A 52583-nucleotide genomic window follows, 5' to 3' on the forward strand; every position below is an offset into this window, starting at 1 on the left:
GGCTCTTGCCGATCACGCTGCGCGCCATGTCGAGGCGGGTTGCGGCGCCGTCGCGTGCCGGCTTCTGCATCACGGCGCTGGAATCGCGCCACTGAATGCCCCGTCGATAGGCCGGCACCCATTGCACCTGGGCTTCGAGCAGGTTCAGCCCAGCATAGCGGGCCAGGGCAGGGAAGGCATCATCATAGAAGCGCCAGCAATCGACTGGAAAACGGTGCCGGGGACCGCCGCCCGGCGAGGTGATAAAGGCGAGGCCATTGCCCTTCAGCACGCGTGAAATCTCAAGGATGGTGATCCAGAAATACTCGGCATGCTCAAAGACTTCCGAGCAGGTCACGACGTCGACCGAGCCTGTGGCGATCTCCTTCCAGTCATAAGGGTCGGCCACCGCGACATCGACATTCAGCCCCGGCTCGATGTCCATGCCGACAAGTTTCCAGGCCAGGTTAGACATGACGTCGCGGTTGGACAAGCTCTGTCCGTCGACGATGGCCGAGCCGACATCAAGCACGGTCAGTGGCGAGGTCTCGACGGCGGAGAGATAGGCCTTGCGGAAGACCCGCGCCTTGTCGTTGGCAGAATCATGCATGGGGGCGGTCCGGCAATGGAGGGAGGCCGTATCGGAGGGGGTGCCTTCGATCCTGACCGGCGAACTATCAGGAAACGGCTCTCGGAGGCAAATCCTCGATCCTGTCGGACATCAGGACCGGGATCAGCCGCCTGATCTCGGCCTCGGGCCAGGCCCACCATTGGCTCGCCAGCAATGTGGCGATCCGTTCCTCGCTCAGACGGTGTCGCAGCAGCCGTGCCGGGTTGCCGGCGACGACGCCATAGGGCGGAACGTCCTTCGTGACGACGGCGCGGGCGCCGATGACGGCGCCATGGCCGATATGGACCCCGGACAGGATCAGCGCCTGCGACCCGAGCCAGACATCGTGTCCGATGATGACGTCGCCGCGCGAGACCTGATTCCCTGGATGGCCCTTCGCCTCGGGCCACAGTCGCTGGTAGTCGTGGAATGGGTAGGTCGTCGCCCATTCCGTGCGGTGGTTGCCGCCGAGCAGGATCTCGACCCCATCCCCGACCGAGCCGTAGCGCCCGATGATCAGGCGCGCCCCGCTTCCGGCGAAGCGCACCTTCGGGCGGCCATAGGTGTAACGTCCGACAATAATCTGCCCCGGGTGCCGAGCGATCAGATTGGCCAGATACAAACGGGCCTGGTTATCGGGGTTGAAGCGCCGGCGCAGGAAGCTGCGCGGGCCCTGCGGCAGGCCGGCCCACCACGCTGCAATCGCGGTGGGCCGCCAGGACACGTCTTCGGGAAGAAGATCGACAGACCAGTTATTCGGCATTGGCCTTGAGGTCGATCTTGTCGAAGATCTCGGTCGGCTCGGTGATCGTGAGGACGTCGGCGAGGCCCAGACCACCTGTCGACTTCGCGCTGGCCTGAACGGTGAGGGTGCCTGGCTTGGCCGCAAAGCGCGAGATGGCCGCGGTCAGGGTCTTGGCTGCATCGGAGGGGCCGAGGATCGCGGCAAGGCCGAGGCTGGCCATCATCGCATATTCGCGCCGCAGATCGTCGGGCTTGCGCTTGTTCTTGCGGGCCTCGTTCTCGATGAACTTCTCGAGCAGGCCGAGATTCTTCAGCCTGGCATCCAGCTTGCGGGCCGTCGCGCCGAGCGCCGCAACCTGTGCGAGCGCGAGGTCGCTGGAGAACAGGTCCTTGGTGACGTTACCGAGGGTACCCGAGGCTTCGAACTGCGCCATGCCGCCGCTCCCGAGCGAGAGCGTGCGGATCGCAAGCTCGTTGCGTGCGGCGTCCCAGGCGAGGTCGAGCTTCGCGGAGAGGTCGAGGGCGCGGTAGCCCATGGCGATCAGATCCGCGGCCGCGGGATTGCCGGTTGCCTCGCTCACTGGAGCGGTGAGCTTGTCGATCGTCAAGGCAAGCTTGGTGGGGATGCCGTTGATCTGGTCGGCGGCAGCAATCTCGAAGGTCCCGAGCCCGACGCGGATTGGGGCCTGCGCTGGCTGACCCGGCTTTGCCGGTTGCGGCACATCGACCGAGAGCCCGGCAAGCCGGATCGTGCCGAGTTTGGGGATCAGCTTGCGGAAATCGAGCGAATCGATCTCGGTTTCGGGCTTGGCCAGGGCCTCCTTCAGACCCTTGAACATGGGCGCGAGCGAAAAGCCGGAATAGCTGAGCGACTCGAACCCTGCCTTGGCGCCAGCACCCGCGAAAGAGAAACCTTCCACGGCGTAGCCAGACTTGGCCGGCGCATCTTCGCCATAGGCCAACCTGGCGATTCTCACGTCCATGGCGACCGGCGCTTCGCCCGGATTCGGCGGAACGGAGAGCGCCATCACCATATCGCGGACCTCGCCGCTGCCGTAGTCGATGGCATCGAACAGCGAGAACATGGAAAGCGCCATGCGCTTGTCGGCCTCGAGCCGGGCTGGGTCGCGCTCGGCCTTCGAGCTGAGCCCTGCCTTCTGGTCGGCCTCCGCCTGCGCGATGATCCGCGACAGGAGCTCTCCGACCGGCTCGTCTCCGACACGCATCTTGAAGTCGCGGCCCGTCGCCTTGCCGAGCGAGATCTTGCCGAGCGGGCCCAGATCGATGGCGTAGCCGTCCTGCTCGACACGGCCAAAGATCGGCTGCATGGCTTCTTCCACGCCGGGCTTGGCTCGCTCGGTGAGCACGCGTGCGAGATGGTGCATGTCGAACGCTTCGAAGCTGATGCGCTTGATATCGCCTTTCATCGCGCCGGCCGGCCCACCGGTCACGGATATCGCTCCGCCTCCCGCCGAGCCGCGGCCGATCTTGCCGTCGCGAATCTCACTGAACCGTATATCGCGATAGGTCGTAACCTGCCTTTGCGGCCCGAGAACCTGCTCGACCGTCAATTCGGGCGCACTGATTTCCGACGCGGTGAGGCGGCCCGTCCGGGCAACCGCGCCCTCGCCGGTGCTGCCATTGAACAGCGAGACAAAGGCTTCGCGCTCGAGGCTGGAGCCCTTCACATCGACCTTCGGTATGGCGACGACGATCGCGCCAAGGTCCAGGCGGATATTGTCGATCTGGAAATCGGCTGCCCAGGACGGCTGCGCCAGAACGAGGATAAAGGCCGCAGCCGCCGTTACGCGCAGGCGGCGCATCGGGCTGCGAAGGGTCGACGTGATCATGACGGTCTCCAGATGACGGCAGCGAACCTGCCGCAACGCAGCGACGAAAGGAAGACGACTTGCTCTCCCGGACGCAGGAAAAACTTGACCGCCTCGCTGCGATCTTTCGTATCTGTCTCAGATCCGCCATCCGGCCGGTGCAGGAGCGGTGCGGGCGACGAATGCAATGGAGCTTTGTGACGATGCGGTCCGCCCGACTATTCCCTGCAGCCTGCCTTGCCTTGCTGCTTCTGGCTCTTACCCCCATCATGGCATTCGCCCAGCAGACGGCTCCCGCGACCGGGCTGGAAACACTTGCGATCGTCGGCAGCGGGCAGCGCCATGTCTTCCAGGTCGAGGTCATGCGCACGCCTGATCAGCGTGCGCGCGGCCTGATGCATCGCAATTACCTGCCGCCGGACCGCGGCATGCTGTTCGATTTCGGTCGGGTCGAACCGGTTGCGATGTGGATGCAGAACACCTTCATTCCGCTCGACATGCTGTTCATCCGTGCTGACGGGACTGTCGTTCGTATTGCCGCGCAGACCGAGCCGCTCTCGACGCGCACGATTCCCTCGGGCGAGCCGGTGCTCTCGGTCCTCGAAATCAATGGCGGGATCGCCGCCAAGCTCGGAATCAAGCCGGGCGACAAGGTGGAGCATCCGCTCTTCAAGCCGTGAGGGCGGTTTTCGCGCGCGTCGCAGTGCTGCGCGGTTCCTCGAATCCGGTCGGCCAAGCCAGCATTCCCGGTGAACGCGCGGTCAGTGACAGCACCGCATGAAGAGTGTCGCGCTGTCGGAGCTCTGTGGATTGCGGAAGAAATCTGGCGGCGAATCACAGAATTGCCCACTTCCTTAATCAAAGGCGGGCATCCCGAATTTCATTCCCCGATACCCAGTACGCTTGCGAAGGACGGATCATGACGACACGTGCCGTGGTCGCAACGCTAGCGATGTGCGTTGCGCTGATCACCGGAGTCCGCCCGGATCAGGCCCATGCCGAGCAGATCGCGGCCGCGACTCGGGGGCGCACGTCGCCACCAGCTGCGTTCCTCACCTTCTGCGCGAAGAACCCGGCGGAATGTGTGCGATCGGGGCCTGTGGCGCGGAGCGTCCCGCTTTCCCCCCAGCGCCACCGTGAGCTGCAGGAAGTGAATGCGCATGTGAATGCGACCATTCAGGAGGTCTCCGACCTGGAGCATCACGGTCAGGAAGATGTCTGGAGCATACCGACGGATGGTCGGGGCGATTGCGAAGATTTTGCGCTCCTGAAGCGCAAGCTGCTGATCCAGCGCGGCTGGCCGTCATCGACTCTGCTGATGACGGTTGTCGGAACGCCCGAGGGCGAGGGCCATGCCGTGCTGACGGTGGTGACCGATTCGGGAGATTTCGTTCTGGACAACAAGAGATCGCGCATCCTGCTCTGGTCGCAAACGGGCTACGTCTTCTTCAGCCGGGTGGCGCAGGCCAATCCGCGCCAATGGGAAACGATCGACGCTGGGAATGCGAGATACACCGCAGCGACGCGGCACGGGATCCATCCTCAGGCCGGCCGCTAACCGCTAGACAGCAAACGCCCCGGAGTGACCCGGGGCGTGCCTCGTTTCACGTGCTCTGAAGAGACTGGCGGTTACCGGCCGCCGTGGTTGCCGCCGCCATTGCCGCCACCCTGGCCGCCGCCGTTGCCACCGCCCTGGCCGCCGCCGTGGTTACCGCCATTGCCGCCACCCTGGCCGCCGCCGTTGCCACCGCCCTGGCCGCCGCCGTTGCCACCGCCGTGGTTGCCGCCATTGCCGCCACCCTGGCCGCCGCCGTTGCCACCGCCCTGGCCGCCGCCGTTGCCACCGCCCTGGCCACCGCCATTGCCGCCGCCGTGGTTGCCGCCATTGCCACCACCCTGGCCGCCGCCGTTGCCGCCACCTTGGCCACCGCCATTGCCGCCGTTGTGGTTGCCGCCATTGCCGCCACCCTGGCCGCCGCCATTGCCACCGCCCTGGCCGCCGCTGTGGTTGCCGCCATTGCCGCCACCTTGGCCCCCGCCATTGCCGCCGTTGTGGTTGCCGCCATTGCCGCCACCTTGGCCACCGCCATTGCCGCCGCCATTGCCGCCACCTTGGCCGCCGCCCTTGCCGCCGTCATGGCCGCCGCCCTTGCCGCCGTCATGGCCGCCACCCTTGCCACCGTCGTGACCGCCGCCCTTGCCGCCGTCATGGCCGCCACCCTTGCCGCCGTCATGGCCGCCACCCTTGCCGCCGTCATGGCCGCCACCCTTGCCGCCGTCATGGCCGCCACCCTTGCCACCGTCGTGACCGCCGCCCTTGCCGCCGTCATGGCCGCCGCCCTTGCCGCCGTCATGGCCGCCACCCTTGCCGCCGTCATGGCCGCCACCCTTGCCGCCGTCATGGCCGCCACCCTTGCCACCGTCGTGACCGCCGCCCTTGCCACCGTGGTGGCCGCCACCCTTGCCGTGGTGATCTCCATCATGGCTGCCGTGGTGATGGCCGCCCTTGCCGTGGTGACCTCCATCGTGGCCGCCGTCGTGATCGCCACTCCCGCCGGAGCCACCGCTCCCGCCAGAGCCGCCACTCCCGCCGGAGCCACCGCTTCCGCCAGAACCACCGCTTCCGCCGGAGCCACTGCTCCCGCCAGAACCACTGCTCCCGCCAGAACCGCCGCTACCGCCCGAGCCGCCGCTACCGCTGGAACTGCTGCCGCTGCTCGCAGCGCTGGCTACGCCGCCAGCAGCATTGCCGCTATCGCCGCTGTTGCCGTTGCCGGCCGGATCTCCGGCGCTCCCCGGTGTTCCCGACGACAGTGATCCCGTTGTGAGAGGGGGGCAGGCCCAATACTCTGCGCCGCCCTGCTGGTAGAGGGCACATGCGGGATTGGGCGCGCGCGTCCGGCGACCATTGGGAGTGACGGTGCTGTAATACTGCACGCCGCCAGATGTGGCGCCCGGGAGGGGAGCATTCTGCGCGAATGAAAATGTCGATGTTGTCGCAAGAAGACTTGCAATGAATATGCTCGATTTGAAATGGTTCATAGCAATACCTCCCATCCTGAAACTATTTTGAGCGCCAGGACGTTGCATGATTGCTTTGGTGTGTTGTTGTGGAGTTCAATTTCTCGATTTTGTATCGTTCTCAATCATAATGAAATTTCGATGTTTTGCTCAATTTGGCTTTTACGCTAGGCCGCTTCCCCCTGCGGCTGATTTGAATACAGCCGGGCTGGGCTCCCCCGATCCCCCGAAGGGCGAGATGCTCCTTGCCGGCTGCGCGAGAGCGCAGCATCGGGCATTCACCGGCCGCAGGGCCGGCTGGGCTCGAAAGAGGTAGTTCGCTCCTGCACGCAGAGCATCGCTATGCGCGAGCGCGGACAAATTGACGGTGCTGCGACGACCAGATGGGCCGACATCGTCATATCGCGCTCAAGTCGTGCGAAAAGGAGAGCAGGAGGCGCCGGACGAAATTGGCTGGGAATTTCATCGGAACTTACGGTTCCCATGGCGGCAGTTCGGTGCTATCTCGTTGCGCGTCGCACGTGGCCGTCGAGGAGCGTGTGCGATCGTTTCGCGAGTGATTTGATGCACTTGCAGACAGTCGGGGTATAGCGCAGCCCGGTAGCGCATCTGCTTTGGGAGCAGAGGGTCCCAGGTTCGAATCCTGGTGCCCCGACCATTCTCGAAATCGCCTGGCCCGCTATCGCGGGCCAATGGAATGACGAGCTGACGGCCGAGCCAGAGCATGACCGCACGCATTTATCGCCCAGCCCGCAATGCCATGCAGTCCGGCACGGCAAAGACCGAGCGCTGGCTGCTGGAATACGAGCCGGAGCAGCCGCGCCAGATTGAGCCGCTGATGGGTTGGACATCCTCTGCCGACATGAAGAGCCAGGTGAAGCTCTGGTTCGACACCGAGGATGAGGCGGTGGCCTATGCCACGCGCAACGGCATCGCCTACCGGGTGGAGCAGCCGCATGTGCCGAAGCGTCGCGGTATGGCCTATTCGGATAACTTCAAGTTCAATCGTGTCGGGCAGTGGACCCACTGACCAACCATTTGGCGCCCGATCGGGCGCTTTCGACTACGGGCCCGTAGCTCAGTTGGATAGAGCAGCAGCCTTCTAAGCTGCTGGTCGCAGGTTCGAATCCTGCCGGGCTCGCCACTCTAATCATTGAGGAATTTCCCTTTGTGGAGTTCTTCATTCTGACACGCATGCTGCTGGTCATTCTGACAATTGGCCGCTGTCTGTTCGCGCAGCGCGGCGTTTCCGGGCTCCGTTCGCGACCTGCTTCATGGTCTTCTTGACGTAGCGCGGCAGCACCTTCGGGCTCTTCTGAGCCGACTGAGCGAGGATCTCGCGATCGGTCATGTCGGCGTCACCGGTCTCGGTCAGGCCGCCGTGGCGGAACGACGTGAAGGTCAGGTTGTCGGGCAGGCCGGCCATGCGGATGATCCGCTTCACCTCGTGGCGGAGATAGGTGAGGTCGCCCTTCTTGCCGGTCGCCCACGGAATCGGTCGGCCCTCTTTCTCGTCCTTCCAGTCACGAACGATCATCCTCCCGGCAATGCGATTGCGCTTGATCTCGTCCATGCGAGCCATGAGCTCAGGGAAGAGCGGAACCTTGCCGGGCTGCTGCGGATCGAACAGCGGCCACCAGACCTCTACGCCGGTTTTCGGGTGGACGATTCGCACATCGTCGGGGCGCTCCTTGGGGCGGTAGTGACTGGCCTCCAGCGCACCGAAAATGTGCTCCTCGCGCTGGAGCCACTCCCATGTGATCATGGCTGCCGTTCCAATCGAGCGCCGCATGTTCCCATCGCAGCAGTGCACGAACGCGAGCAACTGCTCGTAGGTGGCGTCGACCGACGGCGTCGACGATTCGTCCAGGCCCATCTTCGAGAACGGGTTGTCCTTCGGGACGATCTTCGGCTCAGCGCGCCAGACGACATTCCATGCCCGGCGACACGACTTCATCGCATGATTGACCGTCGTCTTGCGCTCGCGCATCACGACGTTGCCGTCCTCGTCCTTCTCCTCGACCACGCCCAGCTTCTCGAGCAACCGGTCCGCCATGTTGGTGGTGATCCCAACCAGGTTGAGACTGCCGACGCGCCGGCCATCCTTCACGACGAAATTGGCGACCATGTCGAACCCGCGCTCATGATTGCGGCGCTGCCCGTCGCTGAGATCCTTGTATTTCTTGTGCGCCTTGAAGGTCGTAACGAGCCAGTCGAATGTGCCGACGGCCCCGCGCGCCGGGGCTAGATCGGACAGCCCGCCAGTTCGCCATGAGTCGAACTGCTTCAAAAGCACGGTCTCGACATAATCGTACGCAGCGTCGCGGTCAGTGCCGAGAGCCTTGTCTTCGACTGTGCAGTTGCGCGTGCGCGCCCAGCTCGGGACCGTGAAGTAATAGGCCCAACACCTCGCGCCGGTGAGCCATTTTCGATTCGTGTATCGCGGCTTCTTTCGGATCATGTTCACACCAGATCTGCATAATCTTCGGTCTCGACGCGCCCAGCAGCGCCACCATCGTACCGCGAGAGCAGAAAGGCCACGCAGTACGAGCGGGTCCAGACTGGCTCCTTGGCCTTGCCTGATCCGGTTGTCCCGCATGGTGGTGGGATTTCGCCGCGCACTACGGCAGCGGCGAGCTCCTTGGTGTTCTTCCGATCGAAAAATGCAGCCGCGGTGTCGGCGCGCATCATCTCCGGCCAAGCGCCGTGAGGCGGGAAGCGTGCGGGGAGGGCGCGCGACATGGCTATGCTGCCTCCTTCACGATCGCATCGATGTTCCCGCGCTGGACGCTGAAGCTGTAGGCCACGATCCAGGGGTTAAGCGCCCAGGCGCCGGCGCCGTTGATCTGGTCCCAGAGTGCCGCGTAGGCCGAGACGGCGTCTTCAAAGCCTTCGTCGTCGCAGCCGTCAAAGAAGTAGCGGTCAGCCGTGATCTCGACCGGGCCGCGGCCATAACTGGTCGTGCCGACGATGACGTTCTCGCAGACGATGCCCTCGGCGATCGCGTCGTCCTCGCTGATGTCCTGCAGCCGCTCGACGCGGACATCGGTGACGGTCAGCGTCAGCCGCGATGCCCAGCGCGACATGTGGATGCCCGGGCGCCATCCTGTCGTGACGCGAAGCGGCTTGTGATCCGCGACCGGGTACTGCTCGCACATGGCGGTGTAGCCGTCGCGCTCGCTCGCCCGATAGAAGATGGTGGCAACGTCGGTCGCCCAGCCGTTGCAGCGCCACGCCTCGCGCACCCATAGCCGGTCGCCGGGTGCGTGGCCGAGATGGGCATGCCAGTTCGTTCTGGTTGCGGGAGCCTGATGCTCGAAAGCGTCGGCCTTCCACGTCCACATATCGCCGTCGAGCCGGCGGAAGTCGGATGCGTTCTGCATCGCCCGCGCGAGATCGTCGTCGCTCAATGTGAGGGCGGGCGCGTCCGGAATTGCCAAGGTTCGGGCCTTGGTGATCACGCGCCGCGTCTGCGTCTTGTGGCCGGCGATCAGCGCGCGGACCATCGGCCCGCTGAACAGGATGGGTCGATCGGTCAAAGCAGCCTCCTGCTTTCCATGGCCGGCACGGCCGGGCGCGCATCGTGGACAACGCCGTCAAGCAGGCGGCCGGTTCGGCGCTTCCCTTCCTTGACCATGAAGGCAGGGCGGATGCCGCTCATCGCGGAATCCACGCGCTGCCATCTCTCTCGAATAGCGTCAGGGAACCGGGCGCGATCTGGTGCGTGCCGCCATTCTCCCCACTGCTTCAGGTGGAAGATGGCACGCCGGCTGACCGCTTGATCGTGCAAGGCACGGACCCAGACGGGGTGTGTCGGCCTGGCTTGGTGCGCGCCCTGGTCGGTCTCTCCGCCGACGATGATCCAGTCCGGGCTCCATCCGCCGCGGAAGTCGATCAGGCCCAGAAGCGGCTCGAAACTGCCGAAGACGAACAGAGGATCTAACCGCTCATCGATCTCGCGGAGCTTCGGGGAATCCCGATCCCACTCGGCTTGATTGCAGAACGTCCCGCCGATAGCGACGTTGCGCGGCAGAGCTTTCTCACCGCGTAACGGATCGGTGAGTTTCAGGACGTTGCCGAGCCGCTTGGTCAGCAGAAGCCAGAGAATGTTCGGCGTGGCCTCCATGAGATCCACGAAGCGCCAGCGCCACGCGGCGGGCACCGCCGTATCGAACGGGTCGCAAAGCGACGGGAACACCCAAGGGAGGGCGCCGGTCTGCGCCGCCTCTCGGTTCCAGGCCAGCGGCTTGCGCCAATAGTCGTCCGACATGAGCGAGCGCGTGCCTTCGCCGGCGCCCGGCTCGCCCCATTCGACCCGGTGCATGCGGGTATCCATGAGGTGAGCGGCGTAGCACCCGTCGCACGCCGGGCTGACCTTCATGCAACCGGTCCACGGCGAGAAGGTCTTATCTGCCCAGGAAATGCCTGTCGTGTGAGCCATCGGCGGTACCTTTCAGCGGGCAGAACGCCGGTTCCGGATTGCGAGGATCGTTTGAAGCTGCAGGCGCGTGTCTCTGAAATCCTGATGAAGGATCGAAACGCCGCCCGCCGCCGACCAGGCCTCGGTGTTGCGCCGGAAGTCGTCGATCAGAATGTCCTTCGGCGCGTGCATGAAGAGCGGCTTGTTGTGGCCGCCCATGACCGGCAGGACCGTGATGCTGGTCGAGAGATGCTCGCGCACCCAAGCGCGCTTCTGAGTTGCCGCGTTCGCGTAGTTCGTGCGCGGGCAGGCTGTCAGCACGATCGGGTCGAGGTGGGCGATTTCCCGAAAGAACTCGATCGCGCCGGGGCAGGGCGGCATGTCCCTGAAATAGCTCGGGTGCGCATTGATCGTCTGCCACATGGCGTCGTCAGCCATGCCACGATGGTCCAGCCCGAACACGGCCGGGAAGTGCGCATCGAAATCGGCCATCACGCCGTCGAGGTCCAGGTAGAGACGCGTCCTCATGCCGCCACCCGGGTCTCGAGCTCGCTGATACTCTCGTCGAGCTGCGCGCGCTGATCGCGGAGAAGGGCGAGCTGATCCATGAGCTTCTCGCGCGGGAAGCAGCCGGTCTTGATCTCGGTGACCGTGAAGCCGAGCTTCCGCATCACCAGGATCTCACGGACGCGCTCGCGGTCTGCCTGGCTGTAGACGCGGGCCAAGCCGGCGCGCTGCGGCGACAGCAGACCGCGCTGTTCGTAGAACCTCAACGTGCGGAGCGTGACGCTGAAGTCCAAGGCCATCTGGCTGATGCTGTAGGTGTTCATGGCTGGCTCCTCTTGGCGGATGGGAATTTCGGATTGCTGCGGAGCGGGCGCGAAGGGATCGCCGCCTTCCGCCTCGTCGGTGGCGGCGCTTCGCCTTCGGCCTTCGCCAGGACGCGGGATCGGAACTCGGCCTCCTTCTTCGATAGGCGACGGGTGTGAGCGTTCGCGTGGATGTCCCCGCCGGCGCTCGTGATCCGCTTCTCGCCTCCCGGCCCGAAGGTCTTGATGTCGTGCTCCGGCTTCAGGAGCGGCCGGATGAAGCGCGGGTCGTTCACCGCCGGCACGAGTTCGCCGGCCTCGTTCACCGTGCGCAGCGTGATCGCCGGGAAATGGTCCCACTGGATGCCGGTCTTGATCTGCTCGTCCGTGTAGCCGAGCAGCAGCAGCGCGGAATGCAGCTTCACGCCAATCGGGATCGCCTTGCGATGATCGGAGGCGCGCATCAGAAAGGCACCCCATCATCACGTCGATAGGGATGCAGCTGGTCGAGGCCCGGAACAGCTCCGCGACGCTTCGGGTTGGGCTTCGGCGTGTAAATCGACGCGAAGTAGTCGCATCCCATCATCCGGAAGAACCAGCGATGCGACAGGATCCACTCGCAGGGGCCCACACCAGCGATCCGCCAGAGCCCGCGCGGGCGCTCGGTACCGTTCATCACGACGGGACGGGGAAGTGCGCGCTTCATGCTGCGCCTCGAACCTCTGCGCAGACAAAGCCACGCTTGCGGTCGCGGAGGCCAACCTTCTCCGAAACCGAGAGGTGTCCGGCTTCGGTGTTGCAGGGCTTGCATGCGATGACGAGGTTCGAAGGATGGTTCGGGCCGCCGTGCGACTTCGAAACGAGATGCTCGATCGTGATCTCGACGCTGTCCGAAGTCAGAAACCCAACCTCACAGAACCAGCACCAAAGGCCGTCTCGCGCCGCTAGATCCTCGATCAGATGGCGGAGCTTCTTTCGCGCCTTCATGTCGGGCGAAAGGCTCATGCGGTTGCCGCGCTCGAAGGCCTCACGGGCAACGATGAGCGACTCCGGCCATGTCTGAACCTCTTTCGAGTTCCGATAGACGACCTGAACGCCGTCACAAGTCTGGACGCGAAGAATTTCCCATTGGCTTGTCGGGGGCTGAATGACAGCGCCGCACTCGGTCAGCCATGACTTGAAAGTGTCGAGCTTGAACGCGGGGCGCTTCTTCATGACCGCGCCGCCTTCGGCTTGATCCGCTCCATGGTTTCGCGCTCAAGCGCCTCGACATCGAGGCCAAGCTCGGCAGCGAGCGCCTTGGCCTGCTCGGTAAAGATCGCGAGCTCGTCGCGATCCATCTTGCCGATCGATTTCAGCTTAGCTTCGCCGCCGGCTGCGTCGAACACGACGCCATCAACCCAGTGATGCTCCGTCTTCAGAGCAGTTTTGAGCTTCTGGTCGGTCATCTTCGGATCAGGGTGGACCTCGGCGAACACCTTCAGGAAGACAGAGACAAATGCTCGTGCGGCCTGAGTGCCAGGCTCCCACTTCTTGAGCGAGAATACCGTGTCGGTTGGGAAGGCCGCGATGGCGTCGCGATCCCGTCCGCCGACGGCGCGGAGAGCCCGGCCGTCCCACCTCGCAAGGATTTCGTCTCCGCGCTGCATGGGTCAGATCCCGAGCCGGGTCTTGCAGGTCTTGAACAGATCCTGCAGTCGGGCGATGTCGGCGTGTTCTGTGATGCCGAGGGCGTGACGCTGAGGGCGCGTCGTACCCCACCACGCGCGAACCACCTCGTATTCGTCGACGTTGGTCGCGGCCGTCAGCTTCTCGGTCAGAACCGTCTCGTAATCCGCGGCAGTATTGATGACTCGCTCTGCGTTCCCGGCCGGGATGTCGTCGTCCATCGGCGGTGGCGGCGGTGCGCCGGCCTCCGCGCATTGACCGGCCGTACCGGCGGCAAGCTTCTCGACCCGCGCCAGGTGCGACGCCTTCACCTCCCGGGCCTTCTCGACGTACCCCTCGAACCCAGCCAGCTCGGCTTCGACATCGAGATGCGCGTAACCCTCTTCGATCGTCGCCGCGTCCTTAGCGAGCGCCAGCATGTCGATCAGGTTGGCGAGGATATCGTTCGGGTCGATCAGTTCCCCCTGATCTTCGGCGGACGCCGGAGCATTCTCGGCGGGATTGCCAAGCGATGCCCCGACGTCCTGCGCTGCCGGTTGGCCGGGGGGGATAGCTCCGGCAGCGGTCTCGGAAATGATGGTTGCGTCTTCTGCGTCGGGAGCAGGAGGCGGAGGGGGCGGGCCGCGATCAGGAGCCGGCCTGAAATCGGCATCATCGACGTCGTCGCCGATCATCTCCTCCGCGAGGGTCATCCCCTTGAGCACATCGGTGAAGGTGTCCCGCAGGCTGAAGCCACGGGCCCGCATCTTCATCATCCGCTTCGGGTTAGTGACCCACGGAGTGTCCTTGTCGTTGTTCTGGCCGCCCTTCTTCTGCCAAAGCTTCGCGGTCATCGCGTCTGCAATGGAGAATTCGGAGATGACTGCGGCCTCTCCCTTCCGCTTCACGCGGCAGATCGCTTTGAACTGGAGCTCGTCGCCCTTCGGCTTCTCCCAGTCGACAGGTGGCGTGCCCTCGTAGGTTTCGGAGAACTCTTCCAGCAGGCCCGAAGCACGCACCAAGCCGAGCGCCAGATCGCCCCAAATCCTAGGCGCGCCATTGATGACGGCGATGCCCTGGACCGCCTGCATCGGCTTGATGCCCAGTTCCAGTCCCGTGAGGATCGCCACCGAGACCTTTTCGGCGGTGTTCATCCCATACGGAACGAGACCGCTCCTGGAGAGCACCTGAGAGAACCGAAAGACATCGTCGAACGTCTGCGGCACGATCGCCATGACGGCGCCGGCGCCGAGCCCCGCGACACGGGGATGAGCTGGCTCGACGTTGGTAAGTGCCGTGGATGGGGTCTGAGCGTTCATTGTGAGGCTTTCGGTTCGATTGGCGGGGATTAGGCTGCGTCTGGCGCCAGCCGCGGCTTGCCGTCGACGGTCACGCCCGGCATGTGCGGGACGCCGACCTTCGCCATCTTGGTGGCCAGTTTCTCAGCCAGCGCGCGGATCTCGGCGTTGTTGATCTTGCCGAGATAGCCGGCGAACGCTTCGAGGTTCTCGATTAGGACGACCTGCCCGCCCTTCTTCTCGCTGACCTGGCGAACGGTGCCGATCGAAACGGTCTTGGCGACGACGGGTGCCACCTCGACAGGCGGCGCTTCAGGGTTCAGGGCCTTGGCGAGCTTTGCGGCCTCCGCCAGCCGCTCGTTCTCGACGCGGGCTTCCTCAGCGAGACGGGCGTTCTCGGCCTTGATGTAGGCCTGCCCGATGTCCCAAAGCTGGCCCTTGAGCGTCTTGGCCCCGTCGATGATGGGATTCCACTTCGCATCGACGGCCTTGCCTGCGTCCCAATGCGGCTTCTTTTCGATTGAGCGCTTCGCTTCGGCCTCGTTTTCGAACGCCAGAAACTTTTCGCGATAGTTTGCGACGAGGTCAGCCTGGATCTTGGTCGTTGGCTTGCCGCCAATTTCCTCGAGCCAAGCCTTCACCTGTTTTTCCAGCGCGGCAACGTTGCGCGCGATTTCCTGATCAGGGGTCAGGTCTTCCGGCGGCTCATTGTTGCCGGGCACCGCACGGGGGTTCTCGGCGCGGGTGGTATCGGCGTCCGGATCAGGAACCTCCCACGGCCAGCCCTTGCCATCGAAGGCCGCCTTATAATGCTCATAGGCGACCGGCTTCGTGCAGAAGAACGAGAACCGCGTCTCGGCGAAGCCTGCATCCGCCGCAACCGTGCGCAGATTGGCCTTGTCGCCGATCCATGCCTTGAGCGATCCATCTCCCTCGCGAGTGATAGCGACCGGGATCCGGTTCTTTTCCGCATAGTAGCCGCACTCGCACTCACCGACGACGAGTTCTCCGCGCCGGCCGCTGACCGCCGCACGCCACCAGTCGTAGTCTTTGCGGGGCGCAATCGCTGCTTGGCTCATGGTTTCGTTCCTGCTGGGATGTGTGCGGTTGGTTTCAGAGCCCTGCGTCGCGGGCGATGTCTTCGATGGGGCGGCGCTGATCGTTGGAAGCGTCCTGCTCCCAATCGATCGGGGCGTCGTAGATCGCCCGGAGGAAGGCGTAGGCCGTGAGGCCGACGATCGCCGCGAACAGCACGGCCAGCAGCCAGGAGGGCGCGATGCCAGGAGCGGCTTCGCCGTTCATGCGAACACCTCGAGCATGCTGGCGAAGCCGACGGCGGCACCCATCGCGAAGAGGACCAGAACTGCAGCGATCTCTCCGGCGCTGTCGACGAGGCGCGCGACCGGGATGCTACCGTCGTGGGTCGTGGTGCGGTCGATGATGATCGGGAACACCCGGCGGGGAGTGCAGCCGAGCCGCCGGAAGTGCTGGCAGATGCGCTCCGCGGCTTCCTCGCTCCGATAGTGATCGGCATACTTGAGGCGTCCGGCATCGACCGCATAAGCGATGTCGCGGGCCTCGTTCAGGTCGACGGCAGGCACGAAGTAGGTGATCGGGGCCATCACGCGGCTCCCTTCATCGGAACGGGTGGGACGAGTTCGTCAGCGACGCGCTTGGCGTCGGCAGCTCGTGGGCTCTCGGAGCCGAGGCTCGTGGCCTCCAGCTTCGCCCTCGCGTCGGGCGGGCAGTTCCGCAGCAGGCGGGTGATGCGCTTTTCCAACGCCTCGTCGGAGGCGGCGATCCCGTCCAGTTCGGACGCAATTTGATCGGCTGTCCAAGCCATTACGCGGCCCTCCCCATTTCGCGGGAGGTGAGCGCGTCATCGCGAAGCTGATCGCGGATGTCGTCGGCCCGGTCGGAGTCGGCCCCGGCCTCGTGGAGCATGTCCGAGTGGATGTCGGGATCGTTCGAGATGACGTCGATGAGCCACTGAGGCGCATCCGCACGGCTCGCCTTCGGCTGCTGACCGAAAGGGGCCTGCTCAACCACGACAACTTCAGCCGTGCGGATTTCGCACTGAGCAGGGTAGGGCGGATCAACCCGGTCGCCGGCAAAACCCGGCGTGACCGTGAACGTCAGTTCGCACGCAATCTCGTTGCTGCCGATGCTGAGATAAACGGTGTGATCGTGGATGCGGGCCATGGCCGTCTCTCCAATGAATATGGAGAGAATGTAAGCACGGCTTTTATTTTACTGCAAGCGTCAATGTAAGTCGAACTTGTATTTTCTTTTATGCGCATCTCGCGAATCAGACTCGACTCGTGTCAGGCCCTCTGCCTTAAATGAGAACATAAACGGAACAGAAAGGATTGGTCATGAGCGGCCTCGTTAGCTCATACCCGCAGCCTCAGAAGTTAGGGCTCGCCGATTTTGACGCGCTAAACATCTATTGCCATGACTGCGGGCACAGCCATCGAGCCGGGCCCGCTGCGCTTGCCGATTTCATGAGCAAGGGTCTGCACTGTGAGATGACCCTTCGGCCCAAGCTCGTGTGCTCTGTCTGCCGCAGGCTGGGGCGCCCGGGCCGGAATCTCGATCTCATCCCTACATTCAGATGGCGGGCGGATTAGAAGGCCAGTAGCTCCACCCAGGGGATGACTCGAAAGATGTCTTTGATCTCGCGCCGATCAAACTCGAGCCTGCCGCGAGGATTGAATTGCTCAACCACCACGCGGTTGCTGTCCATGCTGACAAGGCGCTTCACGAAGGATTTCCCGGGCCGCCCCTCTTCGCGAGGGTACAGCTCCACAACGACGTAATCGCGCACGGCCGGCTTTTGCTTTTCAGCATAGATCCGCTCGCCGTCCTCGAACTTCGGGATCATACTTTCGTTGCCGACGCGGAGAGCGAAGACGCCTTTGCGGTGCGCAATCCCCGGCGGGCGTGGCACCATGTCGACGACCTGGCCGTTCATTTCGAACGCGCTATCGTCGTCCGCGAAGCCGCCAACTGTAATTCCTAGCTCCTCAATATCGCGAGGGGCGGAAGAAATGGTCGGGAGTAGGGCGGGGGCCGGATCAGGGGTCGCGTTTGGCGTCGCCCGATAGCCGGTCTCGGGTGTCTCGACAGTCGAGGGGGTCTCGGGCGTTTCGGTCGCTCCATGCAGCTTCGCCTGGATAGCCAAGAGTCGCCTCGGATCTGCGTCAAGAGCCCGCGCAGCTTCGACAAGGTTGTTCGGCTTCGGCTTTGTTTTGCCTGTCTCCCATTGCTGAATGGCCGCCGTGCTGAAGCCCAGCTGCTCGGCGAGCTCCGCCATTGACAGGCCTTTTGCCTTGCGTGCTGCGCGTAGCGCGTGGCCGAGCTCGTTTTTTTCCATGAGGCGCACTGTAAGAGTGGCGCTTTCGGCTGCAATGAAAGTATTGCTTGCTTTAAAAAGCAAGTCGTGCTTTCTTTTGAGGCTATGAGCAACAGCGCCCTTAAACGAGCCATCGAAGCCGCTGACGGTCCCGTCGCCCTTAGCCGAGCCCTTGGGATTTCGTCTCAAGCTATCCCCCAGTGGAAGCGGGTCCCGGCGGCGCGCGTCCTGCAGGTCGAGAGCATCACCGGCGTTTCTCGCCATGATCTTCGGCCCGACATTTTCGGCGCAAAGCCCGACGATAGAGCCGCGTGATGTTGGCCCGTACGCGGTTCGGCATATTCGCTGCTCGGGCTTGCGATGGCGGTTCTGCCGGTCCTGCTGGTGGTGCCCCGATGACGCGGACGCTCACCAGCATCGCGATCGGAGCGGGGATCGGGCTGGCATTGGTCCTAGCCTCGGCGCCTATCGTCCTAGCTCTCATAGTTGCCGCAGGAGCCCGCTGATGTCGCGGCAAACTCCTTCGCGGCTCGATAGCCATCAGCCTCAATTTGGTCGAGCTTGATATGAAGCGCGGTGTTCCGACCATGCGCTGTAACGGACATCGCCCCGCTCACGAGCAGGGTGATATCGTCCTCTGCAAGACAGCCCCTGCATGCCAGCGCGATGACGCTCCTGCGCATCGTCTCCAGCATGGTGAGCACCAGGCCCTCATCGACTTTCAGCATCCGGCTCATCGTCTGATCGTTCCCGCGATCGGATCTTGTGGCGGCGCTCTCATCGAAAAGAGGGCCTGACATGGTGGTCCTGTCTGCTTCTCTGGCATCGGTTCCATCCTCTCATTCTGGTGGGGGGCGGTCTGCAAACCGCAAACCCCTGAAATCCGCATCTTCCGACGTCGCTCGCCCCTCGAAGGCCGCCGCTCCGTCTGTGAACCCAACATCACAGAGGGCGTCAGGAATGACTGGACGGAAAAACGGAAAGGCTGGGGTGAGCTTTCCCCAAGCCTGCCCCGAGCGGGCGCTTGATTTTCTGCGGGGCCTGTATCCCGCGAAGACTGCCGACAACGTCTCCTACGATACGGGAATTCCGGCAGATACCGTCCGGAAGTGGCTCGAGGGCGTTGCGAAGCCATCGTGGGCTGGCCTTTCGCGCCTGATCTTCGCGTACGGCCCCGCCTTCCTCGTCGCGGTCTACCCACAGGCTCCGGCCTGGCTCGATGAAGCCCACCGGCGCGCACAGCATGAGGCCCTTCGCGCCGAGCAGCGTCGCATTCAATCCCAACTCGACGCCCTTGGCGTCTGAACATGAAGGAGAGGCCATGCGGGGCCTTCTCGCCACTGCCTATGCCTTTGGCTTCGCCGTGTTCTCGCGGCTGGCGCGGCGTGCGCTGCGCAGGAGTGATCGTCATTCAGCACGCGCGCTCTGGTGCCACGAGCAGGCCAGCGCCTTGGAAAATCAGAAATCGCCGGGGGGCGCAAACTCAACCGACCGCACAAACGGAGATGCCCCATGAGCGAACCAACCAAACTTCCACAGCAGGCGCAGATGCTTGCGATCGCACGCGAGAGCCTTGTCGCTAAGGACAAGGCCACGCAGAACATGACCGCCAGCAAGGAGCGGAAGAAGTCGTTCTACGAGGTCGGCAACGGCAACCCCAAGTCGATGGCGTTGCTGGAGATGCTGCTCAAGATCCACGGCAACAACGAGATCCGGGCCGATGATACCGCTGCGCACTGTCAGCAGGCGCTCGACATCTATCGCGAGGTCACGAAGGACAAGGGGCACGTCGGAAACCTGGCCGACATGGCCAACCAGACGGCCGGCCACGACGAAGGCGAGCAGGGGGATCGCGCCGCTGTCGAGCCCGATCCCAACCTCAATACTGCGCCCGGCGGCTTGCCCCACGACGAATCCCTGAAGCGCTTCGAGGCCAACCTGACCGAGGCTGCCAACCGCAAGAAGGCGGCCAAGGCCCTCGACCTCCCGACCGTCGATCCCTCTGCAGTTGAAAAGCCCAGGCGCGGCCGGAAGGCCAAAGCTGATGAGCCGGGTGAGGCCACGACGGTTGCATCGCCACCGCCCCCTCCGCCTGCCGGCGAGGATGACGACGACGCCGATCTGCGCCCCGCCTTCCTGCGGCGACAGGAAGAAGAGCGCGGCGACGCCGAAGGCGCCGGCACGTTCTCGCGCGTCCACTGATGTTCACGGTCGGCCTCGACCTCGGAACCGTCACGGGGGTCGCCATCGGCGACTCCCGCATCAACCATCCTTCGCAGTTGGAGAGCTTTTCGATGCGCTTCCGCAAGCCGCACGAGCCATTTCAAATGGCTGGCTACAATATCGAGGCGTGGCTGACGCAGACTTTCATCAAGCCGCTCCCCCAGTACGCAAAGCCCGAACTCATCATTGCTGAAGCGATGCTTCCAATCGCTGGCCAGAAGTCAGATGACGCCGCGATGGTCGCGGTCTCTCTTGACCAAGGCCTCTTCAATTTCTGCAAGCGCTTCCATGTTCGTCTTGAGCGCGTCGCGCGTTCGACAGCCTGCCTGCACTTCATCGGCCAAGGTCGAAAGCGGAAGGGCTCCAGCGAGGATATCAAGCAGCTCGTCGCCGAGCGATGCCACCTGCTCGGCTACACCGAATATGTGCTCCCGAAAGCTAAGCGCGACCGCTCAGACGCCATCTGCTGCTGGGATTTCGGCGTCGCGACCTATGCCCGCCGGCGGCCTGCTGGTGTCGCGCTGCTGGGAGGCGTCGCCTGATGAGGCAGGGGCTCACACCGCGGCTTGCTCAGCTGCTGGCCTTCATCCAGTCCGCTTCCCGTCGGAATGCTTGCGCGCCGAGCTACGCCGAAATGGCCACAGCTTTGGGTATTAGATCTCGCGGCGCCGTCGCTGCGATGATCGATCGCCTGGAAGAGCGTGGCTTCGTCCGCCGCGTGTCAGGGACCGCCCGCAGCATAACGATCATTGAGCAAGCCGGGTTGTCGCCCGCGCTCGAGGCTGAGATCGAAGCCTACTGCCGCAACATCAGGATATCCCGCCAGGAGTTCGACAAGCGGGCTGCGCAGAGCCTTCTGCGGGGGCGGCCATGAACGCACTCACTGATCCGTATCGCGTCTTCCTCGAGGCGAAGGTGCGCTTGGCGCCAGCGATTGGCTTCGATGTCGCGCCCGAGGAAATCAACCCGATCCTGCTGCCGCATCAGCGCGCGATTGTGCGTTGGGCCGTGCGCGGCGGCCGGCGGGCGATCTTCTGCGCCTTCGGGCTCGGCAAGACCTTCATGCAGATTGAGGTCTCGCGGATCGCCCTCGGCCGGATTCTGCGCGAGAGCGGCCGGCAGGCCCGCGCGCTGATCGTACTGCCGTTGGGCGTCCGGCAGGAGTTCAAGCGCGACGCCCATGTGCTCTCGACAGGTGAACATCCCCGGATAACCGATGAGCGGAGGGCGGAACTCGCAGCCTGGCTCGACGGACATCCGGAGCGGGCGCCGTCGGTCCGCTTCATTCGGCGCAACGAGGATGTCGACGGACCCGGCGTCTACCTGACGAACTATGAGAGCGTCCGCGACGGCAAGCTCGACCCTGCGCTCTTCGACGTCGCCAGCCTCGACGAGGCAAGTGTGCTGCGCAGCTTCGGCAGCAAGACCTTCCAGACCTTCCTGTCGCTGTTCGCCAACGTCCGCTTCCGATTCGTCGCGACCGCGACGCCATCACCAAACCGGACAAAGGAGCTGATCCATTACGCCGGCTTCCTGGGGGTGATGGATACCGGCCAGGCCCTGACGCGATTCTTCCAGCGCGACAGCTCAGAAGCTGGGAACCTTACGCTCTACCCGCACAAGGAACGCGAGTTCTGGCTCTGGGTGAACAGCTGGGCCTGCTTCGTGCAGCGGCCCTCCGATCTGGGCTTCTCGGATGAGGGCTACGCTCTCCCTGAGATGATCGTGCGCTGGCACGAGGTCCAAACCAACCTTGCCGATGCCGGCGAGAACCGCGACGGCCAGGGCATCCTGTTCCGCGACGGCGCGCGCGGGCTGATGCAGGAGGCAAAGGAGCGGCGCGACACGCTGCCAGCGCGCATCGACAGGATGGCGTCGATCATCGCGGAGGATCCGGATGCGCATCGGCTGCTCTGGCACGACCTCGAGGACGAGCGCCGCGCGATCGAGAAGGCAGTGCCAGGCGTGCGCTCGGTATTCGGCTCGCAGGATCTCGACGCGCGCGAGCAGACCATCATCGACTTCTCCGATGGCAAGTTCCGCCATCTCGCCGCTAAGCCGGTGATTGCCGGCTCCGGCTGCAACTTCCAGCGCTACTGCCACAAGGCCGTGTTCGTCGGCGTCTCGCACAAGTTCAACGATTTCATCCAGGCCATTCACCGCATCCAGCGTTTCCTGCAGCTCAACACCGTGGAGATCGACATCATCCACGCAGAGAGCGAACGGGAGGTCGTGCGCGACCTGCAGGCGAAATGGGCCGATCACGACAGGCTCGTCTCCACCATGTCAGACATCATCCGTGAGTATGGGCTCAACCCGCTCAATCTCTCTGCCGAACTGACCCGCGCGATCGGCGTCGAGCGCATCGAGGCGCACGGCGACGGCTGGCAGGTGGCGAACAATGATTGCGTCGCCGAGACTCGGTCGATGGCTGATAACTCGGTCGACCTGATCGTCACGTCGATCCCGTTCAGCAACCACTATGAATATACGCCGAGCTATAATGATTTCGGCCATACCGACGACGACGAACACTTCTTCGGGCAGATGGATTATCTGACGCCGGAGCTGATCAGGATCCTGAAGCCCGGCCGGCTCGCCTGCATCCATGTCAAAGACAGGATCCTATTCGGCAACGTCACAGGGCTGGGCTTTCCGACCGTCAATCCGTTCCACGCCAAGTGTATCGGCCACTACGCCAAGCACGGCCTCGCCTATCTTGGGCTGATTTACATCGATACCGACGTCGTTCGTGAGAACAACCAGACCTATCGCCTCGGATATTCCGAGATGCGGAAGGATGGCACGAAGATGGGCGTCGGCTCGCCGGAGTTCGTGCTGCTCTTCCGGAAGGTCCAGACCGATCGCAGCAAGGGTTATGCCGACGATCCGGTTCAGAAGCGGATCGTCGATTACAGCCTGGCGCGTTGGCAGCTCGACGCGCATGCGCGTTGGCGATCCTCCGGCAACCGGCTGATGACGCCGGAAGAGCTGATGGCGATCGATCCCAACCTGCTTCCGAAGGTATTCCGGGAAGCGAGCGCCGGGCGCGTCTACGATTTCGAGACGCATGTCCGCATCGGCGAAGCCCTCGCCGAACGTCAGCGCCTACCATCCATTTATATGGCGCTGCATCCCGGGACGAACCGCGATGATGTGTGGGCCGACGTCAACCGCATGCTGACGCTCAATACCACGCAGGCGGCGAAGGGGCGGGAGCAGCATGTGTGCCCGCTGCAGTTCGATATTGTCGATCGCCTTATCGAGCGCTGGAGCGAGCCAGGAGAGCTCGTCTTTGATCCCTTCGGCGGCCTCTTCACGGTGCCGATGCGAGCCATCAGGCTCCGGCGCTGCGGCCGGTCTGTCGAATTGAATTCGGGCTACTTCCTGGATGGTGTGAAGGTCTTAGAGGCCACTGAACGAAGCATCTCCATTCCCGATCTCTTCGACGTTCTGAACGATGCGGAAGCGGCATGAGCACTCCCATCGTCGTCGACATTGGAGCCGTCGGCTTCAACTTGATCCTCGCCACGGATCGTTATGGCGCGGGAGACGCCAAGATCACATGGACCACTGACGCCAATCTGAACCCCGACTTCGATTGCGGGCGGAAATCACCGGCTGTCGCGCTCGAAATGGCGCTCGGTCGCGTCGAGCGGAACGGCTTCGTCAGCCCTCTCGATTTCAGCCTCGTGATGGGCGTCCTCGTCGGCTTCCTTGAGGGGAGGGCGCGGCTGTGAACGCACATGCCCAGGTCGACCAGATCAAGTTCTGGTTTGACAGCATCGTCGAGATTGAGACGGCACTGATCGGCGGCGTGATCCTTCATCCCGAGGCTCTGGGGTCGGTTCTCCAGACTGGCCTTGAAGCTGCTCACTTCGGTGATCTGGGCTGCGCTTCGCTCTGGCAGCGCATTGAGGGCATCGTCTCGCGCGGCGGGGCAATCGATCATCGTACCGTTCTGCAGGGTGGTGCCGGTCTCGTTGTGGGCGAGGGCGCGAGCCCCGGAGCCTTCCTCGCGAAGATCATGGCAGAGGCGGCGCGCGCCAACTCGCTGGCCGAATACGCGTCGATCGTTCGGTCGGCATGGGTCATTCGCCGGGTGTTCGACGCCGCAGACAAGGCGCGTGACGAAGTCGCCGGCGCCGATTCGGTGACGCTCGCCAGGAGTTTGATCGAGACGGTCGATGGGCTGCGCGACAGCGCCATAGAGCGATCAGGATCGACGAGGGGCAGCCTCGGGAAGATTGCCGCGGCCGTCGGCCTCGCGGCTCAAGAAATGCTCCAAGGCACTCGCGAGCGTCCGCCAGCCACAGGGCTTTCTGATCTCGACAAGCATCTTCCGATGGGCGGCCTGGCCCCAGGATCGTTGATCATCCTCGCTGGGCGAACCGGCCAGGGCAAAACCCTCGTCGCCTCCGCGCTCGGCGGCAAAATGGCCACGAGGGGCAAAGGCGCCATTTATTTCTCGCTCGAGGTGCCAGCCAGCGAGATATCAGCCCGCATCATCTGCGAGCGCATCGGTGGGAGAGGCCCGGTCTACGGCGACGTCCTCGCTGGGAAGCTCACCGAGGATCAGCTGGAGAAGTTCATCTGGGCCAGCGCCGAGGCGGAGAAGCTGCCGCTCCATATCGACGACACGCCAGCACTGACGATCCAAGACATCCATCTGGCGGCGAAGAAACAGGCCGCCACCATGGCGCGGGCCGATACGCCCCTATCGTTGGTGATCATCGACCACGCGCAGATCGTGAAGGGCTCCAGCCGCCACCAGGGCAACCGCGTCGGAGAGCTCGGCGAAATTGCCAACGGCGCAAAGGTGATGGCGAAGCAACTCGGCTGTGCCGTTGTTCTCTGCTGCCAGCTCAATCGCGGCGTCGAGGCCCGTGACGATAAGCGCCCGATGCTCTCGGACCTGCGCGCCTCTGGGGAGCTTGAGGAAGCCGCTGACGCCGTCCTGATGCTGTACCGCGAGGCCTATTACCTCGAGCGGTCCCAAGCGTTTCGCTCGGAAGATCCCGCCGCGATCGAGATGATGGCCGCGGTTCGCAATCAGATCGAGATCGGCATCGAGAAATCCCGTCAGGGCTCGACCGGCCGCGCCACGCTCTGGTGCGATCCGGGCCGCTCCATCCTCGCCGATCAGCAGAGGTGGTCATGAGCGAGCGCGGTGTCTTTGCCGTCGATCGCGGCATCTTCGATCATCCAGCCTTCCAGCCCGAACCGTTTACACAGCGGGAGGCGTGGCTTTGGCTGGTCGCCGAGGCCGCGTTTAAGGAGCGGAGCAAGCGGGCCGACGGCAAGATCATCGCCTTGCAGCGCGGTCAGCTCTGCCATTCCATCCGGTTCATGGCGGAGGCCTGGCAGTGGTCGAAATCCCGCGTCGACCGTTTTCTGACCATGCTCGAAAATCGGGACATGCTCCGATCGGAAACCGGGACAAGAACGCCTATCATAACTATCTGTAATTACAGCGATTATCAACGGGTGTCTCTACCAGACCGGGACAAGAGCGGGACAACATCCGGGACAAGAGCGGGACAAGACCGGGACAAACTAGAAGGCACTGAAAACACTGAAATCCCCTCAGAGACTTCGCCTCTTCGGGCCGCGCAGGCATCGGGCATTGACGTCGTTGGCGAGGCCTCTCGGAAGGCCCGAAAGCGAGGCTCTCGCCTGCCAGAAGATTGGTGGCCGGATGAAGCCTTGAAGGCCTACGCCAGGGAAAAGCTCAACGACGATCGGGCCTGCCGAACCGAAACTGAGCGGTTCAAGAACTACTGGGCAGCAGCCGCTGGCAAGAACGCCATCAAGCTCGATTGGGGCCTGACCTACAAAAACTGGATCCTGAAAGCTCAGGAATCCCTGCCGCGCGCCGGTCCGACCGGAAGCCGCGATGCGCCCCGGCGCCCTTCTCCATCAGATCGATTGCTCAATGCCATGAACGGAATGTTTGACGATGACCAGCCAACTGCCAGCGCCCAACAACCCCTCCGCATCGGAGCGTATTCGCCTGCCGACAAAGCGTGAATTGCAAGCTGATCTGACCCTGCTGCTGTCGTCGTTTCCAGCGCAGGACCGCGCCAATCCTGAGCAGGTCATTGGGGCCTACATGATAGCGCTGGCTGATTACCCCGCCGAAGCGATCCACGATGGCATCGTCAGCCTGGTTCGCGGCGAAGCGCCGGAGCACGAGGGCGGCCAGTGGCTGCCTTCCACCGCCATCGTCGGCCGTGTCGTGAAGCGCCAGCCATCAACCGCGATGAAGGCAGTCGAGGACATGTGGCTGCTCCGGGCTGCCGCATGGAAGGACGGACGATGGAACCCGCATTGGGGGCAGGGACCTGACAGTCCGAGCTTTTCTGCGATCTGCCCCCCGCGTCTGCACGCTGCGTTCGGCATCAAGCGGATCGCGTCATGACCAGCAACGGCATCCCGCGAGACTTCTGGGCGGAGCAGCACCCGAACCGCACCGGTTGGCTGGCTCGCTATCAGGCGCCGGGCGTCGGCGTCCGCACGGTGAAGGTACCGGACGCGGTCACCCGCGAGAACGGTAAGCCTGTCGCCGAAATCTTCCCGACCAAGGTCGCGGCCGAGATAGCGGCTGCTCGAGCCAAGGACGAGGCGGAGGACCGCGGCCGGCAGCCGCTGCCGCGCAGCGCGAAAATGTTCCGATCCACTGGCAGTGGGCGCAACCGTCGCGCTGTCTCAGCCTGATCAAACACATTCCGCCATCGGCGGGATATCCCGGCCCAGCGAGGGCCATACCGGAGAAGACAGAACATGAACAAAAACGAATTGATCCAGGCAATTGCGGACGACACCGGCAAGACGAAGGCGGATGTCAGCTCTGTCCTCGCCAGCTTCGGCCGCGCGGTGGAAGGCAGCCTGAAGGCGCGGCAGGAGATCGTCCTGCCAGGCGTCGGCAAGCTGAAGCCAGATGCACGCGCGGCCCGAACCGCCCGCAACCCATCCACCGGCGCCATGATCAATGTCCCGGCGAAGCACGTCGTGAAGTTCAAGGTCGCCAAGGAACTCGCCGACGCGGTCGCGTGACCGCCGATCAGCACGAACCGGCCGGCGGGAATCGTCTCGCCGGCCTTACATCCGAGGCGAAACCGTTGATCGACCGGTCGAAACACAAGAGCGCAAGGGAGCGTGCCCCGCAGATCGCTGCGATGGCATCGCAAGGCATGACCAGCGCCGAGATCGCGGCCGTCATCGGCGAGATCAGCCCGCAGCGTGTCAGGGCCATCGCCAGGCGCTTCTGCATCACGCTCGCCCGCTCCGGCTCACGTCGCTTCGGCCTCTTCGTCGCAGAGCGCCGCGCCAAGATCATCATCGAGCTGGCCGAGGACGCCGGAGTTAGCCCCGCCACCATGATCGACCGCATCACCCGCGTCGTCCTTGACGACGGTATCGACCACGCCCGCCGCAAGCTCGGCAAGCTCGCTCTCCCGACAGGAACCCGAACATGAGAAATCTCGAATATCGCATCCCCGGGTTCCTCGGGCTTGTCGACGACATGCAGTCACGCATCGCCGCGGTCGGGGAGGGCGATATCCCCACGGAATGGACGCCGGAACACGTCGGAGCCCGATTGATTGAGGCCTTCGAGATCCTGAGCCGGTCTGGCGGCCGGGTCGGCCCGGGGCGCTTCGGAAACGGCTGGCCCGCCATGGTCCAGGAATACGCCGACCTGGTCGATCAGCAGGCGCGCGAGCTGGCGCAGCGGGAAAGGCAGCAGGCTATGGCGGCGCGGCCATCATCCGATGAGGTTTCCCGCATGAACGAGGCCCTCCGCTGGCCGATGGATCATCTCGACGGAATGCCGCTCGCCTCAGACGCTCTGATGCTGTGGGCCTATGCCAGCGCCACCCATCGCGACATGAACGGTATGCTCCATCAGCGAAAGAAGCGGGCGACAGCATTGGCATCAGAGATGATGCGCCGCGCCAACGAGGATCCGCATGGCCGCGGAGAAAACGGCGCCGGAGATTGCAGGTCGATCGCAGACCAGTGGCGGGCTGCGCTGCGGCGGCAGATCGCTAGCGATATCGTCGAGGCCCTCAATGCAAAGCTGGCTTCGGCACCAAAGGATCGTCACGACCAGTTGATCAAAGCCGCCCATGCCGACCTCGGGGCCCGCTGCAAGGCGATGAACTGCCTACCGTACCGCTTTAAGCCCCACGACGCCGTCCCTGGCCGCGTCCTCTCGAGGACGAGCCTCGATCGTCAACGCAAGATCGCCATGGCGGCCGTCGCCGGCGGGCTCCGGCGGGCCGCGGTTGCAGTCAGATAACTAGGAGAGCCTGATGCCGTGAGGCCGCGCGTGGACGATGTCTAGCGTAATCGGGTCGCCAACCATACGGACGAGGCCGTGAAGGCCATGATCGATAGCCACCCAAAGACATGTCCGGCGACGTAGGTGCGGCCGATCTTCTTCTCAACTGCGGCCAATTGGGTGCCGATCTCGTCTCTCTCTTTCTGAGACTCTTCCAGCGTTCGACCGTTTCTCTTGAGAAGCCAGTTCACATCGAAAAGAGCCCGATTTCTTTCAAGTTCGCAGCCGCTTACGAACGTGTGGTAGTTCTTATAGGTCACGAGCGCGCAGAGAGCGGCGAACAGCAACCCGCTACCGAACCCAGCGGCGGCCAGCCCGACGACAAAACCTCTATCCGCCGGCGGCAGCGCGCCGATGCCAAGAAACGCTGTCAGGGCCGGTATCGCGACCAGGCCTCCCGCGTTCAGTACGAAAAGGTTGGTGACCAGCAGCTTTGAGAATTCGACCCCTGCCTTGTGATACTCGACGGCGCGCTTTTCGAACGGTTCGGCAGCGGCCCGAGCTTCCTTCCAATATCGCAGCCAGTCCTGCTGCTCGACTGTGAGGTCGGCCAGAGGTTGCTCCTGCGGGGCGCTCATTTCGCGGGCTTCTTCGGATGGATCAAGTCCATCATTTCTTCCAGGGTGGCGAGCGCTTTCGCGATTGCTCCGGCTTGAGCCTCGAAGGTTGGGCCCGCGATGTCTGCGTTTTTGACCTCTCGGATGATGTCGTCGCGGATGATCTCGAACTCGGCTTCGAAACCAGGATAGGATCGAGCGAGCCGCGCAAGATGGGTAGACAAATTCTGAAGGCCGACGATCACGAGCCCGCTGTGGCTCAATCCGTCCAAGAGGTTTTTGATCTTGGTCTCAGGGTCAGTGTTCAATTCGTCCCCTCCGTTTCTTTCCGCTCGGCGTGAACGCGGGAATTCTTAGACCCGCTTAGCCACCTTTGTACTTTGCGGCATCACGCCAGAGCGCAAGGGCTGAGTTCGCAGATCGGCCCCTCGTTTCGATGCTGTGGCCCATGTATTGGCCAGCCGCAATCCAGACGGTCTTAGACCGCTGGTCCACGCTGACCGCCACATCGCGATCCCACACCTTCACAATCTTTTCCACCTAGCGCTCCGCCCTATCGATCTGGGCAAGCATCGAACAGCATTCCCCTGCGTAGGGCAACGGGACGATAGTCCGCGACATCCATGTCCTGCTCCCGCTGTAGAGCCGCGCGCCAGGCGGCGCCTAAGACGATGGTGCGTCTTCGCAAAATGTCGCCGCGCAACATCCTCACGATCTTGTAGCGTTGCAAGAATCGCCTCGTATTATGGGTGGTTGTCAGGGCCCCCAAATCACGGCATCAAATCGTCATCGTCGCGAAACGTGTCGCTCGACACCAAACGGCCTCGCAGCCCCGTTGCTCCAGGCCCCACTAGCGGCGATGCCATCTAAGATCGCCATCAGAGTGACAACCTGATCGCATTACGCCATCGTCCCCGCGCAACCACAGGGGGGACACATGTCAGATTCTGCTGAGCAAGGGTGGGTGGTAGAGGTTCGCTCGGTCATCCCAGGCGGCGCTCCGTTCACGATGATATTCTGCGTCGGGTTTGACACAGAGCCTGAGGCCGAAGACGCAGTGAGAAATGACCACCGGGTCGAACCGGGGTCCAGAATCAAAGCCGTCAAGCCGATGTCGGCGGTGGACATCAGCCTCACGCAGCTTAAGCGCGGTCAGGTGAAACAGTGGGACGGCGACGTGTAGCGGCTGCCCGTAGTCGAGACATCAAAGGTACATCGCGGCATGCCGGTTCTGACCAACGCCCGGCATGAAGCTTTCGCACAGGCAATTGTTAAGGGTGCCCCGGCCAGCGTCGCCTATAAAGCCAGTGGATACGGGGCTTCTGGGAACTCGGCAGAAGCCGCGGCGTCGCGTCTGTTAAGCGATGTTAAGGTCGCAAAGCGCATCGCCGAGCTTCAATCCAAGGCCGCTCGCAAGGCCACGGTGACCATCGAAACAATCGCTGCTGAGCTCGAGGAAGCACGCGTTCTCGCCATCGCGGAGAAGCAGACAAGCGCTGCTGTGTCCGCTTCGATGGGAAAGGCCAAGCTGTTCGGTCTGATCGTCGACAAGCACAAGCACTCCGGATCGATCGGCACCTATGATCTCACCAAGCTCTCAGATGACGAGCTCGGTAGCCTTGAGGCCATCCTCGGTCCGCTTGCCGACACTGCAGGAGATCCGAGCGGAGCGGAGGAGGCGTGAGCTTCTTCGCGAGCATGACAGGGTAGCGAAGGACGCCGAGGGCATCCGCGCCAGGTGTCAGACATTGGCCGGCTTCATCCGCGAAGCCTGGCGGGTTCTGGAGCCGAATGCGGCTCTGGTTTGGAACTGGCACCTCGACGCGATCTGCGCGCACCTCGAGGCGGTGACGGACGGCCGGATAAACCGGCTGCTGATCAATGTCCCGCCGGGCTCGTCCAAATCGCTGATCGTCAGCGTGATGTGGCCGGCCTGGGAATGGGCGATGGGTCACCGCTCGATGCGGTACCTGACGACCTCGTTCAACGACGGTCCGGTCAAGCGCGATACCCGGAAATGCCGCGATCTGATCCTGTCGGATTGGTATCGGGCGCTCTGGCCTGAAATTACTCTGCCGCGGGCAGGGGAGACCTCGTTCGCCAACAATTTCACCGGAAGCCGAGAAGGCGTCGCATTCGGGTCGCTGACCTCGCAGCGCGGCGATCGGCTGATCATCGACGATCCGCACTCAACTGAGACGGCGGAAAGCGCTGCGGAACGGCAGACCACGACACGGCGCTTCCGAGAGGGCGCGCTGAACCGGCTCAACGATCAGGAGCGATCCGCGATCGTCGTCGTGATGCAGCGTCTCCACGCTGAGGACGTCTCCGGGACGATCATCAAGCTGGGGATGGGCTACGTCCATCTCTGCCTGCCCATGGAGTTCGAGGCGGAGCGCCGCTGCCGAACCCAAATCGGGTTCGAGGATCCGCGTACCACGGACGGCGATCTTCTCGACCCGGTCAGGTTTCCACGCGAGACCGTCGAAAGCCTGAAAACCGGCATGGGCTCCTACGCCTATGCCGGCCAATATCAGCAGCGGCCGACGCCCCGCGAGGGCGGCCTCTTCAAGCGGGCATGGTTCGAAGACAAAATCATCCGCCAGGCGCCGGCAGGCACCCGATGGGTTCGCCACTGGGACCTTGCCTCGACGAAGAGTGCTAGCGCAGCGCGCACGGCTGGGGTGAAACTCGGCAGAGCACCGGACGGCACCTTCATCGTAGGACACGTCGTCAAGGATCAGATCGAAGGCCCTGAGGTTCGCAAGCTCATCAAGAGCACCGCGAAAACCGACGGCAAGGAAGTCGTGATCAGCTTACCCCAGGATCCCGGCCAGGCCGGAAAGGTTCAAAGCCGGGACATGATCGCGATGTTGGCCGGCTACCGCGCCCACGCGGAACCAGAGACGGGCGACAAGGTCACACGCGCTGAACCGTTCTCGGTCCAGTGTGAGGCCGGCAACGTCTATCTCGTCGCTGGCGCATGGAATGACGATTACCTCGACGAACTCTGCCTGTTCCCAGGCGGCTCGTTCAAGGACCAGGTGGATGCCAGCTCCGGCGCGTTCGGGCGGCTAATGACTGTGAGAAGCCCCTTGATCATCAGCGACGACGTCCTGGCCCGGTCTGCGATGATGGGCGGACGGCGGTGAAGTTGCGCGATCGGATCAAGCGTTGGCTTGCACGGCCGCCGCAGCCTTCGCCGGAAGCTCCTGCGCTGGCCCGCAAGCCGTTGCGCGTGAGTGCCGAAGCTGTGGCGCAGTCGCGCGTCGCTCCGCCGGCAGAGCCTGTTGCGGTCGACGTGTTCAAGCCTGCGGCCCCGCCTCCAGGCGTGCTCCCGAGCGGCGGCATCGCCATGGACGAAATGCCCGGCGTCAGCTGGGCGGCTTTGGCGAGCCAGACAGGCGTCTATTCCGAAGGCGTAGCCTGGCTCGGCTTCCCGCATCTGGCGGAGCTCGCGCAGCGGCCGGAATATCGCAAGATCTCGGAGACGATCGCGACGGAGATGACCCGTTGCTGGATCAGGGTCACCGCGACGGGCGGCAAGGACGCGGAGGACAAGACCGACAAGATTGCGGCGATCAACGAAGCGCTGGACAGCTTCAAGATCCGCGAAATGTTCGGCAAGGTCGCCGAGCAGGACGGGTTCTTCGGCCGCGGCCACCTCTACGTTGATCTGGGGACGACTGATGACGAGGACGAGCTGAAGACCGCCATCGGCGACGGGAAGGGCAAAACCACCAAGACGAAGGTCGCAAAGGGCAGCCTCAAGGGTTTTCAGACTGTCGAGGCAGTGTGGTGCTATCCAGCCGGCTACAACACGACCAATCCGCTGCTCCCCGACTGGTACAAGCCCACAGCCTGGTATGTGCAGGGCAGGCAGGTCCACGCGACCCGGCTGCTGACCTTCATCGGCCGGGAAGTGCCCGACCTGCTCAAGCCGGCCTATTCCTTCGGCGGCCTGTCGATGTCACAGATGGCGCGGCCCTATGTCGAGAACTGGTTGCGGACTCGGCAGAGCGTCGCGGACCTGATCAGTTCGTTCTCGGTCAGCGGCATCAAGATTGATCTCGCCGGCGCCCTGAACACCATGGGGGGCGCCCCCGACGCGGGCGATCAGCTGTTCCGTCGGGTCGATCTGTTCAACAATCTCCGCGACAACCGCGGCACGATGGTGCTCAACAAGGGCGCGGGGCCAAACGATCCGGCCGAAGAGTTCTTCAACGTCTCGACCCCGCTCGGGACGCTCGACAAGCTCCAGGCGCAGAGCCAGGAGCATATGTGTTCGGTGGCGAACATCCCGCTGGTGAAGTTCACCGGCATCACGCCATCGGGGCTCAATGCCTCGTCGGAAGGCGAAATCCGCGTCTTCTATGACGGCATCAACGCCTATCAGGAGAAGTTCTTCCGGCCGCATCTGACCACGGTGATCAACCTCATCCAGATGCACCTCTTCGATGGTGTGGATCCAGATATCGGGTTCGTTTTCGAGCCGCTCTGGTCGCTCGATGAGGAGGCTGCTGCCAGCGTTCGCAAGACCGAGGCTGAGACGGACGCCGTCTATGTCGAAAATGGCGTGCTCGAGCCGCTCGATGTTCGGAAGCGCCTCGCAAGCGAGGAGGGCTCACCCTACGCCGGCCTCGATGTCGAAGACGTGCCATTGCCCGCGCCGGGGGAAGGCGACGTGCCTGACTCCCAGGCAAAGAGGCCGGAAGACCTTCAGGAGGCGGCGTGAGCAGGCGGCAGAGGGTAGGGGGCGTTCGACTTGCCTTCGACAAGGTTCCGCCGAGCGCCAAGAGCGCCTTCCTGCGGGCCCGCAAAGCCGAGCTCTCTTACTCTCGCCAGCTCCGCAAAGTCGCTCGCCATATCGGCGATCTCGTCACGGGCCTGTTCGATGCGGATGATCCGGCTTCGGCCGGCATCGTTGAGCGGGCGTTGCGGCGGTACGCGATCACCATTGAAGGCTGGGCCGGTTCGGTCGGCGGTCGCATGGTGGCTGAGGTCGCTGCTCGTGATCGCAAGGCCTGGAAGGCCGTATCCCGTGAAATGGGGACCGCCGTCCATCGGGAAATCGCCAATGCCCCCACCGGTACCCTGCTGCGGAAGCGGCTGGCGGATCAGGTTTCGCTGATCACGTCGCTGCCGACAGAAGCCGCTGATCGCGTCCACAAACTGACGCTCGAAGGCATCACCAACGGTACTCGCGCGGGGGAGATCGCCGACGAGATTATGAAAACCGGCGAAGTGACGCGGGGCCGGGCCGAGCTGATTGCCCGCACGGAAGTCTCTCGCACTTCGACTGAGCTGACACGGGCTCGGGCCGAGAGCGTGGGCTCAACGCACTTCATCTGGCGGACGGCAGGCGACAGCGATGTCAGACCGTCACATCGTTCGCTGAACGGCCAGGCGTTCGCATGGAGCGACCCGCCAGAGTGCGATCCAGGGCATCACGCTCTGCCCGGCGCTATCTGGAATTGTCGCTGCTATGCAGAACCCATCCTGAAGGACGACTAGTCCTCGCCGTAGTCGAAAACCCGATCGACCCAGCTTTGGGCGATCGCGGCGCTATCCGGCGCCCCTGCTGCGATCTTCCGGAAGTCGTCCATCATTTCGCCGATCATGATCGCGGCCTCGCCCTCGATCGTGTCGTCCTCTGGGATGTTTGGGAACGTGTTCACAAAGCTGACGCGGGCCAGCTCCTTGAGCGCCTCAATGACTTCGATCGGATCGGATTTCGGCTCGGTCATGCAGTCCCACGATAGCGAATAGGCTCCTGATGTCCAAGACCGGGAACGCAGGCGGCACGCTCGCCTTCGACCGCGCCTCCGCGCGCACTTATGACCAGGACGGGCACCTCCACGTCGCCCGGACGCCGATCAGCAAGGCCAACGTCTGCCCGTACTACGGTCGGGAGATCCCGGATTGGCAGGGCCTCGGTCTCGATGCGGACAAGCTCTACCAGCTCCTCCGTGATCCCGAGGAGCTGGAGAAAGCCGCCGCCACCTTCAACGGCAAGCCGCTCCTGAACATCCACCGGCCCGTCACGGCCGACGATCACGAGCATGAGGCAGTCTCCGGCTCGGTCAGCAACCCGGTCTGGGATAGCCCGTATCTGAAGGCCGATCTCTCGATCTGGGACGGCGATGCGATCAAGGCGGTCGAGAAAAACGTCCAGAAGGAATTGTCGAGCGCGTACCGATACCGCGCCGACATGACGCCCGGAACCTATGAGGGCGCCCGCTACGACGGTGTCATGCGTGACCTCGTCGCCAACCATGTGGCCCTCGTCAAAGAGGGCCGCGCCGGACCCGATGTGGTTGTCGGCGACGAGAAGCCAACCCCGAAAATCAAGGAGTTCATCCGCATGGCCAAGAAGCCATTCATCACCCGTGGCGGCGCGGCTGCGCTGACCGCACTCTCCCTCTACCTGAAGCCCAAGCTGGCGCAGGACGCGACAATCGACCTCTCGTCCGTGTTGGCGAAGGTGACGGCAGCCAACTTCAAGGCGAGCCAGCCGGCCATCATCGCCGGCCTCAAGAAGCAGACCGAAGGCAAGCTGGCGCAAGACGCGTCGCTGGATGATATCGGCGAAGTCGTCGAGGCGCTCGCGCAGATCTTGCCCGAGGCGGCAGCGGAGGTCGTCAAGGACCAGGACGGTCCCGACGACGAGGGCCAGGCTTCGGACGATGATGACTCCCAGCTCCGTGCTCTCCTGAAGGCGAAGGGCATCAGCGACGAGGAAATCGCTCGCATCTGCTCCGTCACGGCCGGCGCCATGGATGGCGACGATGACGATGACAAGGACACCGTGACCAAGACCGCCATGGACGCCGCGATCTCCGTCGCCGTGAAGGCTGCGACCACGGCGGCCACGGCTGCGGCCACCAAGGCGCAGCAGGAGATCCGTGACGCCGAACGTGCAGTGCGTCCCTTCGTCGGCGACCTCGCCATGGCCCACGACAGCGCGGATAGCGTCTATCGCACGGCTCTCACCTCGCTCGGTGTCGATATCGAAGGCGTCCACCCCTCGGCCTTCCCGGCCATCCTGAAGATGCAGCCGAAGGCCGGTGACGTCGCCAAGCGGCCGGCTCCGATCGCGCAGGATGCGGTGGCGGCGAAGGCCTTCGAGACCCGCTTCCCCCACGCCAACCGCCTGAAGATCTGAAGGAGGTCGAACGATGCCGTTCCAGACCCAAGTCAACCCGACCCAGGCGCCGGCCGTCGAGGGTGATTTCGCGAGCGCGAATCCGCGCCATTCCGTCCTGTCTGTCGAGGGCGGTTTCGTCGCCGGCCCGAGCGGGCTTGTCATCGGCCGCTTCGCCTGGGCCGACACCGCCACCGGCAAGATCCTCGCCAATGCCGGGTCGGGCGCCCCGACCGGCTTCGTTCATCGCGACCTCCAGGCGATGATCACGACCTATCTGTCCGAGTTCGGCATGACCATCCCGGCCGGCTTCGGTGTCGGCGAGTTGTTCAACGGCGGTGACTTCTGGGCCAAGCACACCGGTGCCAGCGCGGTGACGGTCGGCATGAAGGCCTTCGCCAGCAACACGACCGGCGCCGTCTCCTTCGCGGCGGCAGGCGCCACTGTTGCCGGCTTCACCGAAACCAAATGGTTCGCGATGTCCGCCGGCGCGGCAGGTGAACTCATCAAAATGTCCAACATCGCGCTGGGCTGAGGAGAACACGATGAACCGTCACACCGACTTCGCCCGCCTCGAGCGCGAGTGGGGCATCGTCTTGCCGCTGGCGATGGACTATCTCCCTCGCGAGTTTCGGGCCGACTATCAGTTCGCCCTGGACGCCCAGCCTGCGCTCGCCACGACGGGCAGCGGCGGCATCCCGGCCTGGCTGACGCAGTACGTTGACCCCGAGGTGGTTCGCATCCTGCAGGCTCCGAACGAAGGTGCCGAGATCCTCGGCGAGACCAAGAAGGGCGACTGGACCACTCAGACTGCCACCTTCCCGGTCGTCGAGAACACCGGCGAGGTCTCCAGCTATGGGGACTTCAACGCGAACGGTCGCTCCGATGCGAACGTCAACTGGCCGCAGCGCCAAGCTTACCTGTTCCAGACCGTCGTCGAGTACGGCGACTTGCAGGTGGAGCGTGCCGGCGCCGCCAAGCTCAACTGGGTCGGCGAGCAGCAGACCTCGGCCGCCGCGACGCTCGATAAGTTCGGCGACTTCACCTACCATTTCGGCGTTGCGGGCCTGCAGAATTACGGTCTGCTGAACGATCCATCGCTCTCGGCGGCTCTGACGCCTTCGACCAAGGCCGCCGGTGGCGTGAAGTGGATCAACAACAACGCGATCGTGGCCACGGCCAACGAGGTCTACGCCGACATCCAGGCGCTGTTCTCGCAGCTCGTGGCGCAGACCGCCGGCCGCGTGAAGCGCACTCACCAACTGACGCTGGCCATGGCGCCGGGGGCGGACGTCGCGATGACCGCGACCAACTCCTTCGGCATCACGGTCGGCGACTTGCTGGCGAAGAGCTTCCCCAACCTGAAGGTGAAGACCTCGTACCGGTACGGCACGGCGGCCGGCAACGTCGTCCAGCTCATCGCCGATACCTTCGATGGCCATGACACCGGCTACTGCGCCTTCAACGAGAAGCTCCGCGACCACGCCGTGGTGCGCCAGCTCTCGTCCTGGCAGCAGAAGAAGACCAGCGGCACCTGGGGCGCGATCATCCGCTACCCGCTCGCCATTTCGCAGATGCTGGGGGTCTGAACCATGGCTGAATTCACCGGAACCGTCACTGTCGCCTGCAAGCTGCCCCATGGACTGATCTTGCAGTTGCAGGAGCCCCGCGAGGTCGCTGAGCCCACACAGGCCAGCCCCGATCGCAAGGTCACGCGCTACGAGCGCGTGGGCAAGGTCGTGGCCATCGCGGGCTGCGCCCTTCACATGGACCGCCCCTCAGCCAAACAGGTCATCGGCGGCTTCGCCCTCACCCATGGCGTCGACGCGGCCTTCTTCGCCAAGTGGCTGGATCAGAACAAGGAGCTCCCTGCTGTGGAAGGTGGTTTCATCTTCGCCGCGGAGAAGATGGGAACTCTCGAGGGCCAGATCGCCAAGGGCGAGAAGCGCCGGACCGGTATGGAGCCTGCAGATCCGAAGGCCCTGCCGGCCGAGTTCCGGCAGGTCGAAACTGCAAGCGTGGGGGCCTGATCCATGGGCGCCACGATCACCATCGCGAGCCGGGCGCCAATGGCCATCCGGCTCACCCAGCCGGAGCCAAACCCCGAAAAGCCGGGCCAGACCGCCGAGCTGACTTCCATCGTCATCAGCGGCGCTGGAAATGCCGCCGGCGTGACCGAGGGGCTGACCCACAATGTCGACGCCGACTTCTATCGCGCCTGGGTGAAGGCCAACCCGAACCATCCGGCCGTCGAGAACGGGATGTTTCGAGAGGTCGGCGGCGACGAGCCCGACAGCGGCATTCAGTATGGGTTCGCCCCGGCGAGCGATGCTGAAGCGGCTGACGGCAAGGCCGCTGGCAAGTCGAAGCCGAAAACCTGACGGGATGGAATGTCGTGGCGATCACCCATGAAGCGTTCGTCGCGGCGTTCCCCGAATTCGCGAATCTGACGGTCTATCCGCAGAGCCAGTTCGATTTCTGGTCGGCACAGGCCTACCTGCAATTGAACGCCGGCCGGTTCGGGCCGTCGCTCGACCTGGCCGCGATGCTGTTCGTCGCGCACAACATCGTCCTGTCGGCCCAGGCCTCGCGCTCAGCAGCAACGGGCGGCGGCACAGTCTCCGGCACAGCCGGTCTCGTCGCATCGAAGGCCGTCGACAAGGTCTCGGTGTCCTATGACACGACGACCGCCGCGGTCGCTGGGGCGGGGCTCTGGAACGCCACCGTCTACGGTCAGCGCCTCTATCAGATGATGCGGGCGTTCGGCGTTGGGCCAGTCTATTTCCCGAATAGGCGCTTTGCGATCCCATGAGCCTGAAGGTCACGAAGGACCGCGTTCCGGATCTCCTGCGCGCTGTCCGTGATCTGACTAAATCAGAGGTCCTCGTCGGCATTCCCGACGCGGAAGCCGGCCGCGAAGACGGGCCCATCAGCAACGCCGAGATCGGCTACCTGATGGAGACCGGATCGCCTTCCCAGAACATTCCAGAGCGGCCGTTTCTTGTGCCCGGCGTGGAAAGCGCGCGGGAGAGGATCGAGAAGCGGATGCGCTCGGCCGGCGAGGCGGCGCTCGCAGGGCGCAGGGATGATGTTTCCACCGCCTTCGAGAAGGCCGGGATCGAGGCCAGCAGTGCTGTCAAAGCCAAGATCTCTGACGGGCCTTTCACTCCGCTGTCGCCGAAGACCCTGGCCAAGCGCCGGGCGCGCGGCAGGGCCGGGGAAAAGCCCCTGATCGACACCGGCCAGTTGCGCCGAGCCATCACCTACGTCGTGCGGAAGAAGGGAGACGACTGATGCCCTTGCTCGACGTTTCCGACATCCTCACGGATTCAGACTTCGCCGACAGCGCGGTCCTGATCCGGACCGGCGTCACGGTCGATCCGGCCACGGGACGAACCGTCAGCACGCGCGTAGAAACCCCGATCTTGGTCGTGGTGACGTCCGACAAGGGACAGAACCTTCGTCGGACACCCGACGCCGCTGCCTCCGAAGGCTCAATCATCGTGCACTCGACCGTCACTTTCACCGAGGGTGATGCCGATTCCGGTGTTGATGCAGACATCGTGCGCTGGAACGGCCGCGATTGGACCGTGGTGACGGTGGATGACTATTCCCGCTACGGCGCCGGCTTCACGGTCGCGACCTGCCGCCTGCTGAACCTGCGCTGACGCGATGCCCAACACGAGTGCTTCAGGCGGGTATCTCCTCCCGTCATCGCCGGCGCCTGTCGAAAACGACGCTTTCGAGGATCTGCTCGGCGACGTCATCGCCGGCATCTCGGCGCTAGACCGCCCGCTGGTTCGCCCGCGCTGGCAGGTCAAGCCGCCGCCGATGCCACCTATCACGGTCAACTGGTGCGCCTTTGGAGTGACCTCGATCGATCCCGACTATGCGGCGGTCAAGGTCCACAACCCGGATGGCGAGGGCACCGACGAGATGCAGCGCCACGCGACCGTGGCCATCCTCGCCAGCTTCTATGGCCCATCCGCTTCCAGCAAGGCCTCGCAGGTCAGCGACGGACTGATGGTCGACCAGAACAGAGACCAGATGCGGGCGGCCGGCGTCACGATCCTGGACTGCACGAAGATGCGAACCGCTTCCGACCTGCTCAATGAGCAGTGGGTGCGTCGCGTCGATCTCGAAATCAACCTGCGCCGCGTGATCGAGCGCACCTATCCCATCCTCAACGTCCTCTCGGCCTCCGGTGTCATTCGGCCGGCCGACGGCGCTGCCCAGCCCTTTACCCTTACGGAGACCTGATCCATGGCCCAGGGCCTCGCCGTCTCAGACATCGTCAACATCAATATCTCGTTGGCGCCGGTCGCCGCGCCAACGCGCAACTTCGGCGCGGGTATCGCTGTAGCCGGGACTGATGTCATCGACGTCAACCAGCGTATCCGCGCCTATTCCAGCCTGGCTGAGGTCGCCGCGGATTTCTCGACCACGGATCCCGAGTATCTCGCCGCGGCGCGCCACTTCGGCCAGACGCCGCAGCCGTCGATCTACTACATCGGCCGTTGGGCGAGGACCGACACCCGCGCCACGCTCAACGGCGGCGTGCTGAACGCGCCCGAACGGCTCATGGCGAACTTCACCGCCGTCACGGCCGGCGCCTTCTTCATCTTCATCGATGGCGTGCCGACCACCGTCGACGGCATGAACTATGACGCACAGACGAACCTGAACGGCATCGCCTCCCTGACGCAAGCCGAGCTCCCGGCCGGATCGTCGCTCCTCTGGGAAGCAGAGAGCGGTCGTTTCAGGCTCCGGGGCCCCGGCGCCGGCGTTGGCAAGACGGTGTCCTACGCGAGCGCCCCGCGCGCCTTTGGCTCCTTCACCTTTGCCGGGCAGCCCGCCAACAATGACGTACTGACGATCAATGGTACGGCCGTCACGTACAAGACGGGCACGGCAACCGGCAGCCAGGTGAAGATCGGGACAGACCTCGCCGCGACGCTGGCCGCCACGAGCGCTTTCCTGAACGCCAGTACCGACGCGAACCTTTCCGCAATGACCTTTTCGGTCGTGGGCTCAGCGCTCTATTCGGTCGCGAAGGATGCGGGCGTTGGCGGTAACGCCATCACGATCGCCAAGACCGGCACCAACATTGCCGTATCTGGCGCCACTCTTGCGGGCGGGGCCGGCACCGATGTTTCCGGCCTGCTCAAGTTGACCAGCGCGACTGCATCAGCCCCGGCCAACGGGATCGCCGCTGAGACTCTGACGCAGGCACTGGCGGCCCTCGTGAACGCTTCGGGTGATTGGTATGCGGCGATCGTCGCGGAGCCGAACGTCGACATCCCGCAATGCCTTGCTGCCGCGGCCTTCATCGAAGGGCAGGGTAAGAAGCGCCGGCTCGGCTTCACCACGGGCGACACGCGCACCATCGACGGGACGATCACAGACGACCTCGGCTCGCAGCTCAAGGCAGCCGGCTACAAGCGCAGCTTCGTCCAATACTCGACGACCTCGCCACAGGCCGTGGCCTCGTTCTTCGGCCGCGCTTCCACCGTGAATTTCCAGGGGTCGAACACCACGATCACCATGATGTTCAAGCAGGAGCCCGGCGTTACCGCCGAGACCCTGACAGAGAGCCAGGCGCGCACGCTGAAGGCGAAGAACGTCAACGTCTTCGTGAACTACGACAACTCGACCGCCATCCTTCAGTTCGGCACGAACGCCGACGGTTCATTCTTCGACGAGTGGCACGGCCTCGACTGGTTGGAGAACGATCTCCAGACGGCCGTCTACAACGCGCTCTACACCTTCCCGAAGGTCCCTCAGACCGACGAGGGCATGACAACGCTGCAGACGATCATGGAGAAGCGTCTGATCCAGGCGCGAACCAATGGCTTGATCGCGCCGGGCGTCTGGAATGCCGCAGGTGTCGGCCAACTGAAGACGGGCGATACGCTGACATCCGGATACTACGTGTTTGCGCCGCCGGTCGCCAATCAGAGCCAGTCCGATCGCGAGGCACGTAAGAGCGTCGTCTACCAGATCGCGCTCAAGCTCGCCGGCGCCGTCCACAGCGTGGACGTGCTCGTTTCTGTCAACCGCTGATCTAAGGGGCCGTCATGGGCACGAATACCTATTCCTTTGCCGATGTCAGCGCCTCGTACGCGGGGCCCGGCGGAACCTTTGCGATCGGCAACGGAGCCGGGCCGTCGGAGGAGGGCATCTCGGTCAGCCAGGTCGACGACCTCGGCACGATGACGATCGGCGCGGACGGCTCCTACATGCACAGCCTGCATTCTGGCCGGGCCGGCACGGTGACGGCACGCTTCCTGAAGACGTCACCCGTCAATGCCCTGCTGATGGATGCACTGAACACCGAGCGCCAGTCCGGAGCGAACTATGGCGACGGAACAATCGTCATCCGCAATCCTCAGCGCGGCGATGTGATCTCCTGCAGTGGTTGCGGCTGGAAGAAGGTTCCAGACCTCAACTCCGGCAAGACTGGGCAGATCGTCGAGTGGGTCTGGAACTCCGGGCGCATCGACCAGAAGATCGGCACCGGTACGCCGTCGGTGATCTGATGAGAGACCCCATCGAGTTCACCATCGGCGATCGCACCTATCGCGCTCAGCCGATGTCAGCGAAGGCGCAGCAGCATGTTGCGCGCCGCGTCCAGCCGCTGCTCGTCAGCATCCTGCCTTCGGTTGCGGCGATGCTCCCAGGGGCGTCGTAGACAAGGCTCGCGAGAACCCCGCCAGCCTGCTTGAGATGGGCCTGCAGGAATCGATCATGCCCGGCTTGGAGTCGGCATCGAACATCCTCGCTCAGATGCCTGACGAGACATACGACTACGTCCAGGCAAAGTGCCTCTCTCTCGTCCAGCGCAAGCGGGATGGCGACATGGGATGGACACCGATCTGGGGCACGCAAGCCGAGCGGGTTCTCGACGATAGTATCGATGGCAGCGAGAGCGCGGCCATCATGATCAAGGTGCTTGTGATTGAGCTCGCCCCTTTTTTCTTAGGACTGGTCTCGAAGTTTCTAGCAGCCAGCCAGTCCTAGATTTTCAGCCCGTCGCGCTGCCCGACGGCATGGACTTCCTGATGCGTCCGGTCCTGCGCGGGCTCTGCAAATACGAGAGCCTGCTCGATGGCACGCTCGACCTTTGCGACGTCGCCGACATGAACGACGCGATCAGCGCGATGGACGAGAACGCCTACCGCGCCAACGAAGCGAGAAACCCCCGTGGCTGAGACGATCAAGGAGTTCCTCGTCTCGCTCGGCTACAAGGTCGATGGAGGGTCGGAGGCGAAGTTCAAGCGCAGTGTCGAGGCGGCCACCAAGGGTGCCGTCGCGATGGGACTGTCGATCACGGCAGCGGCGACGGCGATCGGCGCGGCTGTCACCAAGATCGCGGCCGGCTTCGATGAGATGTACTACGCGTCCCAGCGGACGCAGTCGTCGGTTCAGAACCTGAAAGGGCTTAGCTACGCCGTCAGCCAGCTCGGCGGCTCGTATCAGGGCGCGCTCGCCTCGATCGAGAATTTCGCGCAGAAGATGCGCAGCAACCCGGGCTATGAAAGCCTGGTCAAATCTCTCGGCGTCGCGACGCGCGAAAATGGCAGGCTGCGCGAGACGACGGCGATCGTCCAGGATCTCGCCAAGGCGCTCGCGAAGAAGCCGCAGTACATCGCGCTTCAATATCTCGAGGCGCTCGGGATCGACGAGCGCACCTACAACGCCATCAAGTCTGGCGACCTCACGAGGTTCATGGAGGAGTACGCCGCGAAGGCGCGCGCGCTCGGTGTCGACCAGAAGCAGGCTGCCGACATTGGCCAGCAGCTGACTTCGGCGTGGCGGTCTCTCGGCGCGACTGCGGAGCTCATCGGCGCGAAACTCGAGCAGACGCTCGGCCGATCCATGGCGTCGTTCGTCAAGGACATCGACGACTTCCTGCTCCGCAACGCGGACAAGATCGTTCATTTCTTCGAAGAGGCCGGAAAAGCGGCGGCATGGCTCGCCGCCGCCTTCAAGAAACTGGTCGATGCGCTGACGCCGGCATGGGAAGCCTTCGATCGCCTGGCGCAATCGCTGACTGGCCAGAGCGGCTTGCAGGTTGCGCTGGAGGCTTTCGCTGTCTGGCTCGTCGGGTCATGGCTGCTGCGCATCCTTGGGGCCTTCACGGCGGTCAGCGCCGGCTGGGGCGCGATGCTGCTCAGGTTGGGCATCAACCCTGTCACACTGATGGCCGGCGGCGCGCTGGCGCTGAGCACTAGCCCCGCAAACGGCGGCGAGGATCAGGAGATCGCCAGGCGTCGCGCCAACGGCACATGGGGCAAGACACCAACCGATGGCACGCCAGGTGCCCCGCCGCAGATCACGGACAATCGCAATTGGTGGCAGAGGACGATGCCGTCGTGGCTCGGTGGCAAGGACGCGCCCTCGGGCGGCGGTCGTGGCGATAGCAACGCGCCAATCCGAGGCAGCACATTCACGCAGAAAGCACCGGGAATTATCAACCGCCTCATGGCTGATTTCGGGTTCACGCGTGAGCAGGCGGCCGGCATTGTCGGTAATCTGGGCCATGAAAGCGGTGGCCTGAATGAACTCCAGGAGCGCAATCCGACGAGCGGCCGCGGGGGATACGGCTGGGCTCAATGGACCGGGCCGCGGCGCCGGGCCTTCGAGGCCTGGGCCGCCGAGAAGGGGCTCGACCCGGCTTCGGACGAGGCCAACTACGGTTTCCTCCGGCACGAACTCCGGACAAATCACAGGGGCGTGGTGGATTCGGTAAAGCGTACCGGCTCGGTAAGCGAGGCCACTGTAGCCTTCGAAGAGGGATATGAGCGGGCCGGGATCAAGAATTATCCGTCGCGACACAAGTGGGCGCAGCGAGCACTTCGCGCCGCAGAACGATCGGCAGCAGCGGAAGCCGAGAAGAGCACACCGGCACCTGCGTTCGACGCGAGCCGGTTCAACGCTGTTAATCCAGCTCGTGTGCACGCCAATGCGGCTCTGATCGGCGGGTTTGGATTGTCGGGGCCAGTCGCATTGACGCCGGCGCCATCGAACAACAACACCAGCGTCGACATGCAGCAGAAAACCGAAATCACGATCCTCGGCGGGGGCGACCCAGGTGCGACCGCATCGGCCGTCGCCGACGCCCAGAGCGGCGTCAACGGCAGCATGTTGCGGAACATGACCGGCGCGGTCCGATAGAACTATTCGGGCCGGCCGGCTTGTCGAAATGTGAGAAGGTCGTACCCCTGCACATAGATGATGAGCCGGTAGCCCTTTGGGTGCTTCCATTCAGCCACGCACGTCGCAGGCGTCTGAACATCGCACATGTGGAACTCGGGAAACGCGCGACATCGGTAATCGCCCATCCAAGCCGTCTTCGCGCAGCCATTGATTTGGGGTTGGGGCTGATAGCCGCGAGCGATCATCATCTCGCGGACATCTTTGTACGGGTCGCCGGGTACAGGCTCCCGCGCTGGCATTTGGGCATAAGCGCTTGATGCCGAGATAGCGACTACCGCAGCGCTCAGCGCCAGGCGCATACGATCGCCTTGTCGTTCGTCCAGCAGGCATCGTTGCGACGAAGCTCGCCAAGGTCCGTGTGAGCATGGCTCGCGCCGCGCTCTTCATTCCAGTAGCCCTTCGCGACGCCAGGACGATCGATGGTCACATAGGCAAAGTAGGAGGCTTTGGGCCCGGTCCCGATGCTGAAGCCGCCGTCCTTAGACACATCTACGGGGCATGGACCGTTGAGATAGGTCTTGCCGTCCACGACCAACAGGCATCGCCCAGGTGCGGCCATTGCCGTCCCGCTCGCCACCATAGCCATAGCAAAAATGATCGCCCGCATGTGCCTCTCCTAGGGGGAGTGGACCATAGCAGGAACATCGAACTCAGGAAAAGGCCGGCAGATATACCTTAAGCCGCGCGAATTTTCGTCCGCGCGGCTTCGGCCAGGAATGCGGAGCGTGTCATGCCGGCGGCCTTTGCCGCCGCATCAATCGAGCTCAACAGGTTTTCATCGATCGACACGTTGATGCGGACAGCCCTCGACGGAAGATCGAACGGGACCATCGCTACAACTGCATCGGCCGAGGCCTCGGCGAACTCCCGATCGGACTTCAGCTCCGAGATTGAGCGCAGGAGGGGGAGAGGATCACCGTCCTCCGCCATACCACTGACGTGGAAGGTCAGAGCTTCGGAGCCCTTGCGGATGGCATCCTCTGCGGTTGCCCCGCCGCTGATGCAGCCGGGGAAGTCGGGAAACGAGATACCGTAGTTCCCGTTCTCTTCGTGGATGAGGGCGTAGGCGAGGGGCATGATGAGGTTCCAAATTGACAAGAAGGCCGAAGGGTGACGGCTGGGATGTCACCATTCCCAGCCGGCTTGATTGAAGATCGATCTCAGTGTTCCGGGAGGGAATTCCTTCACTCCCATGTCTACCGTGACCTTTCCGGGTTTTGATGGGTGATCGTACTGGACGTGGTCCCCGGGGCCATTCCGTTTGATCCTCCACCCGTCACCGTTGAGCATCTTGACGATCTCTCTCGGTGTCATCGGGCTCCGCTTCTTCCCCATCCGCCTCCCTTCCGTTCCGATTGTGTAGTTGTACACACTCATGGCGGGGCCGTCAACAATAATGTGTAGACGTGTGTAGGAAATCTGATGGCCCTGCTGGATGACGCCTTCGCCCTCATCACGTCGGGGACGCGCCAGATCGGCACGCTGATGCCTGATGTCGTGATCCGCGAAATCAACAAGGACGAGCTGGTCGTCACCGATCATCCCGTCGAGCGTGGCGCAGCGATCTCGGATCACGCCTTCATGCGGCCCTCTGAGATCGAGATGCAGGTGGCATGGTCGGATTCGACCGCCGGCTATGTCGGGTATTGCCGGGACGTCTACGAGCAGTTTCTCGCTCTCCAGAAGAAGCGGGAGCCGTTCAATGTCTCGACCGGCAAGCGCTCGTACAAGAACATGCTGGTCTCATCGCTTGCCGTTTCGACGGACGAGAAGACCGAGAACATCCTGCTCGTCAGCGTCAGGTTGCGCGAGGTGATCATGGTCTCGACCCAGACGACGGGTTCGCCCAAGTCAGTGCAGGCCAATCCCGCGAAGACCGGTGCGACGACTCAGACTGGCACGCAGCAGCTGAAGAGTTCCGGCACGTCTGGGTTTGCCTCTCCGTCTGCGAGGGCGTGATGGCGACGATTTACGAATTTCCGTTGCTGCCGGAAGCGCAGCAGATGTCGATCACCCTGGGCACCGTCGAATACGTTGTGCGGTTCGGCTGGGCCGATACGGCAGACGGCGGATGGTTCATCGACATGTCATTGACCGATGGAACGCCGTTGCTGCGAAGTCTCCCGCTGACTGCGGGCGAGAACGTCCTTCAGCAGTTCGATTATCTGGGGTTTCCCGGCGAAATCCGAGTGCAAACCGACGGCAATGACCTGGTCGAACCGACTTACGCCAACTTGGGCTCAAACGGCAAAGTGCTCTTCATCACGCCATGACGCGCCAGTGGATCAGAGAGGTCAGCCTGTCGATCGACGCGGGCGGCGAGAGCATCGATGTGTCGGCGTTGCGCATCCGCTTCAAGGTCGCGCAGAACCGGCTTCAGACGCCCAACATCGCCGAGATCACGGTCACCAATCTGAAGGAAGAAACGGCCCAGAAGATCAAGAAGGAAGGGCAGATCGTAACGCTGAAGGCTGGCTACGTCGGCGGCAGCGAAGGGCTCTTCAAGGGCAACCTGATCCAGAAGCGTGTCGGACGCGAGAACCCCGTCGATACCTATCTGACGATGCTCGCTCAGTCTGGCGACAAGGCCTACAACTTCGCGACGGTGTCGAAGACGCTCGCGGCCGGCTCGACCTTCAAGGATCAAGTCGACGTCGTGCTCGAGGCGATGAAGCCCCATGGCATCACCGCCGGGTACATCGCCGATCTCGGCAGCAAGAAGATGCCCGGACCTCGCACGCTGTTCGGCATGGCGCGCGACACGATGAGGGACATCGCTTTCTCTACCGGCACGAGCTGGTTCATCGAGGACGATAAGCTCAACGTCACGAAGAACAACGAGCCGCGCCCAGGTGAGGCGTTCGTACTGAACTCGACAACGGGACTAATCGGCCGGCCGGTTCAAACGCTGGACGGCATCATCGTACGGATGTTGCTGAACCCAAAGGTCAGACCGGACACGCGGCTAAAGATCGATCAGGGCAGCATCGATGAGGCTGCCTTCAATCCGAATTTCACGGGCGAAGTCTCGAACGCAATGATTCCCTCCCTGGCCGATGACGGCCTCTATCGCGTGCTGGTCGCCGATCACCACGGCGATACGCGGGGAAACTCCTTTTACACCGACGCCATTTGCATTCGGGCGGACGGCCAGGGGCCGCAGCCCATCCGCCTTGCCCAGCAAGGTATAGATCTCTCTCCAGGGCAGTAGCGATCATGGACCTTCGCCAACGCATCGACGATTCGGAGGAGAACCTCCGGGCTGCCTTCGAGGCGATGCAGGCGAAGATCCAGACGGCGCTTCCGGTCGTCGTGGTCAGCTATGACGCGGTGAAGCAGAAGGTATCGCTCCAGCCCACGGTAAAGGGTTTCATCAAGCAGGAGGATGGCTCGCAGAAGGCTGTCGACTATCCTGTGCTTCAAGATGTGCCGGTGAAGTTCGCCTCCGGCGGCGGCATGACGTTCACCCATCCCATTTCGCCCGGCGATGAGGGCACAGTCATCTTTTCATCCCGGGCGCCCGATTCCTTCCAGCAGAGCGGAGGAGTCCAGGTTCCTGCAGACGCCTCAATGCATGGTCTATCTGGCGGGCGTTTCATCCCCGGCGGAAAGTCTGACCCCAAGGTCATTTCGAGTGTCAGCACGACGGCCGCCGAACTGCGGTCCGACGACGGGAAGACGAAGATTAGCCTCTCGGGGGCAGGGGGCGTGGGCATCTCAACGGACAAGGCTGTTGGGATCGCGGCAGCCAATGGCGTCAGCATCACCGGTGGGCCAGGGAACGTGAGCTTCACCGGCACGCTGATCGTGTCAGGCGAAATCGAGCTCAACGGCATCAAGCTTTCGACCCACAAGCACACCGGCGTGCAGCCCGGCTCGGGCAACTCCACAGGCCCGACGAACTGAACCATGAAATATCGCAAGCTTTCGCCCGACGGAGACTACGTCTTCGGCGGTGGCACCGCTGACTTCTGGAAAGATGTCCCCGACGCGCCCGCGCAAGCCGTGCAGACCCGGCTTCAGCTCTTTCAAGGGGATTGGTTCCTCGATGCCAACGAAGGCATGCCCTGGCGCACCCAGGTGCTGGGGAATCGCACCGCCAATACGCGCGACCCGGCCATTCGATCACATGTTCTCGGCACGCAGGGCGTGACGGGTATCGCAGCCTATTCCTCCAATCTGAACCGCGACACGCGCGCCTTCAGCGGCGGGATGACGATCGACACGATCTACGGCCGAGCCACAGTCAAGGAAACGCTCTGATGGCGCTGCCGGTTTGCACGATCGACGAAAATGGAATTTTCAAGCCGGACTATCAGACCGTCCTCGACCACCTGCAGGCGAAGTTCCGCGGGATCTACGGCGAGGACATCTACATCGACCCGGACAGCCAGGACGGGCAGATGCTGGCGATCTTCGCCGCGGCGATCGACGACAGCAACGCCATGGCTGTGCAGATCTTCAACTCGTTCTCGCCGTCCAACGCGCGTGGCATCGGCCTCTCGTCGAACGTCAAGATCAACGGCATCAAGCGCCTATCCGCGTCGTTCTCGAGCGTCGACATCCTCATTACGGGCCAGGCGGGGACCCTGATCAACGGAGGCATTGCTCTCGGTGAAACCGGGGACCAGTGGATACTCCCGCCGCTTGTGCTGATCCCGCCTGATGGAGACATCACGGTGACGGCCACGGCCAAGGAACCCGGTAGCGTTCTGGCTCAGCCCGGCACGGTGACAGTCATCGGCACTCCGACCCGGGGTTGGCAGAGTGTCAACAACGTGGCCGAAGCCACGGCGGGCGCTCCGGTCGAGTTAGACGCAGCCCTGCGGCGTCGGCAGACGGTCTCCACGGCAATCCCCTCGCGCACCGTGTTCGAGGGCACGGTCGGGGCGGTCGCCTCCCTGTCTGGCGTCACCCGGTATCGGGGCTATGAGAACGACACCAATGTCACGGACGCGGACGGCATTCCGGGCCACTCGATATCGCTCGTGGTCGAGGGCGGCGACGCCCAGAGCATCGGCGACACGATCGCGGCGAAGAAGACGCCTGGCACGGGCACCCACGGCGCCACGCTGGTGGACGTGGTCGACGAGTTCGGCGTCGCCCGGGTCATCCGCTTCGACCGGCCCACGGCGGCGAGGATCAGGGTCCGGATCACGCTGACAGCTCAGGTTGGCTACACCAGCGGCATCGAGCAGAGCATCCGGGACAACGTCGCAAACTGGATCACGGCCTTGGAGATCGGGGAGGACGTGGAGTGGGCCGAGGTGTTCCTGCCGGCGAACCTCTTCGGTGCGGCAGCGACCAAGACCTTCAAGATCTCCGCCCTGGAGATCGCCAAGAACGCGGGGCCGTTCGTGATGACTGACCTGAACATAGCGTTCAACGAGGCGGCCGAGGCCGTCCCGACCGACGTCACGATCGTAGTCCTCTAGGAGCGGCCATGGCCAAGCAGACTATCAACGTCGGGAGCGCTCCCAACGACCACAAGGGCGACCCGCTCCGCGACGCCTTGATCAAGGCGAACTCGAACTTCGACGAGCTCTACGACGCCACCGGCAGCGGCGGCACGGCCATTACCGAGCTGCAGAACGAGGTGGCCGACCTCACCGCCAACAAGGCCAACAAGAACTCGCCGAGGATCGACAACCGGATCGACCTCGACGGAGCCTTCTTCTCGGCGTCCTGGCGCGACAACGGCTCAGGCACCCTCGGCTGGTACGTCGGCGCGGCGGACGCTGCGGATGGCGCTCAGTTTCCCATCGCGATCGTTGACAAGGCGACCGGGTCGATGACGGTCGCCAGCGGCCTCAACGTGTCGGCGAGCAACCCGCGAGCCAGCGTCTCCCACACCGGGGTCACCCCTTCGACGCTACGCTTCGGCGCAGATGCCGGGATCACGTGGTTAGGGTCGCAGACGAACAGCCCGCTCTACTTCATCACCAACGGCTCGGAGCGAGCCAGGCTCGACGCCTCGGGCAATCTAGGCCTCGGCACGACGACCCCGGCCACCAAGCTTGATGTTGCAGGCGCGGCTTCCTTCACGCTGGCGTCCTACTGCTACGCCGAGTTCAACAGCGGCGCAGTCAAAGGGCAGGTTGCCGCCAACGGGGGCGGCTCCGTCAATATTCGCGCGGTCAGTAACCACCCGCTATGCCTCTTCGCGAACAACATCGAGTGGGTGCGCGTCGACCCGACTGGGAACGTCGGCATCGGCACCACGACCCCGACCGTTCCGCTCCATGTCACGGGGGCCGGCACCTACACCGCGCTGTTCAACGGTGCATCGAAGGGCATCCGCTTCTGGTTCACCGCCGGCACCTCCCTGATCGAGGGGGTGGACAACACGGGAACTGCTTCCTACCAGCCGCTGACGCTGGGCGGCAGCGTCCTGCTCGCGGCGGCCACGTTCACGCCGACCACGCACAACTCGTTCGACCTCGGCGCGACCGCCGCTCGCTGGAAGAAGCTCTGGTCGGTGGACGCCGAGTTCACCAACTCGCCGATCGTGCCGACCCCGACGCTGGGCGATGCATCGACGAAGGCGGCAAGCACCCAGTTCGTGGCCAACGCGGTCAGCAACGCGGGCGTCGCTGCAGGGGCGATCCTGCCGTACCAGATGACAACGGCTCCGGCGGGCTGGCTCAAGGCGAACGGGGCGGCGGTCTCTCTGATTTCCTACCCCGGACTGCTAGCGATCTACGTCGGGAACACCGACAACCCAACCGCGACCTCCGGCTACCGTTGCGCCAACCCCGCCAATCCGAATGGAACGCGCAGCACGACCGGCGATTACATCGTCTTGCCCGACTATCGCGGCGAGTTCCTGCGCGGCTGGGACGACGGGCGCGGCATCGACACGGGGCGCACCATCTGGTCCGCGCAGGCCCATATGTTCCAGGACCACAACCACGAGCTGACGGCCTACGCCGCCGCCGGATCGTTCGCTCAGACGGGAGCGTCCGTCGCGCTCTCCAACGTCGGCAACACTGCGATCTCGTTCGCGAAGTCCGGCAATTTCGGCTCGGAGACTCGTGGCCGCAACCTCGCAGCGCTCTTCTGCATCAAGTACTGAGGCCACGCATGACCGAAGAGCAGACCAGTGCTGCGCCGCGCACGAAGACGGTCTATCAGACCAACAATGTCGGCATCTATCTCGGGGAGACCGTGGCGGACGAGAGCCCGCTCGAGCCGGGCGTGTGGCTCACTCCGGGCGGGTGCGTGACGGTGCCACCTCCCGTCCGATCCGAGGGGGAGCTTGCCAAGTGGGACCCGAACACAGAGACGTGGAGCATCGTCGTTCCCCCGCCGGATCCTGAGCCAGAGCCGGGGCCACCCAAGAAGATCGTGCTCATCTCGACCTTTTGGTCTCGAATGACCGACG

General features: G+C 63.7%; 72 protein-coding genes and 2 tRNA genes (2 of these 74 only partly in view). 47 read left to right on the forward strand and 27 right to left on the reverse strand.

Going from position 1 to position 52583, the window contains the following annotated elements:
• From AB4099_RS18710 to AB4099_RS18720, 3 genes are all read right to left on the reverse strand, one after another.
• Positions 1–589, reverse strand: partial view of a class I SAM-dependent methyltransferase gene (locus tag AB4099_RS18710; protein WP_441479132.1) — the 5' portion only. It extends 230 nt beyond the left edge of the window; the window shows 589 of its 819 coding nt (coding positions 1–589); it begins with the start codon at positions 587–589; its stop codon lies beyond the left edge, outside the window.
• Between the two features lie 67 nt (positions 590–656).
• On the reverse strand, positions 657–1313 hold the full coding sequence (locus AB4099_RS18715; RefSeq protein ID WP_441479133.1) for a CatB-related O-acetyltransferase: 657 nt from the start codon (positions 1311–1313) through the stop codon (positions 657–659).
• A gap of 28 nt (positions 1314–1341) precedes the next feature.
• The gene (locus tag AB4099_RS18720) at positions 1342–3183 is read right to left on the reverse strand and encodes a hypothetical protein (RefSeq protein ID WP_441479134.1); all 1842 of its coding nucleotides are present in this window, start codon (positions 3181–3183) and stop codon (positions 1342–1344) included.
• Between the two features lie 182 nt (positions 3184–3365).
• Here AB4099_RS18720 and AB4099_RS18725 point away from each other — a divergent pair, with 182 nt between their 5' ends.
• The 6 genes from AB4099_RS18725 to AB4099_RS18750 all read left to right on the forward strand — a co-directional run bounded on the left by AB4099_RS18725 (position 3366) and on the right by AB4099_RS18750 (position 7327).
• Positions 3366–3842, forward strand: a complete 477-nt coding sequence (locus tag AB4099_RS18725) for a DUF192 domain-containing protein (RefSeq protein WP_441479135.1) — start codon at positions 3366–3368, stop codon at positions 3840–3842.
• Positions 3843–4081: 239 nt separating this feature from the next.
• On the forward strand, positions 4082–4720 hold the full coding sequence (locus AB4099_RS18730; protein WP_441479136.1) for a transglutaminase-like cysteine peptidase: 639 nt from the start codon (positions 4082–4084) through the stop codon (positions 4718–4720).
• Between the two features lie 83 nt (positions 4721–4803).
• On the forward strand, positions 4804–5979 hold the full coding sequence (locus AB4099_RS18735; RefSeq protein WP_441479137.1) for a hypothetical protein: 1176 nt from the start codon (positions 4804–4806) through the stop codon (positions 5977–5979).
• Positions 5980–6764: 785 nt separating this feature from the next.
• Positions 6765–6841, forward strand: a tRNA-Pro gene (locus AB4099_RS18740).
• Between the two features lie 66 nt (positions 6842–6907).
• Positions 6908–7213, forward strand: a complete 306-nt coding sequence (locus AB4099_RS18745) for an ETC complex I subunit (protein ID WP_113519077.1) — start codon at positions 6908–6910, stop codon at positions 7211–7213.
• Positions 7214–7250: 37 nt separating this feature from the next.
• Positions 7251–7327: transfer RNA gene (locus AB4099_RS18750), tRNA-Arg, on the forward strand.
• A gap of 60 nt (positions 7328–7387) precedes the next feature.
• On the opposite strand, the gene AB4099_RS18755 is transcribed toward AB4099_RS18750, so the two are convergent.
• The 17 genes from AB4099_RS18755 to AB4099_RS18835 form a co-directional block, all read right to left on the reverse strand.
• Complete coding sequence (locus tag AB4099_RS18755) at positions 7388–8644, reverse strand: hypothetical protein (RefSeq protein WP_441479138.1); 1257 nt, start codon at positions 8642–8644, stop codon at positions 7388–7390.
• Positions 8645–8646: 2 nt separating this feature from the next.
• Entirely contained in the window at positions 8647–8925 is a 279-nt protein-coding gene (locus AB4099_RS18760; RefSeq protein WP_441479139.1) for a hypothetical protein, read from the reverse strand.
• Positions 8926–8927: 2 nt separating this feature from the next.
• Positions 8928–9722, reverse strand: coding sequence for a hypothetical protein (locus AB4099_RS18765; RefSeq protein WP_441479140.1), 795 nt, complete (start codon positions 9720–9722; stop codon positions 8928–8930).
• Entirely contained in the window at positions 9719–10624 is a 906-nt protein-coding gene (locus AB4099_RS18770) for a DUF5131 family protein (protein WP_441479141.1), read from the reverse strand. Before AB4099_RS18770 ends, AB4099_RS18765 begins: the two co-directional genes overlap by 4 nt.
• A gap of 12 nt (positions 10625–10636) precedes the next feature.
• Complete coding sequence (locus AB4099_RS18775) at positions 10637–11131, reverse strand: 5' nucleotidase, NT5C type (protein ID WP_441479142.1); 495 nt, start codon at positions 11129–11131, stop codon at positions 10637–10639.
• On the reverse strand, positions 11128–11433 hold the full coding sequence (locus AB4099_RS18780; RefSeq protein WP_441479143.1) for a MerR family transcriptional regulator: 306 nt from the start codon (positions 11431–11433) through the stop codon (positions 11128–11130). Before AB4099_RS18780 ends, AB4099_RS18775 begins: the two co-directional genes overlap by 4 nt.
• Entirely contained in the window at positions 11430–11876 is a 447-nt protein-coding gene (locus AB4099_RS18785) for a hypothetical protein (protein WP_441479144.1), read from the reverse strand. Before AB4099_RS18785 ends, AB4099_RS18780 begins: the two co-directional genes overlap by 4 nt.
• Positions 11876–12118 (reverse strand): hypothetical protein, encoded by a 243-nt coding sequence (locus AB4099_RS18790; protein ID WP_441479145.1) that lies wholly within the window; start codon positions 12116–12118, stop codon positions 11876–11878. Before AB4099_RS18790 ends, AB4099_RS18785 begins: the two co-directional genes overlap by 1 nt.
• A complete protein-coding gene (locus AB4099_RS18795) occupies positions 12115–12627 on the reverse strand; it encodes an HNH endonuclease (RefSeq protein ID WP_441479146.1) in 513 nt (170 codons plus the stop codon). Before AB4099_RS18795 ends, AB4099_RS18790 begins: the two co-directional genes overlap by 4 nt.
• On the reverse strand, positions 12624–13061 hold the full coding sequence (locus AB4099_RS18800) for a hypothetical protein (protein WP_441479147.1): 438 nt from the start codon (positions 13059–13061) through the stop codon (positions 12624–12626). Before AB4099_RS18800 ends, AB4099_RS18795 begins: the two co-directional genes overlap by 4 nt.
• 3 nt (positions 13062–13064) lie before the next feature.
• A complete protein-coding gene (locus AB4099_RS18805; RefSeq protein WP_441479148.1) occupies positions 13065–14294 on the reverse strand; it encodes a recombinase RecT in 1230 nt (409 codons plus the stop codon).
• Positions 14295–14407: 113 nt separating this feature from the next.
• On the reverse strand, positions 14408–15436 hold the full coding sequence (locus AB4099_RS18810; protein ID WP_441479149.1) for a hypothetical protein: 1029 nt from the start codon (positions 15434–15436) through the stop codon (positions 14408–14410).
• A 34-nt stretch (positions 15437–15470) separates the two neighbouring features.
• Positions 15471–15659 (reverse strand): hypothetical protein, encoded by a 189-nt coding sequence (locus AB4099_RS18815; RefSeq protein ID WP_441479150.1) that lies wholly within the window; start codon positions 15657–15659, stop codon positions 15471–15473.
• Positions 15656–15979 (reverse strand): hypothetical protein, encoded by a 324-nt coding sequence (locus tag AB4099_RS18820; protein ID WP_441479151.1) that lies wholly within the window; start codon positions 15977–15979, stop codon positions 15656–15658. Before AB4099_RS18820 ends, AB4099_RS18815 begins: the two co-directional genes overlap by 4 nt.
• Complete coding sequence (locus AB4099_RS18825; protein WP_441479152.1) at positions 15979–16200, reverse strand: hypothetical protein; 222 nt, start codon at positions 16198–16200, stop codon at positions 15979–15981. Before AB4099_RS18825 ends, AB4099_RS18820 begins: the two co-directional genes overlap by 1 nt.
• On the reverse strand, positions 16200–16559 hold the full coding sequence (locus tag AB4099_RS18830) for a hypothetical protein (protein ID WP_441479153.1): 360 nt from the start codon (positions 16557–16559) through the stop codon (positions 16200–16202). The genes AB4099_RS18825 and AB4099_RS18830 overlap by 1 nt, the downstream gene beginning before the upstream one ends.
• A 424-nt stretch (positions 16560–16983) precedes the next feature.
• Positions 16984–17733 (reverse strand): XRE family transcriptional regulator, encoded by a 750-nt coding sequence (locus AB4099_RS18835; protein ID WP_441479154.1) that lies wholly within the window; start codon positions 17731–17733, stop codon positions 16984–16986.
• Between the two features lie 84 nt (positions 17734–17817).
• Between AB4099_RS18835 and AB4099_RS18840 the strand changes: the two genes are divergently transcribed.
• Complete coding sequence (locus AB4099_RS18840) at positions 17818–18027, forward strand: transcriptional regulator (protein WP_441479223.1); 210 nt, start codon at positions 17818–17820, stop codon at positions 18025–18027.
• A gap of 158 nt (positions 18028–18185) precedes the next feature.
• On the opposite strand, the gene AB4099_RS18845 is transcribed toward AB4099_RS18840, so the two are convergent.
• A complete protein-coding gene (locus AB4099_RS18845) occupies positions 18186–18449 on the reverse strand; it encodes a hypothetical protein (protein WP_441479155.1) in 264 nt (87 codons plus the stop codon).
• A gap of 253 nt (positions 18450–18702) precedes the next feature.
• On the opposite strand from AB4099_RS18845, the gene AB4099_RS18850 reads away from it, so the two are divergent.
• The 13 genes from AB4099_RS18850 to AB4099_RS18910 all read left to right on the forward strand — a co-directional run bounded on the left by AB4099_RS18850 (position 18703) and on the right by AB4099_RS18910 (position 28237).
• Entirely contained in the window at positions 18703–19017 is a 315-nt protein-coding gene (locus AB4099_RS18850; RefSeq protein ID WP_441479156.1) for a hypothetical protein, read from the forward strand.
• Positions 19018–19314: 297 nt separating this feature from the next.
• The gene (locus AB4099_RS18855) at positions 19315–19914 is read left to right on the forward strand and encodes a hypothetical protein (protein ID WP_441479157.1); all 600 of its coding nucleotides are present in this window, start codon (positions 19315–19317) and stop codon (positions 19912–19914) included.
• Positions 19914–20477 carry a hypothetical protein gene (locus AB4099_RS18860; protein ID WP_441479158.1) on the forward strand — a complete coding sequence of 188 codons (564 nt, stop codon included), beginning with the start codon at positions 19914–19916 and terminating at the stop codon, positions 20475–20477. Before AB4099_RS18855 ends, AB4099_RS18860 begins: the two co-directional genes overlap by 1 nt.
• Positions 20477–20809, forward strand: a complete 333-nt coding sequence (locus AB4099_RS18865; protein ID WP_441479159.1) for a LexA family protein — start codon at positions 20477–20479, stop codon at positions 20807–20809. The genes AB4099_RS18860 and AB4099_RS18865 overlap by 1 nt, the downstream gene beginning before the upstream one ends.
• A complete protein-coding gene (locus AB4099_RS18870; RefSeq protein WP_441479160.1) occupies positions 20806–23412 on the forward strand; it encodes a DNA methyltransferase in 2607 nt (868 codons plus the stop codon). The genes AB4099_RS18865 and AB4099_RS18870 overlap by 4 nt, the downstream gene beginning before the upstream one ends.
• Positions 23409–23675, forward strand: a complete 267-nt coding sequence (locus AB4099_RS18875) for a hypothetical protein (protein WP_441479161.1) — start codon at positions 23409–23411, stop codon at positions 23673–23675. The genes AB4099_RS18870 and AB4099_RS18875 overlap by 4 nt, the downstream gene beginning before the upstream one ends.
• Positions 23672–25096 (forward strand): replicative DNA helicase, encoded by a 1425-nt coding sequence (locus tag AB4099_RS18880; RefSeq protein WP_441479162.1) that lies wholly within the window; start codon positions 23672–23674, stop codon positions 25094–25096. Before AB4099_RS18875 ends, AB4099_RS18880 begins: the two co-directional genes overlap by 4 nt.
• Positions 25093–25965, forward strand: coding sequence for a hypothetical protein (locus tag AB4099_RS18885; RefSeq protein ID WP_441479163.1), 873 nt, complete (start codon positions 25093–25095; stop codon positions 25963–25965). Before AB4099_RS18880 ends, AB4099_RS18885 begins: the two co-directional genes overlap by 4 nt.
• Before the next feature lies 1 nt (position 25966).
• Positions 25967–26356 (forward strand): hypothetical protein, encoded by a 390-nt coding sequence (locus AB4099_RS18890; protein WP_441479164.1) that lies wholly within the window; start codon positions 25967–25969, stop codon positions 26354–26356.
• On the forward strand, positions 26353–26652 hold the full coding sequence (locus tag AB4099_RS18895) for a hypothetical protein (protein ID WP_441479165.1): 300 nt from the start codon (positions 26353–26355) through the stop codon (positions 26650–26652). The genes AB4099_RS18890 and AB4099_RS18895 overlap by 4 nt, the downstream gene beginning before the upstream one ends.
• Positions 26653–26718: 66 nt before the next feature.
• Positions 26719–26991, forward strand: coding sequence for an HU family DNA-binding protein (locus AB4099_RS18900; protein ID WP_441479166.1), 273 nt, complete (start codon positions 26719–26721; stop codon positions 26989–26991).
• A 122-nt stretch (positions 26992–27113) separates the two neighbouring features.
• Entirely contained in the window at positions 27114–27413 is a 300-nt protein-coding gene (locus tag AB4099_RS18905; RefSeq protein ID WP_441479167.1) for a hypothetical protein, read from the forward strand.
• Positions 27410–28237, forward strand: a complete 828-nt coding sequence (locus tag AB4099_RS18910; protein WP_441479168.1) for a hypothetical protein — start codon at positions 27410–27412, stop codon at positions 28235–28237. Before AB4099_RS18905 ends, AB4099_RS18910 begins: the two co-directional genes overlap by 4 nt.
• A gap of 41 nt (positions 28238–28278) precedes the next feature.
• Here AB4099_RS18910 and AB4099_RS18915 read toward each other — a convergent pair whose 3' ends face one another.
• Both AB4099_RS18915 and AB4099_RS18920 read right to left on the reverse strand, forming a co-directional pair.
• Positions 28279–28857, reverse strand: coding sequence for a hypothetical protein (locus AB4099_RS18915; protein WP_441479169.1), 579 nt, complete (start codon positions 28855–28857; stop codon positions 28279–28281).
• Entirely contained in the window at positions 28854–29144 is a 291-nt protein-coding gene (locus tag AB4099_RS18920; protein WP_441479170.1) for a hypothetical protein, read from the reverse strand. Before AB4099_RS18920 ends, AB4099_RS18915 begins: the two co-directional genes overlap by 4 nt.
• Positions 29145–30058: 914 nt before the next feature.
• Here AB4099_RS18920 and AB4099_RS18925 point away from each other — a divergent pair.
• Genes AB4099_RS18925 through AB4099_RS18940 form a run of 4 tightly spaced genes read left to right on the forward strand, consistent with a single transcriptional unit; the run spans position 30059 to position 34350 of the window.
• On the forward strand, positions 30059–30520 hold the full coding sequence (locus AB4099_RS18925; RefSeq protein WP_441479171.1) for a terminase small subunit: 462 nt from the start codon (positions 30059–30061) through the stop codon (positions 30518–30520).
• Positions 30438–31988 carry a phage terminase large subunit gene (gene terL / locus AB4099_RS18930; protein WP_441479172.1) on the forward strand — a complete coding sequence of 517 codons (1551 nt, stop codon included), beginning with the start codon at positions 30438–30440 and terminating at the stop codon, positions 31986–31988. The genes AB4099_RS18925 and terL overlap by 83 nt, the downstream gene beginning before the upstream one ends.
• Positions 31985–33571, forward strand: coding sequence for a DUF1073 domain-containing protein (locus AB4099_RS18935; protein ID WP_441479173.1), 1587 nt, complete (start codon positions 31985–31987; stop codon positions 33569–33571). The genes terL and AB4099_RS18935 overlap by 4 nt, the downstream gene beginning before the upstream one ends.
• Positions 33568–34350 (forward strand): phage head morphogenesis protein, encoded by a 783-nt coding sequence (locus AB4099_RS18940; RefSeq protein WP_441479174.1) that lies wholly within the window; start codon positions 33568–33570, stop codon positions 34348–34350. The genes AB4099_RS18935 and AB4099_RS18940 overlap by 4 nt, the downstream gene beginning before the upstream one ends.
• Here AB4099_RS18940 and AB4099_RS18945 read toward each other — a convergent pair.
• On the reverse strand, positions 34347–34583 hold the full coding sequence (locus tag AB4099_RS18945) for a hypothetical protein (RefSeq protein WP_441479175.1): 237 nt from the start codon (positions 34581–34583) through the stop codon (positions 34347–34349). The two genes, AB4099_RS18940 and AB4099_RS18945, sit on opposite strands and share 4 nt — an antisense overlap.
• Positions 34584–34612: 29 nt before the next feature.
• On the opposite strand from AB4099_RS18945, the gene AB4099_RS18950 reads away from it, so the two are divergent.
• The 15 genes from AB4099_RS18950 to AB4099_RS19020 are packed head-to-tail and all read left to right on the forward strand — an operon-like array spanning position 34613 to position 45157.
• Positions 34613–36001 carry a DUF2213 domain-containing protein gene (locus AB4099_RS18950; protein WP_441479176.1) on the forward strand — a complete coding sequence of 463 codons (1389 nt, stop codon included), beginning with the start codon at positions 34613–34615 and terminating at the stop codon, positions 35999–36001.
• 13 nt (positions 36002–36014) lie between these two features.
• The gene (locus tag AB4099_RS18955; RefSeq protein WP_441479177.1) at positions 36015–36515 is read left to right on the forward strand and encodes a structural cement protein Gp24; all 501 of its coding nucleotides are present in this window, start codon (positions 36015–36017) and stop codon (positions 36513–36515) included.
• 10 nt (positions 36516–36525) lie between these two features.
• Positions 36526–37569, forward strand: coding sequence for a hypothetical protein (locus AB4099_RS18960; RefSeq protein WP_441479178.1), 1044 nt, complete (start codon positions 36526–36528; stop codon positions 37567–37569).
• A 3-nt stretch (positions 37570–37572) separates the two neighbouring features.
• Positions 37573–38010, forward strand: a complete 438-nt coding sequence (locus AB4099_RS18965; protein WP_441479179.1) for a hypothetical protein — start codon at positions 37573–37575, stop codon at positions 38008–38010.
• Positions 38011–38013: 3 nt separating this feature from the next.
• Positions 38014–38361 carry a hypothetical protein gene (locus AB4099_RS18970; protein ID WP_441479180.1) on the forward strand — a complete coding sequence of 116 codons (348 nt, stop codon included), beginning with the start codon at positions 38014–38016 and terminating at the stop codon, positions 38359–38361.
• A gap of 14 nt (positions 38362–38375) precedes the next feature.
• Positions 38376–38792 carry a DUF4054 domain-containing protein gene (locus AB4099_RS18975; RefSeq protein WP_441479181.1) on the forward strand — a complete coding sequence of 139 codons (417 nt, stop codon included), beginning with the start codon at positions 38376–38378 and terminating at the stop codon, positions 38790–38792.
• Positions 38789–39274, forward strand: a complete 486-nt coding sequence (locus AB4099_RS18980) for a phage virion morphogenesis protein (RefSeq protein ID WP_441479182.1) — start codon at positions 38789–38791, stop codon at positions 39272–39274. Before AB4099_RS18975 ends, AB4099_RS18980 begins: the two co-directional genes overlap by 4 nt.
• On the forward strand, positions 39274–39648 hold the full coding sequence (locus AB4099_RS18985) for a hypothetical protein (RefSeq protein WP_441479183.1): 375 nt from the start codon (positions 39274–39276) through the stop codon (positions 39646–39648). Before AB4099_RS18980 ends, AB4099_RS18985 begins: the two co-directional genes overlap by 1 nt.
• Before the next feature lie 4 nt (positions 39649–39652).
• On the forward strand, positions 39653–40240 hold the full coding sequence (locus AB4099_RS18990; RefSeq protein WP_441479184.1) for a phage neck terminator protein: 588 nt from the start codon (positions 39653–39655) through the stop codon (positions 40238–40240).
• Between the two features lie 3 nt (positions 40241–40243).
• Positions 40244–42043 carry a DUF3383 domain-containing protein gene (locus AB4099_RS18995; RefSeq protein WP_441479185.1) on the forward strand — a complete coding sequence of 600 codons (1800 nt, stop codon included), beginning with the start codon at positions 40244–40246 and terminating at the stop codon, positions 42041–42043.
• A gap of 14 nt (positions 42044–42057) precedes the next feature.
• Positions 42058–42519: a tail tube family protein gene (locus tag AB4099_RS19000; protein WP_441479186.1), complete on the forward strand. Its 462-nt coding sequence runs from the start codon at positions 42058–42060 to the stop codon at positions 42517–42519.
• Positions 42519–42671 carry a phage tail assembly chaperone gene (locus AB4099_RS19005; RefSeq protein ID WP_441479187.1) on the forward strand — a complete coding sequence of 51 codons (153 nt, stop codon included), beginning with the start codon at positions 42519–42521 and terminating at the stop codon, positions 42669–42671. The genes AB4099_RS19000 and AB4099_RS19005 overlap by 1 nt, the downstream gene beginning before the upstream one ends.
• Positions 42672–42727: 56 nt before the next feature.
• A complete protein-coding gene (locus AB4099_RS19010; protein ID WP_441479188.1) occupies positions 42728–43000 on the forward strand; it encodes a phage tail assembly chaperone in 273 nt (90 codons plus the stop codon).
• A 41-nt stretch (positions 43001–43041) separates the two neighbouring features.
• Complete coding sequence (locus AB4099_RS19015; protein WP_441479189.1) at positions 43042–43191, forward strand: DUF6889 family protein; 150 nt, start codon at positions 43042–43044, stop codon at positions 43189–43191.
• Positions 43184–45157, forward strand: a complete 1974-nt coding sequence (locus tag AB4099_RS19020) for a phage tail tip lysozyme (RefSeq protein WP_441479190.1) — start codon at positions 43184–43186, stop codon at positions 45155–45157. Before AB4099_RS19015 ends, AB4099_RS19020 begins: the two co-directional genes overlap by 8 nt.
• 325 nt (positions 45158–45482) lie before the next feature.
• Here AB4099_RS19020 and AB4099_RS19025 read toward each other — a convergent pair whose 3' ends face one another.
• The 3 genes from AB4099_RS19025 to AB4099_RS19035 all read right to left on the reverse strand — a co-directional run bounded on the left by AB4099_RS19025 (position 45483) and on the right by AB4099_RS19035 (position 46741).
• Positions 45483–45806, reverse strand: a complete 324-nt coding sequence (locus AB4099_RS19025; RefSeq protein ID WP_441479191.1) for a hypothetical protein — start codon at positions 45804–45806, stop codon at positions 45483–45485.
• A gap of 68 nt (positions 45807–45874) precedes the next feature.
• Positions 45875–46276 (reverse strand): type II toxin-antitoxin system HicB family antitoxin, encoded by a 402-nt coding sequence (locus AB4099_RS19030; RefSeq protein ID WP_441479192.1) that lies wholly within the window; start codon positions 46274–46276, stop codon positions 45875–45877.
• A 48-nt stretch (positions 46277–46324) separates the two neighbouring features.
• On the reverse strand, positions 46325–46741 hold the full coding sequence (locus AB4099_RS19035) for a type II toxin-antitoxin system HicA family toxin (RefSeq protein WP_441479193.1): 417 nt from the start codon (positions 46739–46741) through the stop codon (positions 46325–46327).
• On the opposite strand from AB4099_RS19035, the gene AB4099_RS19040 reads away from it, so the two are divergent.
• The 8 genes from AB4099_RS19040 to AB4099_RS19075 form a co-directional block, all read left to right on the forward strand.
• Positions 46622–47158, forward strand: coding sequence for a phage baseplate protein (locus AB4099_RS19040; protein ID WP_441479194.1), 537 nt, complete (start codon positions 46622–46624; stop codon positions 47156–47158). The genes AB4099_RS19035 and AB4099_RS19040 overlap by 120 nt on opposite strands.
• Positions 47158–47472, forward strand: a complete 315-nt coding sequence (locus AB4099_RS19045) for a phage baseplate plug family protein (protein ID WP_441479195.1) — start codon at positions 47158–47160, stop codon at positions 47470–47472. Before AB4099_RS19040 ends, AB4099_RS19045 begins: the two co-directional genes overlap by 1 nt.
• A complete protein-coding gene (locus AB4099_RS19050; RefSeq protein WP_441479196.1) occupies positions 47469–48410 on the forward strand; it encodes a phage protein in 942 nt (313 codons plus the stop codon). Before AB4099_RS19045 ends, AB4099_RS19050 begins: the two co-directional genes overlap by 4 nt.
• 65 nt (positions 48411–48475) lie before the next feature.
• Complete coding sequence (locus AB4099_RS19055; RefSeq protein WP_441479197.1) at positions 48476–49105, forward strand: Gp138 family membrane-puncturing spike protein; 630 nt, start codon at positions 48476–48478, stop codon at positions 49103–49105.
• 3 nt (positions 49106–49108) lie between these two features.
• Positions 49109–49462: a contractile injection system sheath initiator gene (locus tag AB4099_RS19060; protein ID WP_441479198.1), complete on the forward strand. Its 354-nt coding sequence runs from the start codon at positions 49109–49111 to the stop codon at positions 49460–49462.
• Positions 49462–50634 (forward strand): baseplate J/gp47 family protein, encoded by a 1173-nt coding sequence (locus tag AB4099_RS19065; protein ID WP_441479199.1) that lies wholly within the window; start codon positions 49462–49464, stop codon positions 50632–50634. The genes AB4099_RS19060 and AB4099_RS19065 overlap by 1 nt, the downstream gene beginning before the upstream one ends.
• Before the next feature lie 8 nt (positions 50635–50642).
• Positions 50643–52274, forward strand: coding sequence for a phage tail protein (locus tag AB4099_RS19070; RefSeq protein WP_441479200.1), 1632 nt, complete (start codon positions 50643–50645; stop codon positions 52272–52274).
• A gap of 8 nt (positions 52275–52282) precedes the next feature.
• Positions 52283–52583 carry the 5' portion of a hypothetical protein gene (locus AB4099_RS19075; protein WP_441479201.1) on the forward strand. Its footprint extends 179 nt past the window's final position, so only the first 301 of its 480 coding nucleotides appear in the window; the start codon lies at positions 52283–52285; its stop codon lies off the right edge, out of view.

Origin of the sequence: Allobosea sp. 2KB_26 (genome assembly GCF_052115715.1) — a bacterium.
GTDB lineage: Bacteria > Pseudomonadota > Alphaproteobacteria > Rhizobiales > Beijerinckiaceae > Allobosea.

Coding starts and splice junctions, on each gene's coding strand:
- AB4099_RS19070 (WP_441479200.1), top strand. CDS start 50,643: ATGGCCAAGCAGACTATCAACGTCGGGAGCGCTCCCAACGACCACAAG.
- AB4099_RS18950 (WP_441479176.1), top strand. CDS start 34,613: ATGTCCAAGACCGGGAACGCAGGCGGCACGCTCGCCTTCGACCGCGCC.
- AB4099_RS18745 (WP_113519077.1), top strand. CDS start 6,908: ATGACCGCACGCATTTATCGCCCAGCCCGCAATGCCATGCAGTCCGGC.
- AB4099_RS18865 (WP_441479159.1), top strand. CDS start 20,477: ATGAGGCAGGGGCTCACACCGCGGCTTGCTCAGCTGCTGGCCTTCATC.
- AB4099_RS19050 (WP_441479196.1), top strand. CDS start 47,469: ATGACGCGCCAGTGGATCAGAGAGGTCAGCCTGTCGATCGACGCGGGC.
- AB4099_RS18860 (WP_441479158.1), top strand. CDS start 19,914: ATGTTCACGGTCGGCCTCGACCTCGGAACCGTCACGGGGGTCGCCATC.
- AB4099_RS18730 (WP_441479136.1), top strand. CDS start 4,082: ATGACGACACGTGCCGTGGTCGCAACGCTAGCGATGTGCGTTGCGCTG.
- AB4099_RS18785 (WP_441479144.1), bottom strand. CDS start 11,876: ATGCGCGCCTCCGATCATCGCAAGGCGATCCCGATTGGCGTGAAGCTG.
- AB4099_RS18845 (WP_441479155.1), bottom strand. CDS start 18,449: ATGAGCCGGATGCTGAAAGTCGATGAGGGCCTGGTGCTCACCATGCTG.
- AB4099_RS19040 (WP_441479194.1), top strand. CDS start 46,622: ATGGCCCTGCTGGATGACGCCTTCGCCCTCATCACGTCGGGGACGCGC.
- AB4099_RS19035 (WP_441479193.1), bottom strand. CDS start 46,741: ATGATCGGTGACGACCAGCTCGTCCTTGTTGATTTCGCGGATCACGAC.
- AB4099_RS18815 (WP_441479150.1), bottom strand. CDS start 15,659: ATGAACGGCGAAGCCGCTCCTGGCATCGCGCCCTCCTGGCTGCTGGCC.
- AB4099_RS18945 (WP_441479175.1), bottom strand. CDS start 34,583: ATGACCGAGCCGAAATCCGATCCGATCGAAGTCATTGAGGCGCTCAAG.
- AB4099_RS18830 (WP_441479153.1), bottom strand. CDS start 16,559: ATGGCCCGCATCCACGATCACACCGTTTATCTCAGCATCGGCAGCAAC.
- AB4099_RS18810 (WP_441479149.1), bottom strand. CDS start 15,436: ATGAGCCAAGCAGCGATTGCGCCCCGCAAAGACTACGACTGGTGGCGT.
- AB4099_RS18925 (WP_441479171.1), top strand. CDS start 30,059: ATGCCGGTTCTGACCAACGCCCGGCATGAAGCTTTCGCACAGGCAATT.
- AB4099_RS18795 (WP_441479146.1), bottom strand. CDS start 12,627: ATGAAGAAGCGCCCCGCGTTCAAGCTCGACACTTTCAAGTCATGGCTG.
- AB4099_RS19010 (WP_441479188.1), top strand. CDS start 42,728: ATGCCCGGCTTGGAGTCGGCATCGAACATCCTCGCTCAGATGCCTGAC.
- AB4099_RS18780 (WP_441479143.1), bottom strand. CDS start 11,433: ATGAACACCTACAGCATCAGCCAGATGGCCTTGGACTTCAGCGTCACG.
- AB4099_RS19000 (WP_441479186.1), top strand. CDS start 42,058: ATGGGCACGAATACCTATTCCTTTGCCGATGTCAGCGCCTCGTACGCG.
- AB4099_RS18775 (WP_441479142.1), bottom strand. CDS start 11,131: ATGAGGACGCGTCTCTACCTGGACCTCGACGGCGTGATGGCCGATTTC.
- AB4099_RS18835 (WP_441479154.1), bottom strand. CDS start 17,733: ATGGAAAAAAACGAGCTCGGCCACGCGCTACGCGCAGCACGCAAGGCA.
- AB4099_RS19060 (WP_441479198.1), top strand. CDS start 49,109: ATGAAATATCGCAAGCTTTCGCCCGACGGAGACTACGTCTTCGGCGGT.
- AB4099_RS18915 (WP_441479169.1), bottom strand. CDS start 28,857: ATGAGCGCCCCGCAGGAGCAACCTCTGGCCGACCTCACAGTCGAGCAG.
- AB4099_RS19055 (WP_441479197.1), top strand. CDS start 48,476: ATGCAGGCGAAGATCCAGACGGCGCTTCCGGTCGTCGTGGTCAGCTAT.
- AB4099_RS18905 (WP_441479167.1), top strand. CDS start 27,114: ATGGCATCGCAAGGCATGACCAGCGCCGAGATCGCGGCCGTCATCGGC.
- AB4099_RS18980 (WP_441479182.1), top strand. CDS start 38,789: ATGAGCCTGAAGGTCACGAAGGACCGCGTTCCGGATCTCCTGCGCGCT.
- AB4099_RS18955 (WP_441479177.1), top strand. CDS start 36,015: ATGCCGTTCCAGACCCAAGTCAACCCGACCCAGGCGCCGGCCGTCGAG.
- AB4099_RS19025 (WP_441479191.1), bottom strand. CDS start 45,806: ATGCGGGCGATCATTTTTGCTATGGCTATGGTGGCGAGCGGGACGGCA.
- AB4099_RS18725 (WP_441479135.1), top strand. CDS start 3,366: ATGCGGTCCGCCCGACTATTCCCTGCAGCCTGCCTTGCCTTGCTGCTT.
- AB4099_RS18800 (WP_441479147.1), bottom strand. CDS start 13,061: ATGCAGCGCGGAGACGAAATCCTTGCGAGGTGGGACGGCCGGGCTCTC.
- AB4099_RS18970 (WP_441479180.1), top strand. CDS start 38,014: ATGGGCGCCACGATCACCATCGCGAGCCGGGCGCCAATGGCCATCCGG.
- AB4099_RS18990 (WP_441479184.1), top strand. CDS start 39,653: ATGCCCAACACGAGTGCTTCAGGCGGGTATCTCCTCCCGTCATCGCCG.
- AB4099_RS18900 (WP_441479166.1), top strand. CDS start 26,719: ATGAACAAAAACGAATTGATCCAGGCAATTGCGGACGACACCGGCAAG.
- AB4099_RS18870 (WP_441479160.1), top strand. CDS start 20,806: ATGAACGCACTCACTGATCCGTATCGCGTCTTCCTCGAGGCGAAGGTG.
- AB4099_RS19045 (WP_441479195.1), top strand. CDS start 47,158: ATGGCGACGATTTACGAATTTCCGTTGCTGCCGGAAGCGCAGCAGATG.
- AB4099_RS18720 (WP_441479134.1), bottom strand. CDS start 3,183: ATGATCACGTCGACCCTTCGCAGCCCGATGCGCCGCCTGCGCGTAACG.
- AB4099_RS18770 (WP_441479141.1), bottom strand. CDS start 10,624: ATGGCTCACACGACAGGCATTTCCTGGGCAGATAAGACCTTCTCGCCG.
- AB4099_RS18855 (WP_441479157.1), top strand. CDS start 19,315: ATGACCGCCAGCAAGGAGCGGAAGAAGTCGTTCTACGAGGTCGGCAAC.
- AB4099_RS18895 (WP_441479165.1), top strand. CDS start 26,353: ATGACCAGCAACGGCATCCCGCGAGACTTCTGGGCGGAGCAGCACCCG.
- AB4099_RS18840 (WP_441479223.1), top strand. CDS start 17,818: ATGAGCAACAGCGCCCTTAAACGAGCCATCGAAGCCGCTGACGGTCCC.
- AB4099_RS19015 (WP_441479189.1), top strand. CDS start 43,042: ATGCGTCCGGTCCTGCGCGGGCTCTGCAAATACGAGAGCCTGCTCGAT.
- AB4099_RS19030 (WP_441479192.1), bottom strand. CDS start 46,276: ATGCCCCTCGCCTACGCCCTCATCCACGAAGAGAACGGGAACTACGGT.
- AB4099_RS18875 (WP_441479161.1), top strand. CDS start 23,409: ATGAGCACTCCCATCGTCGTCGACATTGGAGCCGTCGGCTTCAACTTG.
- AB4099_RS19005 (WP_441479187.1), top strand. CDS start 42,519: ATGAGAGACCCCATCGAGTTCACCATCGGCGATCGCACCTATCGCGCT.
- AB4099_RS18760 (WP_441479139.1), bottom strand. CDS start 8,925: ATGTCGCGCGCCCTCCCCGCACGCTTCCCGCCTCACGGCGCTTGGCCG.
- AB4099_RS18790 (WP_441479145.1), bottom strand. CDS start 12,118: ATGAAGCGCGCACTTCCCCGTCCCGTCGTGATGAACGGTACCGAGCGC.
- AB4099_RS18965 (WP_441479179.1), top strand. CDS start 37,573: ATGGCTGAATTCACCGGAACCGTCACTGTCGCCTGCAAGCTGCCCCAT.
- AB4099_RS18755 (WP_441479138.1), bottom strand. CDS start 8,644: ATGATCCGAAAGAAGCCGCGATACACGAATCGAAAATGGCTCACCGGC.
- AB4099_RS18985 (WP_441479183.1), top strand. CDS start 39,274: ATGCCCTTGCTCGACGTTTCCGACATCCTCACGGATTCAGACTTCGCC.
- AB4099_RS19065 (WP_441479199.1), top strand. CDS start 49,462: ATGGCGCTGCCGGTTTGCACGATCGACGAAAATGGAATTTTCAAGCCG.
- AB4099_RS18820 (WP_441479151.1), bottom strand. CDS start 15,979: ATGGCCCCGATCACCTACTTCGTGCCTGCCGTCGACCTGAACGAGGCC.
- AB4099_RS18910 (WP_441479168.1), top strand. CDS start 27,410: ATGAGAAATCTCGAATATCGCATCCCCGGGTTCCTCGGGCTTGTCGAC.
- AB4099_RS18805 (WP_441479148.1), bottom strand. CDS start 14,294: ATGGCGATCGTGCCGCAGACGTTCGACGATGTCTTTCGGTTCTCTCAG.
- AB4099_RS18995 (WP_441479185.1), top strand. CDS start 40,244: ATGGCCCAGGGCCTCGCCGTCTCAGACATCGTCAACATCAATATCTCG.
- AB4099_RS18960 (WP_441479178.1), top strand. CDS start 36,526: ATGAACCGTCACACCGACTTCGCCCGCCTCGAGCGCGAGTGGGGCATC.
- AB4099_RS18885 (WP_441479163.1), top strand. CDS start 25,093: ATGAGCGAGCGCGGTGTCTTTGCCGTCGATCGCGGCATCTTCGATCAT.
- AB4099_RS18825 (WP_441479152.1), bottom strand. CDS start 16,200: ATGGCTTGGACAGCCGATCAAATTGCGTCCGAACTGGACGGGATCGCC.
- terL (WP_441479172.1), top strand. CDS start 30,438: ATGACGAGCTCGGTAGCCTTGAGGCCATCCTCGGTCCGCTTGCCGACA.